This window comes from Agromyces sp. NPDC004153 (genome assembly GCF_053603635.1).
The window spans coordinates 1,234,374-1,291,312 of the sequence record NZ_JBSGFY010000001.1; the positions used below are offsets into that span (position 1 = coordinate 1,234,374).

Genomic DNA, 56,939 nt, shown 5'->3' on the forward strand with positions numbered 1-56,939 from the left:
GGCAATTCTCCCAGGGGGCATGAGGGTCGTCGGCGGCAGGCTAACCTCGCGGATGCCGCGCGGCAACAAGATCGGACCAGTTGGACCGCCGGACATGTCAGCCGCGCGTCGAGGTCGGCGACGCCGACCTCGACGAGCACGCAATTGCTGGAGCGATGCTGTCGGTGATGCCTGTCTTCAGCCCCACCGAGAGGCACCCCCGGTCGGGACGCAAACCCGCTGACCCTTCGAAAATTGGGGGGAATAGTGCTCGCCTCTCGGTGCGTTACTCCTGTATCAGGATTATCTCGTCCTGATTTATGACAAGCGAAAGGCAAGACCATGGCTGCATCCGCGACCAGCACTGAATCAGTCGAGCACAACCACAACGTCCGCAGCGCCGACACCAAGCTGGAAGTCGTCGTGATTCCCGTCTCCGACGTCGACCGCGCAGCGGACTTCTACGTCGGCAAGCTGGGCTGGCGCGTCGACCTCGACCTCCGCACCCCCGACGGCGGCCGCGTTCTACACGTCACCCCTCCGGGCTCGGCCACCTCGGTGATGTTCGGCACCGGCCTCACGCCGTCCGCCCCCGGATCGAGCCAGTTCCTCCACCTCATCGTCTCCGACATCGAAGCGGCGAACGACCAGCTCCGTGCCGCCGGCATCGAGACCAGCGGGACGTTCCACGACCCTTCCGGCCACTTCAACCGGTTCGACCCCAGGGTCCGCGTCGCCGGGCCCGACCCCGAGCGCAACACGTATGCGTCCTTCGCGGCGTTCAACGACCCGGACGGCAACGGATGGATGCTCCAGGAGGTCACCGCGCGCTTCCCGGGCCGCATCGACTCCGACTCGACCACCTTCGCGACCGAGAACGACCTCGCGAGCGCCATCGCGCGGGCGGAGGCGGCCTTCGCTCGCCGCGCCGGAGGAGTCGTCGATCGCGTGCAGTGGACGGCTGAGTACCTCGTGGCTGAGCAGTCGGGCGCGCGACTGCCCAGCTGATCTCAGTCGCCGCATCCCTGAGTGCGGGGAACGCAGTGAGCCCGGGGCCGACCGCGATATGCGGTCGGCCCCGGGTCATTCAGTCGCGCCGTTCCCTCCACGGCATGCGACGCAGTTCCTGAGCAAGCGCGTCGGTGGCGGATTCTCCGAAGCGGTGCGCCCACCGGGGGAACCAATCCTGGTCATCCAGGAAGAATTTCCAGTCGCTGGTCACGCTTTGCCTCACGAAAAGGAATGGCACCGGTGATTGGAACGGGCGGAACTCGGGATTGTAGAGCGCGGTACCCGTGTTGCCGTTGTAGAACGGCCCGTAGATGACTCCGTCTTCCACGTAGGACGGGACTGCGAGCTGATTTTGGACCTCATCGAACAGGTCCGGTGCGCGATCGGCCGGCAGGTCGGTGAAGACGACCACGATGGTCTTGAGGTCCGCGTCGTCGCCGTCAGTCGGTGGAGTCGCAAGGAACAGCCTGCGGTAACCGTTCATGAGCTCGACGACATCAGGCACGGTCCGATCGGCGATCCGCTCAGGGGCGAGCCAGAATACTCCCCGCTCCAACGAGTCCGGAACGAATGGGCAGACCGTCCCAGCGCGACCGAGATCCTTGTGGGGCATCGTCACGAAGGACTTGATCCATCCTGCGACGGCGTGAAGCGCAGTGAGGTCGCTTTCCGCGAGCGCGCTGGTCTTGTCGGTGTCTTCCAGGTCCTCGAGACGGAAGAGCTGAGTCGTCTGTCCTAACATCGAACTTCTCCTTGTGAAGGGTGCCGCAGAAACGGCGTCAATGGCGGACCGAGCTGAAGGCAGCCCGCAGCTCTGCGGTGAAGAGCTCTGGCTCTTCCCACGCGGCGAAGTGGCCGCCTCGGTCGACCTCGTTGAAGTAAGCGAGTCCCGGATAGACAACCTCGACCCAGCTACGCGGGGATGCGAAGATCTCGCCGGGGAAGGTCGTGAAGCCGACCGGGACCCGAACCGGCGGCGGCCCTTCGCCTGCCGCACGGGCGGCGGCCTGAGCCCGCCCTGTCTCCCAATACCATCGGTTGGCTGACGCACCGGTGCCCGTCAGCCAGTAGAGCGTGATGTTGTCGAGGATGTTGTCCCTCGTGAGGTTGCCCACCGGGGCACCGTCGACGAACGCACGGGAGATCTTGTAGTAGCTGTCGGTGTCGTGATCGAGCATCCATGCCGCCAACCCGACCGGGGAATCCAAGAGCGAGTAACCGATTGTCTGCGGCCGGGTCGACTGCTCGAGGAAGTATCCGAAGCCGTCGGTCGTGAACGTCGTGACCGCCGCATGAGCGGCGCGTTCCTGCTCGGACTCCGCCGGCAACTGGTCCTCGAGACCGATCGAGGCCACAAGCAGGGTGATGTGGATACCGAGCAGCCCGTCAGGTGCCTGGCGGCCCATGGCGTCAGTGATTGCGGCGCCAAGGTCGCCACCCTGGGCGACGTAGCGCGTGTAGCCGAGGCGCTCCATCAACTTTGCCCAAGCGACGCCGATCCTTCCGGACTCCCAACCGAGTTCGGTGGGCTCACCGGAGAACCCGTAACCGGGCAACGACGGCAGCACCACGTGGAACGCGTCGTCTTGCGTCCCACCATGGGCGGTCGGGTCGGTCAGCGGGCCGATCGTGTCGAGCAGCTCGATGACCGAGCCGGGCCAGCCGTGCGTCATGATGAGCGGCAGGGCGTTCTCGTGCTGCGACCTGACGTGGATGAAGTGGATGTCGACCCCGTCGACCTCCGTCGTGAACTGCGGCAGCGAGTTGAGCCTGGCCTCGACTCGGCGCCAGTCGTACTCGTTCGCCCAATATCGAGCGAGTGCCTGCAGCGTCGCGAGCTGCACTCCCTGCGAGCGGTCGGCGACTAGCTCGCGGGATGGCCATCGCATCGCGGCGATCCGGTGCCGCAGGTCGGTCAGCTGGTCTTCGGGAACCGCGATCTCGAATGGACGTACACCGGTCGGGAGGTCGACGATAGTGCTCATGGCGACTCGTTTCAGTAAGAGGCGATCAGGTCGGGGATGGTACCGAGCCTGCGCCTCTTCCTCCCCCGGAGGGCCAGTGGAGTTCACTGGTCGATTCACTGGTCCGCGGCCCATCGCCGATTCCGGGATGAGTAGGCGACCACGCACAGCCGCTCGCCATGTCGCGGGGTGAACCCGGCGGCACGGCGAGCGACGTGGATGGAGAGGGCTCAGGCGACGAGCGCGACGGAGCGTCGCTCCACGGGATGCTGCGGCTCGGCGCTCTCGCGTCCGTAGGTCTCCAGCAGTCTGAGCCAGATCTCGCTGATAGTGGGGTAGGCGGGCACGGCGTGCCAGAGGCGGTCGAGCGGCACCTCGCCGACGATGGCGATCGTGGCGGCCTGCAGCAGCTCGGCGACGTCCGGGCCGACGAAGGTTGCCCCGATCACGACCGAACGGTCCTCGTCGACGATCATGCGCGCCTGACCACGGTAGCGGTCGGCGTGCAGGCTCGCCCCCGCGACCCAGCCGATCTCGTAATCGACCGCGCGCACGCGGTACCCAGCGGTGCGCGCGCCATCGGCGGTGAAGCCGACAGAAGCGACCTCGGGGTCGGTGAAGGTCACCTGCGGCACCGCCACATGGTCCGCGGTGGCGACGTGCACGCCCCACGCGGCATCCGACACCGTGCTGCCATTCGCCCGAGCGGCGATCACGTCACCCGCCGCACGCGCCTGGTACTTGCCCTGGTGCGTGAGGAGTGCACGGCGATTGACGTCGCCGACGGCGTAGAGCCAGTCGAAACCGGGGACCCGCAGCGTGTCGTCGGTGTCAAGCCAGACGCCCGGCTCGAGCCCGATCGTCTCGAGGCCGAGGTCGGTGGTGCCGGGTACCCGCCCGGTCGCCACGAGCAGTTCCTCGGCGCCGATCGCGTCGCCGGCGGACGTCTCGACGGTCACGCCGGACTCGCCGCGCGAGACACGCACGGTCTCGGTGTCGAGCAGCAGGTCGACGCCCTGCTTGCGAAGCGCGTCGGCGACCCGTTCGCTGGCGAACGACTCCATGCCGTCAAGCAGGCCGCCGCGCGCGATGAGCGTGACGTGCGTGCCGAACGCGGCGTAGGCGGTCGCCATCTCGGTGCCGACGACGCCACCGCCAAGGATGGCCAGGCTGCTCGGCACCTCCCGGGCGCTGGTCGCCTCGCGGCTCGTCCACGGGCGTGCGTCGCGGAGCCCCTCGATGTCGGGAATGTACGCGCCGCTTCCGGTGGCGACCGCCACCGCGTGGCGGGCCGTGAGCACGACAGTCGCACCATCCGCGGTCGTGACGGTGACCTCACGGATACCGCTGAGCCGGCCGTGACCGCGGACGAGGGAGATGCCCGCGCCCTCGAGCCAGGCTACCTGGCCGGCATCCGACCAGTTGCTCGTGAAGTGGTCGCGCCGGTCGAGCACGGACTGCACGTCGAGGTCGCCGGTCACCGCCTGGGCGGCGCCGGCCAAGCTGCGGGCGGCGCGCAGTGCACTCGCCGAACGCAACAGCACCTTCGATGGCATGCAAGCCCAGTAGGAGCATTCGCCGCCGACGAGCTCGTGCTCGACGATGACGGCGGTGAGGCCGCCCTGGACGGCGCGGTCGGCGACGTTCTCGCCGACGGCGCCGCCGCCCAGGACGATGAGGTCGAATTCCTCGACGCGGGTTTCCATGATGATCAGTGCTCTTCTCCGGACGATGCCGTGATGGGGTGGGGGGTGGTTTGAGTGCGGGGCTCGGTTCGGGTCCCGCTGTCGCGGTCGGCGCGTGCGCTGATGAGCGCCGCCTCGATGCCGCGGCCGACGAGCTGGTCGAGGATCCACATGTCGTATCTCGCTTCTGATCGGACTCGTCAGGCGGCGGAGATCAGCCGGTAGCCGTGCGTTTCGAGGGCCTCAGTCATGTGGGTGGCGTACCACTCGGGCCATGCCTCGTCGTAGACGCCGCCGAGTTCCTTCTCTTCGTAGACGCCGTGCGCGGCTGCAGCCTCGACGAGGAGGTCGAAGATCACGCCGCGTGTGGTGGTGGTTGTGGTTGTCGTATTCATCGCAGTTGCGCTCGCATTCGTTCTTGTCGTGATGGCCACGGGATCAGCGGCCGGGAAGGCGGGTCTTGATCTCCTGGAGCACCCAGCCGTTGCCGTCGGGGTCGCTGAAGCTCGCGTAGGACGAGTAGTCGGCGCGCTCGGGGTGTGCGCCGGGGATGCGGTGCTCGGTGCCCGGGTGCAGGTAGACGCCGGCCTCGTGGAAGACCTCCGAGATCTCGATGCCGCGCGCCACGATCTCGTCTCGCGCCGCCTCGATGTCGTACACCGCGAGGAGCAGGCCGTTGACCGAGCCGGCGGGAGCGTCAGAGACGCCGGTTCCGATGATGATCGATGCCTTGGATCCGGGCGGCGTGAGCTGCACGACCCGGAAGCCGTCGTCGACGATGAAGTCGCCGTCAAGACGGAAGTCGAGCCGCTCATAAAACGCTTTGGCACGCTCGACGTCGGACACGGGGAGGTTGATGACCTCTAGCTTGAGTTCCAATTTTTACTCCTAACTTAGGACTTGTACATCCTGTTGGAGGAGTCAACCGTGCGAGAGGTGTAGTCTATTCCCGTGTCCACGAGAAAATATGACGATGCTTGCGGCATCGCTCGCTCGCTCGATGTCATCGGCGAACGCTGGGCTCTTCTGGTGGTGCGCGAACTCATCTTCGGGCCGAAGCGGTTCACCGACCTGCGGGCCGGGCTTCGCGGCATCAGCCAGAACGTGCTGAGCCAACGACTTCGCGACCTCGATGGCGCCGGCATCGTGCAGCGCACGCTGCTCGGCCCGCCCGCGAGTACGCAGGCCTACGAGTTGACGCCGCTCGGATACGCCCTCGAGCCGGTTCTGATCGCCATCGCGCGCTGGGGGGCACTCGCGCCTGTTGCACCCGGATCCGAGATGAGCAACGACGCGTTCGCGCTCGCGCTGAAGGCGCTGTTCGTGGCGGGCGAGTTCAACGGCACGGCGCGGCTGCGGCTGGTGCGCGACGCGTTCGATGTCGCAATCGACGATGACCGAATCGATGTCGCACGGGCGGCGGGTGCAGACCCCGACCTCGTGATCGAGGGACGCGAGTCGACGTTGCGCGAGGTCATGCTCGGGCCGAGGTCGCTCGACGATGCGGTCGAGGCGGGCGACGTCATCATCGACGGCGATCGCGGACAGGCCGAGGCCTTCTTGGCACGTTTCGCGTCACCCGTGCTGGAGACCGAATCGACGAAGTCGCTTCTCGGCGTCGGGCAGGTCTGACCGACGGATAATTCGCTTCCCCACCGCCAGAAGGGAGCCGAGCCCGGCCGGGGGGCGGACGCATGGCCTCCTGACGCGCCAGCGGCGGGCGAGCAGGCGGAGAATCCTCCTCAGCGGCTGACGCCCTCCCGCTCGGTCGCCGCAGCGATGCCGTCATTGGTGTCGCATCCATGGGCGGTGAGACGGGGGCGCGGATGCCGTCACTGCTCGAACTGGTTCTCGAGGCGAACGGCGCAGCCCGCTTCGCCTCCGTCTCGAAGATCACTGCCACGGTCGAGTACGGCGGTTCGTTCTGGACGGTGAAGGGCCACCCGAGCTTCGCCGCAACAGCGATAGTGGAGGCCAGCGCGCACGAGCAATGGATCCGGCAAACCGACGTCGCGGGCGGGCGGCAGATGATCTTCGACAAATCCCCGGATTTGGTCACCGTGATCGACCGGAACGGGGATCTCATCGAGGAGTTGCACCGCCCGCGCCGGACATTCGACGGGTACACACAACGCTCGCCCTGGAGCCTTGCCCAGATGGCCTACTTCCGCTGCTACACGACGTGGCACTACCTCGTCGAGCCGTTCGTCTTTGCCTTTCCAGGCACCACATCCAGCGAGATCGCGGGGCACGCCGAGCACGGCGAACGATGGCGAGGATTGCGCGTCACCTTCCCTGCCGAGGTGGACAGCCACAACCAGACGCAGCTGTACTACTTCGACGAGGCCTGTCATCTCCGACGCACCGATGTACAGCCTGAGGTGAACGACTTCTCTCCGACGATCCAGTACGTCCACGATCAGATCGAGATCGACGGCATCACGGTGCCCACGAGGCGCCGCGTGCACGTGCGCCGAATGGATCGATCACCCGACACCACACGCACACCCCTCGCCGTCGACCTCACCGACATCCACTTCAGCTAGGCGTGGCGCGCCTCGACCGCGTCCAACTACTAGGGAGCGCGCCAGTGACTTCAACTGGGGGTTCGGTCCCTCGCGACGAGCATCGTTAAGCCACAGACACGGCAGGAGGCTCAATGCCGCAACCCTCCATGCGGAGCCCCACACGGTCCGCAGCATTTGGCCCGAGGCTGAATGCAGCCGCCTTCCGCCAGGCCGTCCGACCTTGCTCCGACGCTCGGGACATGAGTCCCCGTCGACGAACTGAGGTTTCCCTGGGCGTGGCCGACGTGTTCGCTCGCTCAGCATTAGAGGCCGACGGCAGACGGCCGTTCTTACGCAGCGTCTGGCTGCGCTCACTCGACCCGGCAGGTTCTCGAAGGGAGCCCATCATGTCCGCACCATCCACCCACGCTCCAGCTCGGAGAGTCAGAGTGTTCGCAGTGGCCTCGACCCTAGCGATGCTCGCCGGCGTGAGCGCAGCGACGGCGGCGCCTGCGAATGCGGCGACCGCCGAATGTGGCGACAACTGCATCTCGGTGTTCAACGCCGAACTCGGCCCCTCCTTCGTCGAGGGTGTTCTCGACGGTGGAACGGCGCAAGTCGGCCAACCGGTCGGCCTCGCCCCCGTCAGTGGAACCGATCCGACGCTCGACTTCATCCCGGGTGGGGCGAACTCGAAGCCGGCCGGTGTCGCCACCGTCTCCGACTTCTTCGCCGACGGCATGGTGTCGGCAGCGGCCAACGCCGCTTACGGTCCATTCCCTGCGGTGCAGCAGCTCTATTCGCCGTTCGGTGTTCCGACTGGCTTGTGTGTTGGGGTAGATCAGGTCAAGCAGGGCGAGGACTTGATCCTCATACCGTGCGACGTTCCCGGCAGGACGGTCTGGATCGTCTATCCCACCGCGCAGACGGGTTCCGACTTCGCGATCCTGAACGCCGCCACGACGAACTTCGACCACCCGTTCGGCATGTATCTGCCGGCGCAGGAGACCGCGCGCGGAGGCGACGAACTCCAGATGGAGCTCCGACGGCTGCAGTTCGAAGACGAGACCGACCTGCTGCCAGGAAAGCAGCTCTGGGGGGTGGCCCCTGGTTTCCAAGGCTGACGCCGGTTCGTGCTCTGTATGCATCTCGCTCATGAGTCAACTCGTAGAGGCCGTCGCATCGACGCCCAACTCCGGGAGATGGGCGACGGACTCGTCCCCGGGCCTCACCGGGCGAGGAGGCACGGCACCGAGGTTGTGAACGCCACGAGCACCAAGGCGTGCCCACGTTCTGCCCACAACCGCACCTCAATGACCCGGCAGCCTTGTGATCACGAAAGCCCTGCTTAGCCCAGATTCATTGGGCACTCAGTCAAGGACAGCGAGAATCCGCGGCATCCGGGCCGACTGAAAATCGAAAGGTCACCAAATCGATGGCGGTGGGAGACACACAATCTCCCTCCGCCTGGGTTCGCGTTCGCCGGGTGACCGACTGGTTCCGGTTACCGTGCTTCCAGCGGCGGCGCCCCGCTCACCAGCTTCCTTCACGAAGTCGATCAAGACGCTCTAGCAGGATGTCCGGAGCAACACCTAGCTCGACAGCGAGCCAACAGCGGATGAGTGTGAATCCCTGTCGCGCTCGTGTGATCGCATCGAGCCCGCTAGGCAAAGGGTTGTCCGCGTGCTTCGCGCCCTTGAACGCGGCATTGAACTCCGACCGCCACGCTTCCGCTGTCTTCCCCTCGCCATAGAGGAGGGGATGCTCGATCCCCACGAAGTCAGTCACGTAGCGAAGGAGCCCTTCGAACGTTGGCGTGCGTTGGCCCGCGGTGTTTACCGCACGCCAGATTGCGTAGCCGAGAGCTTCCAATGCGATGCCGACCTGCAGCAGCTGGGCCTCCACCGTCGAACCCTGCTGAAAGAGAGTCGTGACTGCGATCCAAGTGGGGCGCGACCAGGATTCAAACTCGTCTAGCCACCTGGCGACACGATCATCGTCAGCTTCCTCGAGGTAGAAGAGCGGCTGCCGGTCCTCTGGCATGGACTCCGGTGGCGCTCCCCTACCGAAGTCCGGCGCATACACGTTCGGCCACCATCGCCGTTCGTCCGCGGTGCCGTACGGCTGATCGTCTTCGCGCATCACGGCACGGAGCTGCGCACGGCACGGATGTCCGTACACGAGACACATGAGGTCCTGAATCATGTGGTGCGCGGCCGCATGATCCTCCCAGCTAAGAAATTCAGCCGACCGTGTGCTAACAAACAGCGCCTCTGAGACCGAGTACACACCACCGGTGGGCGTCGGGTTGTGATGGAACGACGTGTCGAGCGTGAGCGCTAGGCGGCCGCCAAGTTTCAGAGAGTCCAGGTTTTCAGCTGTTATCACGACACGCGGTGACGTGCGCCCCTCTTCGAACTCGATAGTCCCCGTTACCGGGTGCATTTTCGCCCATCGCGCGAGCCCTTCGACTTCCGAACGCATCCCGTTGATTTGGTCATATCCCACGCCCGCACCACCGGTCTCGACGACTGAGCGGTATCGGATTCGCTGCTGCGAGGACCCGACCGAGGACATCGACAGGCCGCCACTCGAGCCCTCCAGCAAGGTCAGGTAGCCGCTGTGGTCGCGGAAGATACTGGCGGCAGGAAGTACTCCCGTATTGTTGCGTTCCCACGCTTCGGCAAAGCCGAGGGCACGCGGCCAGATGACTTCCGCCCCGCCCTCGTCGAAGGTTACGCTCACCACTGAGTCGTCCTCGCCGGTATCCATCATGTGACCGACCCTGACCAGTCCGAGCTCCATCTTCTTCGCCGCCATGGATCAACCCCTTCACCGTGGCTCGTCTCGACCTCTCCTGCGGAAGGCGGGATAGCCACGTAACCATTCGTTGTTGCGCTTGTTCATTGTGCCGTCACGTATGCCCCGGGGCTTGCCTGTACGACCTGGAGAAGATCATCGGATCCAGCCTGAATGAGTTTGCACAACGCCATACAGCCGCTTGGTCGACTCTCGTATGGTGGGAACGCGCCGCTTCGGGGAGGGACTAATCGGTGGGATCTGTAGAGCCTTATGCGAGCGCAGCCGGCAAGCGCTATCGAGTGCGATACCGGAAGCCGGATCATTCGCAGACGACGAAGCGCGGATTCACGACGAAGAAGGAGGCCGAGCTCTTCCTGGCAAGCGTCGAGCTCGGCAAGGCGGGTGGTACCTTCATCGATCCGTCGAACGCTCGGGTAACCATCTCGGCCCTCGGCGCCGCGTGGCTCAAATCCCAGACACACCTGAAGCCGTCGTCGACTGCGGTGGTCGAATCTGCCTGGCGGCTCCACGTCGAGCCGACGTGGGGACGCGTGGCCGTCGCTGACGTGCGACACAGCGACGTGCAGAGCTGGGTCGCGCGGCTCAGTTCCGGAGAGGCAGGCCGGTCGAAGCCGAAGTCCGCCGCCCTTGTGCACCGCTGCTACGGTGTGCTCGCCGGCATCCTCGACGCGGCAGTGAAGGATCGGCGCATCCCCTCCAACCCGGCTCGCGGCGTGGGGCTTCCACGCAAAGTGAGCAAGGAGCATGTCTACCTGAGCCACCTGGAGGTCGACCGTCTCGCGCGCGAGTCGGGATCCCATGCGCCGCTCATCCGTGTTCTCGCTTACACCGGTCTCCGTTGGGGCGAGGTGAGCGGCCTCCGCGTCGGCGACGTAGACCTCGGGCGGCGCCGTCTCTCCGTGAGCGTGAACGCGGTTCGCGTCGGCGGTCAGGTCGTCGTCGGAACGCCCAAGACGCACAAGCGACGCGTGGTTCCGTTCCCGGCGTTCCTGATGGGGTCGCTCGCGGAGCTGTGCTCGAATCGCGAAGACAGTTCGCTGCTCTTTCCCGACAAGTTCGGAAATCATCTCACGACACCGACCGTCCGGGAGAACTCCTGGTTCGACCGCGCGCTCGAGAGTGCCGACTTGAAGCCGATGACCATCCATGACCTCAGACACACGGCTGCGAGTCTGGCGGTGTCGTCTGGCGCCAACGTCAAGGCGGTACAGAGAATGCTCGGCCACGCCTCGGCAGCGATGACGCTTGACACATACTCGGATCTGTTCGACGACGATCTCGACGCTGTCGCGGTTCGTCTCGACGAGGCAGCAGCACGGGCGCTCGGCACGGTCAACTGAGCAGTCGGAAGCCGCGAGGTGGACTGCGGTCGATCACGTTCGCGCGTCCGGATCACACCTGATGAGGTTCAGATGTGGTCAAAATGTGGTCACGCGAGTCGAAACAGCGGATCATGAATCGGCCGGAACGACCGGAGATCCGCGAGATTCTGCTGTTGTAGCGAGGGCGGGACTCGAACCCGCGACACCACGATTATGAGCCGTGTGCTCTAACCACCTGAGCTACCCCGCCGCGAGGTCCTCGCCGGCGATGCCGGGAGAACCAGAGCCCCGAGTCAGGATTGAACTGACGACCCCTTCCTTACCATGGAAGTGCTCTACCACTGAGCTATCGGGGCGTGTGCCGAACTCGGCAACCGTACGAGGATATCACCTCGGGAGGCGTGCTCCGAATCGGCGACGGAACGCCGGAACCGGCGTCGATGACCACCACAGGCGCCGCCGCGAACGGGTACGACTCGCGAGTGTTCGAACCGCGATCCGAGTTCCCGGGGAAGCGCCCGACGCCTTGTTAGGCTCCGCACGTGCGCATCATTCCGGGCCTCGCCATCGTGGCCGTGGCGCTCGCGGCCTTCACCGGCTGCGCAGCGGCCGGCGGCGGCCCGACGCCGTCGCCGTCGCCGAACGCCGCGGCGAAGCCGACGAAGACGGCGACGCCGACGCCGTCCCCGACGCCCGCGCCGACGGCGACGCCGGCTCCGGCTTCGGCGCCCGACCAGGGCGCCGATCCGGCGAACCCGTCGGGATGGCTCATCGACGCCACGGGCATCGGTCCGATAGAGCTCGGCGTGCCCCTCGACCAGGCGGCCGCGTCCCTGCCCGGCTACACCGTGGGGACCTGCCCGAATCCTGCGGTCCGCTTCCTGCGCAGCGACGATGCCTCCGCACCGTCGCTCGCGATCGCGGCGGGAGCCGACGGCGCTGTCGCGCTGATCACCCTCTCCGAGGGAACCGGTCCCGCGACCGCCGAGGGCATCCGCCTCGGCTCAACGGTCGCCGAGGCGAAGGCCACCTACCCGGGCCTCGTGCCGTCACAGGGCTTCGACGACCGCTACACCATCGAGGGCGCGCCTGGCTTCATCACCTTCTCGACGGGCCAGCTGAACGTCGGCGACGGCGCCCCGATCTTCTCGATCTCCGTCGTCACCGGCGGCCTCCCGCCGAAGGAGCTCTGCGGCTGATCCCGAAGCCGCGAGCAGCCTCACGACTGCGAAGCGCAGAACCGAACGGATGCCGCGGGCAGGCACGTTCGCGACGCGATCGCGCCGCCCCGCGGCATCCGCTCGGCTACTTGACGGCGCCCGCCGTGAGGCCGCCGACGATGTACTTCTGCAGGAACAGGAACAGCGCCACGACCGGCAGCGCGGCGAGCACCGCACCCGCCGAGAACGCGCTCCAGTCCGCGTAGCGCGGGTTCGACACGAGCTTCGTGAGCCCTACCGCGAGCGTCTGCTTCTCGGTGTCGATGAGCAGCACGGATGCCACGACGAACTCGTTCACCGTGAAGATGAACGACAGCAGCGCGACGACCGCGAGGATGGGCGCGGCGAGCCGCAGGATGATCGTGAAGAAGATCCGCACATGGCCGGCGCCGTCGATCTTGGCCGCCTCGTCGATCGATGCCGGCACCGTGTTGAAGAAGCCGTACATGAGGAACGTGTTCACGCCGAGCGCGCCGCCGAGGTACACCATGATCAGGCCGATGTGCGTGTTCAGGCCGATCGCCGGGAACCAGTCGGCGATCGAGCTCATGAGCAGGAAGATCGCGACGACCGCGAGCAGCTGCGGGAACATCTGCACGACCACGATCGTGATGAGGCCGAACCGCCGGCCCGTGAAGCGCATGCGAGAGAACGAGTAGGCGGCGAGCGCGCCGAGGAACACCGTGCCGACGGCCGTGATGCCGGCGATGAGCAGCGTGTTCGCGAACCAGGTCGGGAACGGCACCTGCGGGTCGGTGAGGATGCGAACGTAGCTGTCGAGGCCGATCTGCGAGAACAGCGCGTTCGATCCGGTGAGCGTGCCCTGCGGGTTGAGCGACGACGAGATGACGAACACGATCGGGAAGAGCGCGAACAGCAGCATCACGACGCCCACGACGTGCCGCCAGCCGGTGGCGCGGAACCACCTGCCGAACTTGAACGGGCGCTTCGGCGGGACGTAGCCGTCGCCCGATCTCTGCGCATTCTTGATCGCCCGCTCGCGGGCCTCGGCATCGAGTCCGGCGGCCACGATCTCGCCTTCGACGGCGAGGTTCTCGGCCCACGCACCGCGCTGCTTGGTCTCCTTCGCCATCAGTTCAGCTCCTCGAGGCTCTTGGTCCGACGGAAGGCGATGATCGAGATCACCGCGACGATGATGAAGATGATGATCGAGTAGGCGCTCGCGAGGCCGTAGTCACGCGACTGGCCGGTGAAGGCCACCTTGTAGACCATCGTGATGAGGATGTCGGTGAATCCGACCGGGATCGGCGCGTTCGAGTCGCGCGGGCCGCCGTCGGTCAACATGTAGATGGTGTTGAAGTTGTTGAAGTTGAACGCGAACGACGCGATGAGCAGCGGCGCCACGGTCACGAGCAGCAGCGGCAGCTTGATGAGCCGGAACACCGCCCACGGCCGCGCGCCGTCGACCGTCGCCGCCTCCTGCAGCTCGTCGGGGATCGACTGCAGCGCCCCCATGCACACCAGGAACATGTAGGGGAAGCCGAGCCACAGGTTCACGATGAGCACCGAGAGCTTGGCCATCCACGGGTCGGTGAGCCAGGGCACGGATGCCCCGCCGAGCAGTACCTGGTTGATGAAGCCGAAGCTCTCGTTCATCATGCCCGCCCAGATCAGGGCCGACAGGAACGACGGGATCGCGTAGGGCAGGATCATGAGGACCCGGTAGTAGCGGCGCCCGCGCATCCGCATGTCGTTGAAGACGATCGCGAGAAAGAGTCCGAGGAAGAACGTCGACGCGACAGAGATGAGCGCGAACGCGAACGTCCACAGCGTGACGTAGACGAGCGGCTGCGCGAGGCGGGGGTCCGTGACCGCGCGCACGAAGTTGTCGAAGCCGACGGTGATCTGCCAGCCGGGCAGCAGCTCCTCGCCGTCGGCCGAGGTGAAGGCGCCCGTGCCGATGTCGGAGTAGACCGTGCCCGTCGTGACATCCGTCATCGTGCCGGCGGCCTCGTCGTACTCGAGCGTCGAGACGTACTGGTAGGCGCTGGACCCGTCGGGCGTGCGCAGCGCGCCGTCGTTCGGGTCGTCGGAGAACGGCACCGCGAGCTCGGTGATCTCGTCGGTGCGGGCGAGCACGTCGGCGAACTGCAGCGACGTCCAGCCGTCGACCGCGACGGCCTTGTCGCCGTCGAACTCGGCATCGACGGGCTCGAGCGGCTGGTCGTTCGTGCCGACGTAGGCGTCGCCGTCGGGGTCGGTCACGAGGAGGCCGAGCGTGCCGAGCTGGTCGACGACGGTCACGGGGTAGGTCGGCGAGTCCTCGACGCGCTGCAGCGACGAGGCCATGAGCGACGAGACCGCCTGCTCCTTCGAGCCGTTGTGGCCCGTGCCGTAGTTGGTGAAGGCGATGTAGCCCGTGTAGACGAGCACGAAGACCTGGAACAGGACCAGGAAGATGATGCCCGGCGTGAGGTACTTCGCCGGGAGCTTTCGTCGAGAGAAGTAGATCCAGTTGACGAGCGCGGCGACCGCGGCGACCACGGCCGCGACGATCCACTGCCCGAAGCCCGCGAGCACGAGCACGGCGTACACCGCGACCGCGTCGAGGATGCCGAGGAGCACCAGCTTGAGCAGCAGCATCTTCAGGCCGCCGGATGCCGCGTCGGCGATGCTCGCCGCCTGGCGCTGGCGCTTGGTGGGCTTCGGCGGCGTCTCCGTGGTGACGTCGTCGTCGATCGTCGTGCTCATCCCTGCTCGCTCTCCTCGTGGAACGTGAGTGCTCCGGGTCGGATGCCGCGGTGGCATCCGACCCGGAGACGACTCGTCGTTACTTGGCGTCGATCGCGGCCTGCACGTCGCTGGTCAGCTTCTGCCAGGTCGCGGTCGGGTCGGCACCATTGATGATGTCGGCCTCGGCGATGCCCCAGTACTGCCACACCGAGCCCATGGCCGGGATCGCGGGCATCGGGACGGCCTCGGCGCCGACGGCGGCGAAGCCCTCGATGATCGGGTCGCTCGACGCGGTCTCGGCGGCGGCCGAGAGGGCCGGGAGGATGTTGCCCGCCTCGAAGAGCTCGAGCTGCACGTCCTCGGTGCCGAGGTAGTTCACGAGGAAGTCGTTCGCGGCGACCTTGTTCTTCGACTCCGAGGAGATGAAGAAGCCCTTGACGCCGGCGAACGGCGCGGCGGCCTCGCCGGTCGGGCTCGGCACGGTGTCGATCGCGACGTTGACGCCGCCGTCGATCGCGGCGCCCACGTTCCACGGGCCGGTGAGCCAGAAGGCCGCGGTGCCGTCGAGGAACGCCTGCTTGGCGATGTCACCGTCGATGTCGGTGTTGAAGTTGCCGGTGCCGTTCTTGCCCTGCGCCGAGAGCCACGCGGCGAACTGCTCGCCGCCCGCGTTGCCGAGCTGGAGGTCGGTGGGGTCGTAGCCCGCGTCGTTCGTGCCGAAGACGGGGGCGCCGAACGCGGTCTGGAACGGGTAGAGGTGGTAGGGGTTGCCCTCGGCGCCCTGCTCCACCACGAACGGGTGGGCGAGGCCGGCGGCCTGGCCCTTGGCGATCATGTCGTCGAAGCTCGTGGCGGCCTCGGGAATGAGGTCGGCGTTGCGGAGCACCGCGATGTTCTCGACCGCGTAGGGGAGCATGTAGGTGGTGCCCTCGTAGGTCGACGCGTCGATCGCGACGGGGAGGTAGTCGCCGGCGGAGTCGCCGAGCTCGATCGGAGCCACGACGCCGTTGGTCGAGAGCTCGCCCAGCCAGTCGTGCGCACCCATGGTGATGTCGGGGCCCTTGCCGGTCGGCACCTGCTGGATGAAGTCGTCCTTGATGTCGGCGTTGTCCTTGCCGACGAGCTCGACGTCGACGCCGGTCTTCTCGGTGTACGCCTCGGCTGCGCCCTTCAGCGCGTCGACGCGCTCGGCGTCGACCCAGACCGTCAGCGTGCCGCTCGACGACGCCTCGGCGTCCGACCCGCTGTCGCCGCCGGCGCAGCCCGCGAGGCCCAGCGTCACGACGACCGCGACGGCGCCTGCAGCGAGGAGGCCCTTCTTGTTCACCCTCATTGGTGTGCCCTTCTCAGTGTGCGTGAGAGATCGGCGCCTTCGCCTGGTGCGGGATCCGGGATCCCGCCCCGCCCGTTTCCGAGCGGGGTCGCGCACCGTGACCGAAAGGCCGTTCTTCCGTGTGGAGTACTCGCAGATATGCAAGCGATTACAGGTATACCTTGCGTGACGTTCATTACCAAACCGGACCGCCAGCATTGATACCGGTTCGTAACCATCGCGTGACGCGGCGATGCTGCAAGCGTTTCCATGCTGTAACGAGATGTCGTACAGTTCTCGTCATGACTTCCGAGTGGTGGCGCACCGCCGCGATCTACCAGATCTATCCCCGGTCCTTCGCCGACGCCGACGGCGACGGCATGGGCGACCTCGCCGGCATCACGAGCCGCCTGGGCGACCTGCAGGACCTCGGCATCGACGCCATCTGGCTCTCCCCCTTCTACACGTCGCCGCAGCGCGACGCCGGCTACGATGTGGCCGACTACTGCGACGTCGACCCACGGTTCGGCACCCTCGCCGACTTCGACGCGATGCTCGCCGAGGCGCACGCCCGCGGCATCCGCGTGATCATCGACCTCGTGCCGAACCACTCGTCGGATGAGCACGTGTGGTTCCAGTCCGCCCTCGCCGCGCCGGCCGGCAGCGCCGAGCGCGCCCGCTACCTCTTCCGCGACGGTCGCGGCGCCGCCGGCGACGAGCCGCCGAACAACTGGGAGTCCGTCTTCGGCGGCCCCGCGTGGACGCGCGTCGTCGAGCCCGACGGCAGCCCGGGCCAGTGGTACCTGCACCTGTTCGACAGCTCGCAGCCCGACTTCGACTGGACCAACGAGGAGGTGCGCGAGGAGTTCCGGCGCATCCTGCGGTTCTGGCTCGACCGCGGCGTCGACGGGTTCCGCGTCGACGTGGCGCACGGGATGGTGAAGGCCGACGGGCTGCCCGACTACACGCCGCCCGCTGAGGGCGGCAGCATGGGCGGCGCCGGCGGCGTCCCCGGCGCGGTCCCGCCCGACGAGGCCGGCGTGCCCCTCGAGCCCGAGATCAGCGACGAGGGCGACGGCGCGCCGTACTGGGGCCAGGACGGCGTGCACGAGATCTACCGCGACTGGCGCGCACTGCTCGACGAGTACCCCGGCGAGCGCATCCTCGCCGCCGAGGCGTGGGTCGACCCGCTCCCCCGCGTCGCCAAGTGGGTCCGCTCCGACGAGATGCACCAGGCGTTCAACTTCGCGTACCTCGAGACGCCGTGGGATGCCGCGGCCCTCCGCCGCGTGATCGACGCCTCGCTCGACGCGTTCGGCGCCGTCGGCGCGCCCTCGACGTGGGTGCTCTCGAACCACGACGTCGTGCGCCACGCGACGCGCCTCTCGGTCACCGAGGCCAACCCGCAGGGCCACGGCCTCGGCCCCCGCTCGAAGGGCCTGCCCCAGTACGAGCCCGGCCTGCGCCGCGCCCGCGCCGCGACCGCGCTCATGCTCGCACTCCCCGGCTCGTCGTACCTCTACCAGGGCGAGGAGCTCGGCCTGCCCGAGGTCATCCACCTCCCCGACGAGGCGCGCCAGGACCCGACCTGGTTCCGCACCGACGGCGAGCGCTACGGCCGCGACGGATGCCGCGTGCCCATCCCCTGGGAGGGCGCCGAGCCGTCCTACGGGTTCGGGCCCACGGATGCCGCGTGGCTGCCGCAGCCCGCGCAGTGGGCGTCGCTCGCGCGCGACGCGCAGCGCGGCATCCCCGGATCGACGCTCTCGCTCTATCGCGACGCGCTGCGCCTGCGGCGCGAGCACGCGCTCGGCGCCGGGACCCTCGAGTGGCTGTCCGGGTTTCCCGACTCGGTCGTCGCGCTCCGGAACGGGCCCGTCGTGGTCGTCGCGAACACGGGCACGTCGCCCGTGGAGCTGCCGGCCGGCGAAGTGCTGCTCGCGAGCGGACCCCTCGACGGCCGCACGCTCCCCCACGACACCACGGCCTGGCTGCGCGCGTAGCCGCGGCTCGCGGCGCGCCCGCGCGCGCTGCGCGCCCGCGCGGCTCCGCGGACGCTCAGCCGCAGGCCGCTGCGCCACTGAGCTGCACCGCGAATGCATGAGAATCCGTTGGACGGGTCCCTGAGACGACCCATCCGGCGGATTCTCATGCATTTCGCGCCGCAGGAGGGCCAACTGACGTGGGAATCGGCGCGAACGGTCCCGCTCCACGCCAACGGTGCTCGCCTCGTGCGACGAGCGCGAGGATGCCAGCGCGCGTCCGATCCCAGTCGTGGACGACCTGTCGGTAGCTGATCCGAAGCACCAGATAGCCGCGCGTGATCAGTTCGAAGTCCCGCGCCCGATCCTCTTCGAACGCGGTTCCCGTGTGGAATGCTCGCCCGTCGAGCTCGATGACCAGCCGATCGCCGACGAGGAGGTCGACACGTCCGACATCCGAGATGGCGACCTGCACGCTGAACGGGATTCGACGGGACCGGAGGAACAGCCTGACCTTCGTCTCGATGCCCGACTGCGCGTCGGGCTCGGACAGGTCGAGGAGCGCGCGCTTCGAGGGCGGCAACCACGAGCGGATGAGCTCGAGATGACCGAGATCCAACGCTCCCGTCTCGAGGGCGGAGTCGATCGACGCGATCGCACTTCCCGTGTCGCCGCAGGCGAACATCTCGGCGAGTGACCTCGTGAGAGGGTCCGCCGCGCGATCGAACGGACCTGGCCGACCGTAGTGGACGCACACCCGGTGGCGGGTCCTGTCCAACGGCTCGCGCCGATCATGCGGGGCCGACAACCTCCCGGTCGAGTAGCGGACGCGCACGTGAAGCTGCGAGTCATCGGCCACCCACAGGCCTCGCATCTTCGCGACGGTTGCGGCAGTCGCCGTCCCACCGACGCGGACGGCCCTGACGATCTCAGGATGCGCGTCGGGAAGGGCGAACCACCCGCTTCGCACGCGGACGATCGACCCTCCCCGGAGTGCTCGCTCGAGGTCGCGTCGGTCGCACCCCGCGGTATCCAGCGCTGAGTACGGAAGCACGCCGTGGTTGCGCTGCAGTTGCCGGATCACCGATTCCACGTGTCGAGTGTGGCAATCGGACGGGCCTGCGGCGTTTGCGTCGGCTTCTCCTGTGGAAAGCCTTCGCGGAAATGCATGAGAATCCGACGGATGTCGCGCTGACGACATGCATGGCGCGGATTCTCATGCATTTCGAGCGCGCCGGGGAGGAGTGGGCGGGCGCGAAAGCGGGGTGGCAGAGCGGGCGCGATGGCGCGGCATGCGCGCGTTGGGGGGTGACGCGGCATCCGCGCGTGATGGGATGACGCGGCATCCGCGCGTGATGGGATGACGCGGCATCCGCGTGTGGAGGGGTGATGCGGCATCCGCGTGGCGGGCGCGCTCGCGCGGCATCCGCGCGTGGTGGGGTGACGCGGCATCCGCGCGTGGTGGGGTGACGCGGCATCCGCGTGGCCGGCGCGCTCGGCGACGAAGCTAGTTCGTGTTGGCGTAGAGCCACTCGAGCGGGTCGACCTTGGTGCCGTCGACGCCGCCGAGGCGGATCTCGAAGTGCAGGTGCGGACCCGTCGACATGCCCGTGGAGCCCGTGGTGCCGATCACGTCGGCCACGTGCACCGTGTCGCCGACCTCGAAGCGGCGCGAGCCGTACTCCATGTGCGCGTACACGCTGGTGACGAGCTCGCCGTCGATGATGTGGTCGATCATCATGACCACGCCGAGCGAACCGCCCGAGTCGGTCGAGACGGCGACGGTGCCGTCGGCGATCGCCTGGATCTCGGCGCCGAGGCCGGGGTTGAAGTCCTGGCCGCCGTGGTCGCTCGAGCAGCCGGCGCAGTCGCGGTAGCCGAAGCGGTCGCCGACGTGCACGCCGACGGCGAAGGGCCACTGGATCGTGCCCGCCGGGTTGTTGATGAAGTCCGCCTCGGCGCGGATGCCCGCCGCCGCGGCGTACTCCGCCATCGACATGTGCTCGTAGCCCTCGCGCTGCACGCTCTGCGCCACGACGTCGCCGTTGATCGTCACGCGCTGGCCGTCGCGGCCGAAGCCCGACGTGTCCGACAGGGCGAGCGCCTGCACGTCCTCGGGCGTGAGGAGCGAAAGCGACGGGATCGTCGTGGCCACGGCCAGGAGCGCCGCGAAGCTCATCGCGACGAGGCTCGCGAGCTGACGGGTCACGCGCCGACGGCGGGGGGCGGATGCCGCGGGCCGCGGCGCCGGGCGCGGTGCCACGCGAGGCGCCGAACGTCGGGCCTGGGTCGCTGGGCGCGCGCTCTCGCGAGCGGGCTCGGGACGCTGCGCCGCGCGTCGCGACGGGGCGGGAGCGGTCGGCGTCGTGTCGGACGACCGTCCGAAGTCGAGCAGGTCGGACACGCCGGTGACGTCGGCGTCGACGGGCGCGGTGTTCCCGTGGTGGATCGGGCGGTCGAGGTTGAGGGGTGCCGGCGCCGGCGCGGCCGCGTCGAACCCCGGTCGGGCGCCCGCTGCGGCGGCGATCGCCGTCGCGAATCCGCCGGTGGCGTCGATGGGGGGCACGACGGCGGATGCCGCGCCGCCACGGTCGGTCGTCGCGTCGCCGGTGGGCGGAGAGGAGGACGGCGTCGCCGCTGCCCCGAACAGGCTCGGCGCGGACACGGCGGCGGCGGGCGCCGCGCTGCCCGCGGCGGCGGCGGCAGGTGTGGCACCGAGTGCACCGGCCACGGACGCTCCGGTCGCCGCGGTGCCGCCGATCAGAGCGGCGAGGTCGACGTCGCCGCCGATCGGTCGGGGCGCCGACGGCACGGACGATCCGCGTCGGGGTCCGCCGTTCTTCGCCGACGCCCCTCGCTTCGCGGCGGCCTTCTCGGCGCGCGACGGCTTCTTCGGCTTCTCGGCCTTGCGAGCCGACCGGCCGCGTCCACCACGGGGAGCTTCGTCGGCCTCGTCCGCGTCGCCGAGGTCGGCGAACAGGGCGTCGAAACCGCCAGGCTCCGCGGCTGCGGGCCGGCGCTCGGCGGCGCGTCCGCGCGCGGAGGTCGCCTCAGCGGAGCCGGACCCGCCGGACATGGAGGAGGCCGAGCCTCGACCGGTGCGACGGTCGGCCTGCTCGGCCTCGGAGTTCGGAGTCGTCTCGGCGACCCGGCGCCGGACGGGCGCCTCGATGGTCTCGTGGGGAGCGGCACCGATGCCGCCGAAGAGGTCGTCGAAGCCGGGACGCGCGGGCTGCGCTGCGATCGAATGCTGCGCTGCGGTCGGATGCTGCGCTGCGATCGAATGCTGCGCGGCGGTCGGATGCTGCGCGGCGAGCGCGGAGGGTGCCGTCGGCTGGGCCACGGGGCGCGTCGGTGCCGTCGGCTGCGCTGCGGTCGGATAGTGAGCCGAGGGAGCGGGCGCGGTGGGCTGCACGATCGGCGCCTGCGGCAACGCGGCAGAGGTCGACGTCGGATACGCGGACGGCTGCCACGCCTGAGGCGCCGCCTGCTGCGGCGCCGGCTGCGACAGCGCCTGCGCGGGGTGCTGCGGAAGTAGGGGCTGCGGGAGCACCTGCGCGGGCTCCTGCGGGAACACGGGCGCCGTGGCCTGCTGCGGGAACACGGGCGCCGCGGCCTGCTGCGGATACACGGGCGCCGCGGCCTGCGGATACATCGGAACCGCGGCCTGCTGCGGATACACCGGAGGCGCCGCCTGCTGCGGATGCACCGGCGCCGCGGCCTGCTGCGGGAACCCCGCCTGCGACGACACCTGCCCCGGCTCACCAGTCGCGGCCGCACCTGCCTGGCGCGCGGCATCCGCTGCCTCACGCTCGCGGAGCTCGCGGCGCGTCAGGGGTCGCTCAGGCCGCAAGGGGGACTGAGTGCCTGGCGCTGAACCGTCGGGCACGAGGTGGGGCTCGAGCACGTGGGGGGACCTTCGGCGATCGGGGAGTACGAACGGGGAGGTGAGCGATCACGACCTGTGTCGAGATAACGGGTTGGTAAAGACTATCCGTTCTCATACGTCGTCGTCACGCGGCACGGAGGTATTCGCCCCTCGCGGCGCACGTTCGTTGCGGCTTCCGCGGCATCGCTTGAGAGCGCTCGCAGAATCACGCGCGCAGACGCGCGAACACGCACGGAATCGGCGTCTGTGGAGAACGCCGTCACGGCGCGTCTCAGGCGTCGAGGCCGGCCGCCCGCAGCGCCGCCGCGAGTTCCTCGTAGAGCGCGGGCGCGGCAGCGACGACCAGCTCGCGGTTCTCGCGTCCGCCGTGCAGTCCGCCGACGCGGGCCCCGGCCTCGCGGGCGATGAGCGCTCCGGCGGAGTGGTCCCAGGCGTTGAGCCCGCGCTCGTAGTAGGCGTCGATGCGGCCCGCGGCGACGGCGCAGAGGTCGAGCGAAGCCGAGCCGATGCGGCGGATGTCGCGCACCTTCGTGATGAGCTCGAGCAGCACGGCGGCCTGGTCGTGGCGCCGCTCGGCGGAATACGAGAAGCCGGTGCCGATGAGCGCCGTCGCGAGCGGCACGTCGGTGTTCACGGCGAGCTCGCGCCCGGACAGCCGGGCCCCTCCGCCCGCCGACGCCTCGAACACCTCGCCGGTCACCGGGTTGGCCACGACGCCCGCGAGCGTGGTCCCGCCGACGTCGCCCCCGGCCGCGCCCTCGACGACGGCGATGCTCACGGCCCACGCGGGGATGCCGTAGAGGAAGTTGACCGTGCCGTCGATCGGGTCGACGACCCAGTCGATGCCGCTCGTGCCGATGTGCGCGGAGTCCTCCTCGCCGACGATGCCGTCGTCGGGGCGCGCGTCGAGGATGAACGACCGGATCAGCGCCTCGGTGTCGCGGTCGGCCGCGGTGACCACGTCGGTCGGCGTCGACTTCGTCGCGGCGACGCTCACGCCCGCCCGTCGTGCGTCGAGCGCGAACTCCGCGGCCCGTACGGCGATGTCGCGGGTGAGGTCGAGCAGGCCGGCGGATGCCCCGTGGGCGTCGAGCTGGGTCATGCCCTTCACGCTACGCCCCGCGGCATCCGCCCGATGACCGGGGCGCCGCCCCGCGGCATCCGATCGGCCACCGGGACAGCGCCCGCGGCATCCGCGCGACGCACGCCGAAGACCACGAAAGCCCCGGCGGACCGGGGCTTCTGGAGTGGCGAGTGAGGGATTCGAACCCCCGAAGTCGTAGACAGCTGATTTACAGTCAGATCCCTTTGGCCGCTTGGGTAACTCGCCAGTCGCACCCGACCGCGTTCTGCACACAACCGGGGGCCTGTCAAGGATACCCGCGGAGTGCCGTGGTGAGAAATCGACGCGGGCACCGGATGCCGCGGCCGCCGCCGGGGCCATCGAAGGCCTGATCAGCGCCGATTCGCCGCCGATTCCACGTCAGTTCGCGGCCCTCCACCAGGGGATCTCGGCGGTGTCGTGCTCCGAATGGGGGGCGTCGGGATCGTACGGCGCGTCGGGGTCGTGCGCGGTCGGGATCGGACCCGTGGGAGCATCGGACGACGTGACGGGCGCGACCGTCACGACGGGGACCGGCGGGGGCGGCGGAACCGTCTGGGGCGGCGGCGGAGGCGCGGCCGGCGTCTCCTGGCGCCGAACGGGTCCGCGCAGGCCCGAGCGGGCGATGACGCGCTGGATGGTGAGGCCGCGCTCGTTGGGCCGGCCGACGAACCGGATCTCGCGCAGGCCCTGCTCCTGGGCGGCGGACTCGAACACGAAGTGCCCGTAGCCGAGGATGCGGCCGATGATCGGCCGGTGCACCGAGATGTCGAGGATTCGCGCGAGCGGCATCGTCGCCTGCGACTGCGACAGGATGCCGTGGACGCGGAACACCCGCATGTTCGTGATGACGAAGCGGTCCATCTGCGCCTCGAGGATGCGCCAGCCGCCGTGCAGCGCCAGCGCGAGCGAGAGGAAGATCGGCACCCAGTACAGCGTCGACGGCATCACGCCGAGCAGCAGCAGTGCCGGGATCGCGAGGAGGATCTCGATGATCGGGCCGATGATCACGGCCCAGTGCTTGCGCACCTCGTCGACGATCACCTCGCCCTCGTCGGCGATGAGGTACTTCTGGACCTTGGGGTCGAACAGCACGCCGGCCTCAGGTGGCGAGCGAGGTGAAGAACTGGCCGATGGCCGCGCCGGCGTTCCAGACGGCGCCGACCGCGCCCTCGACGGCGCTGGCCGCGTCCTGCGGGCGCGTCACCACGTAGAAGACCGCGAAGATGACGACCGCTGCGATGAGTATGCGCTTGACCCACTTCACGCGAGCTCTCCCTTCCAGTCTCCGAGGAGGCTGGTCCGCCCCCGCCGTGCATGCATCAACCCGGCCTTTTCTACCGCACGGGCGCCTCGCTGGCAACGCGCCACGCAGGCGAGGCGGCAAACGGTGTCCCGTCGATGGGGGTCACGACGAGTCTCCCACAGGGCCAGACGATAGGATGCCTCGTGACTCGGTCAGGCCTGGGATGACGCGCCGAGGCCCGGTATGCGACGTCGTGTCGGCATCGGCGAGGCCGGGAATGAGGAGGCCATGGCCGGCATCGAGGAGGTCGCGAAGCTCGCGGGGGTCTCGACCGCGACGGTCTCGCGTGCGCTCAGCGGTCGCGGCCACGTCTCGCCCTCGTCGAAGCAGAAGGTGCTCGAGGCGGCCGCGCGGCTCGGCTACGTGGTGTCGTCGAACGCGTCGAGCCTCGCATCGGGCCGCACCCGCAACATCGGCGTCGTGATCCCGTTCCTCAACCGGTGGTTCTTCTCGTCGGTGCTCGAGGGCGCGCAGCAGGCGCTGCTGCGGCACGGCTACGACCTCACGCTCTACAACCTGTCGGGCGACGGCCGCGAGCGCGCGAGCGTGTTCGAGCACTTCCTGCTGCGCCAACGCGTCGACGCCGTGATCGCGGTCTCGCTCGAGCTCGCCGAGCCCGAGGTCGCGCGGCTCCACGACCTCGGAAAGCCGCTCGTCGGCGTCGGCGGCCCGATCCCGGGCGTACGCACGCTCACGATCGACGACGTCGCGGTCGCGCGCCTCGCGACCGAGCACCTCATCGGACTCGGCCACCGCCGTATCGCCCACATCGGCGGCGACATCGAGTTCGACCTCGACTTCCACCTGCCGACGAACCGGCGCATCGGCTACGAGGGCGCGCTCCGCGACGCCGGCATCGAGGTCGACCCGCGCCTGTTCGCGCCGGCCGACTTCACCATCAAGGGTGGTTACCACGCGGCCAAGCAGCTGCTGGGCGTACCGCACGATCGCCCGACCGCGATCTTCGCGGCATCCGACGAGATGGCCATCGGGTCGATCCTCGCGGCGCGCGACCTCGGGCTCGTCGTGCCGCGCGACGTGTCGATCGTGGGCATCGACGACCACGACCTGTCCGACTTCTTCGGGCTCTCGACGGTCGCGCAGTTCCCGCGCCTCCAGGGCGAGAAGGCGGTCGAGATCCTCATGGAGCAGCTCGAGCCCGACGCGGATGCCGCGCCCCCCGCCGCGACGCCGCTGCCGTACGAGCTCCGCGTGCGGTCCTCCTCGGCGCGGCCGTTGGAGCTGTAACCCTCTAGGCCGGGAGGCGCAGGCGGCCGAGCGCGGCCTGGATCGCGACGGCGGCGGCGCCCCGCGCCCACGACGCGAACCCGGCGTCGTCGACGAAGAGCTCGACGGGCGTCGCCTCGGGGTCGCGATCGGCGGCGAGCGCGACCAGCGCCACGTCGCCGACGACGTCCCAGAGCGCCATGCCCTCGCCGGCGAGCACGACCGCGTCGACCATGGCGACGTTCGCGATGAGGGCGATCATGCGACCGAGGGCGCGGCCGGCCGCGTTCGTGATCGAGACGGCGAGCGGATGTCCCGCCGCGGCGAGCGCGAGCACCTCGTCGTAGTCGACCTCACGGCCGAGGGCGATGCCGAGCTGGGCGGTGATGCTCGGGATGGAGAGCATGGCGCTGGAGCATCCGCGATGCCCGTCGGGGCACAACGGGCCGTTCGGGTCGAGCGGGAGGTGCCCGCCCAGGCCGAGACCCGAGTCGGGCGTGGTCACGACCCGGTCGTGCATCACCAGCCCGTAGCCGGCGCCGGCGCCGATCGTCACGACCGCGAAGGAGTCGCGACCGCGCACGTCGCCGAACCACTGCTCCGCGGTGGTCAGCGCGGTCACGTCGTTCTCGACGGTGACGGGTACGCCGAGGCGCGACTCGAGGAGCTCGGCCAGGGGAACGTCGCGCCAGCCGAGGAACGGCGCGCGGGTGACCACCCGCCCGTCCGCGACATTGCCGCCGATGCTCACGCCGACGCCCGCGAGCTCGGCGCCGCCGGCCCCGCGGAGTTCGGCCGCGAGGTCGGCGAGCGTGTCGACGACCTGCTGCACGTCGTGGTCCTCGAGCACGCGCTCGGCCGTCGCCACGGCGCCCGCACGCAGGTCGGTGACGGCGCCGAAGGCCGACTCGCCGGTGACCTTCATGCCGACGAAGCGCCCGGCGTCGACGGGCACGTCGAGCGGCCGCGCAGGTCGACCCGTCGATCCCTGCAGGGTCTCGGATGCCTCGACGAGCAGTCCGCGGTCGAGGAAGGGCTTGCTCAGCCGGGTCAGGCTCGCGGGCGACAGCCCCAGCCGGCGCCCGAGCTCGGCGCGCGAGATCGGCCCGTGGATGAGCACCTCGCGTGCGAGGTCGCGGGCACTCTCGCTCACCTCGGTCTCGTTCGGCGTCATCATCGACCTCCCAGGACGCTGTATTCGTTCCATCTTGGCATGAAGGTGGCCCTTTGAACCGAGCGAACGACGGTTTTCACCCGCGAACGGGGGGTGTATTGACAAGACCTTATTTCTGTCGTAGAAATAACTCATGCAGCGCCGCTCCGAGCTCCTCCACCTTCGCAACGGGGGAACCAGCGTCATCCTCGACGCCCGCCACGCCCCGCTGCCCGCGATCGTGTTCTGGGGCGCCGACCAGGGCGACCTCGGCGAGGCGGAGCTCGCGGCGATCGGCACGGCGGCACTCCCCCAGCGCGTCTCGGGCGGACTCGACCAGCCCGCGCCCCTCACGCTCATCCCGCAGGAGTCCTCGGGCTGGCTCGGCACGCCCGGGCTCGCGGGGCACCGCCACGGCCGCTCGTTCTCCACCAAGCTCGTCACCGAGTCGATCGAGGTCGACGAGGCATCCACCCGTGCGGTGATCGGCGCAGCGGATGCCGCGGCCGGCCTGGCGGCGACCATCACGCTCGAGGTCACCGCGTCGGGCCTCGTCCGCCAGCGCATCACGCTCGAGAACCGAGCCGCCGAGCCGTACTCGCTCGCCGCGCTCGCGCCCGCGTTCCCCGTCCCGGGCGACCTCGGCGAGCTCCTCGACACGACCGGACGGCACCTGCGCGAGCGGTCCCCGCAGCGCCACGCCTTCACGATCGGCACCCACCTGCGCGAGAGCCGGCGCGGACGCCCCGGCGCCGACGCGAGCCTCGTGCTCGCCGCCGGACGCACGGGCTTCGGCTTCGAGCGCGGGCTCGTGCACGCCGTGCACGTCGCGTGGAGCGGCAACCACCGCCTCGCGGCGGAGCGCACGCCCACGGCGGAGTCGTTCCTCTCGGCCGGCGAACTGCTCGGACCGGGCGAGATCGTGCTCGCCGAGGGCGAGTCGTACACGACGCCCTGGGCGATCGGATCGTGGGGCGACGGCCTGAACGAGCTCTCGCGGCGATTCCACGACGAGCTGCGCGCCCGCCCGCAGCATCCGCAGCGCCCGCGGCCCGTGACCCTGAACACGTGGGAGGCCGTGTACTTCGACCACGACCTCGAGACCCTCGCCACCCTCGCCGAGCGCGCCGCGGCCGTCGGCGTGGAGCGGTTCGTGCTCGACGACGGCTGGTTCCTCGGGCGCCGCGACGACACCGCGGGCCTCGGCGACTGGGAGGTCGACGACACGGTGTGGCCGTCGGGCCTCGGCCCGCTCATCGAGCGCGTCCGCGGGCTCGGCATGGAGTTCGGCCTGTGGGTGGAGCCCGAGATGGTGAACCTCGACAGCGAGCTCGCCCGGGCGCACCCCGACTGGATCCTCCGCGGCCGCGACGAGCTGCCCGTGCCCGCGCGGCAGCAGTACGTGCTCGACCTCGCGAACGAGGGCGCCTGGGCGCACCTGCTCGAGCGACTCGACGCGCTGCTCGCCGCGCACGACATCGCCTACCTCAAGTGGGACCACAACCGCGACCTGCTCGAAGCCGGGGCGGCCGACTCGGGCCGTGCCCGCGTGCACGACAACGTCGAGGCGCTCTACCACCTGCTCGCGGAGCTGAAGCGGCGGCATCCGTCGCTCGAGATCGAGTCGTGCGCGTCTGGCGGCGCCCGCGTCGACCTCGGCATCCTCGAGCACACCGACCGCGTCTGGACGAGCGACACCCTCGACCCCGTCGAGCGCCTGCAGATCCAGCGCTACACGAGCCTCGTCGTTCCGCCCGAGATGATGGGCGCGCACCTGACGAGCCCAGTCGTGCACTCGACGAATCGGCGCGTCTCGCTCGACCTCAGCGCCGGCGTCGCGATGCTCGGCCACCTCGGCATCGAGTGGGACCTCACCGCGCTCGACGACGACGGGCTCGCGTCGGTCGCCCGCTGGGTCGACCTGCACAAGCGGCACCGCGCGCTCATCCACTCGGGCGTGCTCGTGCACGGCGACACGACGGATGCCACGACCGACGTCCGCGGCGTCGTCGCACGCGACGGCGCATCCGCCCTCTTCACCTTCACGCAGGTCTCGACCAGCGTGACGTACCCGCCCGGACGCTTCACGCTGCCGGGCCTCGACGCGGACCGCCGGTACTCCGTGCGGATCGCCGCGGGGAGCGTGGCCGACGGACCCGGCCAGTCCCCGCTCCCCTGGGCCGAGCAGCCGATCACGCTCACCGGCCGGCAACTCGGCACGGCGGGCCTGCAGGCTCCCGTGCTCTTCCCCGCACAGCTCGTGCTGCTCGAGCTGACTCCGGTGGTCGAGTAGCGCGAAGCGCGCATCGAGACCACGTTCCGATCCGTCCTCACACCGAGTACCACCGCACCCACAGCGCAAGGAGGCGCACCATGACCGACCAGCCCATCCGCCCGGCGCGCGAGCATCGGCGACGAGCACGGCGCCGCCGCACGCTCGCCGTCGCGGCATCCGCAGCCCTCGGCGCCCTGCTGCTCGCCGGCTGCTCGGCGTCCGGTGACGGACGCGTGCAGCTCGACTTCTTCCAGTTCAAGGGCGAGGCGCTCGAGGACTTCGAGCAGATCATCGCCGACTTCGAAGCCGAGAACCCCGACATCGACGTGGTGCAGAACCAGGTCGCCGACGCCGACACGATCATCCGCACGCTGCTCGTGAAGGACAAGGCGCCCGACGTGATCACGCTCAACGCGAACGGCAACTTCGGGCGCCTCGCGCAGGCCGGCGTGTTCTACGACTTCTCCGATGAGCCCGTGCTCCAGACCATCAACCCGGCGGTGCAGGAGATCCTCGCGGACCTCGGCAACGCGGAGGGCGAGGTCAACGGCCTCGGCTACGTGAACAACGCGAATGGCGTCATCTACAACCAGCAGATCTTCGAGGAGCAGGGCCTCGAGGTGCCCGAGACCTGGGACGAGTTCATCGCCGTGTGCGATGCGCTCCAGGACGCCGGCATCGTGCCGTTCTACGGCACCCTCGCCGACTCGTGGACCGGGTTGCCCTCGTTCAACGCGCTCGGCGCCTACCCGGCGCAGGACGACTTCTTTGAGCAGATGCGCGAGGAGGGCGAGGACGTCGGCCCCGACTCGGAGGTGTCGTTCCAGAAGGACTTCGCCGAGGCGATGGACCAGCAGTACGAGCTGTTCTCGTACACGCAGGAGGGCTACCGCGGCAAGACCTACGACGACGGCAACGCCGCGTTCGCGAACGGCGAGGTCGCGATGCTCATGCAGGGCATCTGGGCGGTCAACCCGATCAAGGGGATCAACCCCGACATCCGGGCCGGTATCTTCCCCTATCCCGCAGGCGACGACCCCGACGACCGGTTGCTGGTCTCGGGCGTCGACGTCGTGGTGACCATGGGCAAGGACACGCCGCACCGCGAGGAGGCCCTGCGCTTCGTCGAGTACCTCTTCCAGAAGGACGTCATCGAGGAATTCGGCGCGTCGCAGAACATGGTCCCGTCCGTCGAGGGCGCGCAGCTCAGCGACGACCCGGCCATCCAGTCGGTCGCGCCCTGGTTCGACGAGGGCCGCATCACCGGCTTCATCGACCACCAGATCCCGCCGAGCATCCCGCTCGCCGCGATCGACCAGGAGTTCCTCTTCACCGGCGACGCTGAGGCCGCGCTCGCCACCCTCGACCGCGAGTGGGCGAAGGTCGCCGCTCGCACGATCCCCGTGACGGGAGAATGACATGACCACGCTGACCCAAGCGGTTCGCAGCTCGTCCACCGCCGGCGAGAAGCCCGCCCGCGCCAAGCGCGTCAGGCTCGAGAGCCGCCGCGCCCTTCCCGCCTTCTACTGGATGGTGTGGCCCGCCGTCATCGCGTTCGCGCTGTTCCACACCCTGCCGGTGCTCGTGGGCATCTTCTTCAGCTTCACGAACTACGCCGGTTACGGCGAATGGAACTTCGTCGGGTTCTCGAACTATCTGAACCTGTTCCGCGACGACCGCGTGCTCGCCGCCTACGGGTTCTCGTTCCTGTTCGCGATCGTCGCCACGATCCTCACGAACGTGATCTCACTGGCGATCGCCCTCGGCCTGCACGCGAAGATCAAGGCCCGCAACTTCTGGCGCGGCGTCTACTTCGTGCCCTACGTGCTCTCGATCCTGGTGATCGGCTACGTGTTCCAGTTCTTCTTCTCGAACTCGCTGCCGAAGATCCTCTCGGGCGTCCCGCTGTTCGCCGACAACATCCTCACCAGCCCCGACTGGGCATGGACCGCGATCGTCGTGCTGGCGGTCTGGCAGGCGTGCGCGTTCGCGATCATCATCTACCTGTCGGGCCTGCAGACCATCCCGGCCGAGCTCTACGAGGCGGCGTCGCTCGACGGCGCCTCCGCGTGGCGCCAGTTCCGGTCGATCACGTTCCCGCTGATCGGCGCGTTCTTCACCATCAACGTGGTGCTGAGCCTGAAGGGGTACCTGCAGGTCTTCGACCAGATCGTCGCCCTCACGAACGGCGGTCCGGGCACTTCGACCGAATCCGTCACCCTGCTGATCTTCCGCGGCGGGTTCTCGGGGGGCGAGTTCGCCTACCAGACGGCCAACGCGGTGATCTTCTTCATCGTCATCACGGTCGTCTCGCTCTTCCAGTTCCGGGTCCTTCAGCGCAGAGAGGCCGACTTCTGATGACCACCGCAACCACCACCCTCGCGCAGGCCGAGGAGGCCCTGCCCGACGTGCCGCGGCGACGCCGCGCCCGCAGCGACGACGACGACACCCGTCGGGTCAACTGGTGGGCGACCGCGCTCATCGCGGTCTGCTCGCTCACGATCCTGATCCCGCTCTACCTCGCCGTCGTCGTCTCGCTGAAGACACCCGACCAGCTGGTGTCGGGAACGGGCTTCGAATGGCCGAACCCGGTCGACTGGAGCAACTTCCCTGAGGCGTGGGAGCGCACGAACTTCCCGCAGGCGCTCATGAACACCGCCCTCATCACCGTTGGGTCGGTCGTGTTCACGCTCCTGACGAGCTCGATCGTCGCGTACGCCCTGGCCCGCAACATCCACCGGCCGTTCTTCAAGGGCGTGTTCTTCTACCTGCTGGCGGCGCTGTTCATCCCGTTCCCGATCATCATGCTGCCGCTCGTGAAGCAGACCGCGATCCTCGGGCTCGACAACCAGGCGGGCATGATCGTGCTGTACACGATCTACGGACTCTCGCTGAACGTGTTCATCTACACCGCGTACATCCGCTCGATCCCGATCGAGCTCGAGGAGGCGGCGAGGGTCGACGGCGCATCGACGTGGAGGGTGTTCTGGCAGGTCATCTTCCCGCTGCTCGCGCCGATGAACGCCACGGTCGGCATCCTCACGTGCGTGTGGGCGTGGAACGACTTCATCATGCCGCTCGTCGTGCTGAGCGACCCCGCGGCGCGAACGCTGCCACTCGCCCAGTACGTGTTCCAGGGCCAGTTCAACACCGACTACACGGTGGCGTTCGCGTCCTACCTCATGGCGATGGCGCCGCTGCTCATCGTCTACGTGTTCTCGCAGCGCTGGGTCATCTCCGGCGTGACGCGGGGCTCCATCAAGTGACCGCAGGAACCGGTCGTCGGCGATCCCGCAAGGGGTGACCCCCTCGGCCGGTTCCATGTAACCCTCGAAGCAGGCGACGGATGCCTCGAGCCCTCGATCGGCGTATCGTGCGGCCCGACGCATCCGTTCGGAAAGGAAGGCCCGACCGATGACCGACACGACCCCCACGACGCTCGCGCAGGACGCGACGGCCGCCATCGCGAACGACCCCACCTGGTGGCGCCAGGCCGCCGTGTACCAGATCTACCCGCGGAGCTTCGCCGACGCGAACGGCGACGGCATCGGCGACCTCCGCGGCATCACGAGCCGCATCCCGTACCTCGCCGAGCTCGGCGTCGATGCGGTGTGGCTGTCGCCGTTCTACCCGTCGGCCCTCGCAGACGGCGGGTACGACGTCGACGACTACCGCGACGTCGACCCGAAGCTCGGCACGCTCGCCGACTTCGACGAGATGGTCGCGGCGCTGCACGCCGCCGGCATCCGGCTGATCGTCGACATCGTGCCGAACCACTCGTCGAACCGCCATCTGTGGTTCCAGGAGGCGCTCGCCGCGCCGAAGGGTTCGGCGGCGCGCGAGCGCTACATCTTCCGCGACGGCGAGGGGCCCGACGGCACCGAGCCGCCGAGCGACTGGCAGGCGATGTTCGGCGGCTCGGCCTGGGAGCCGGTCGGCGACGGGCAGTTCTACCTGCACCTGTTCGCGCCCGAGCAGCCCGACTTCAACTGGGCGAACCCCGAGGTGCGCGACGACTTCCTCACGACCCTGCGGTTCTGGGCCGACCGGGGCGTCGACGGCTTCCGGGTCGACGTCGCCCACGCGCTCGCCAAGGACCTCACCTACCCGCTCCGCTCGCACGCCGAGCTCGAGGAGCTGAAGCTCGTCACCGACGGCTCACACCCCCTCTGGGACCGAGAGGAGCTCGACGAGATCTACGCCGAGTGGCGCGCGGTGTTCGACGAGTACGACCCGCCGCGCATCGCGGTCGCCGAGGCGTGGGTGGAGCCCGAGCGACGCTACCGCTACGCCCTGCCGACGAGCCTCGGCCAGGCGTTCAACTTCGACCTGCTGCGCGCGAACTTCGACGCCGCCGAGTTCCGGGCGATCATCGACCACAACCTCGAGTCCGTCACCGTGACCGGCTCGTCGAACACGTGGGTCTTCTCGAACCACGACGTGGTGCGCCACCCCACCCGCTACGGCCTCGCCGACGATCCCGGCGACGACGGCGAGGTCGGCAAGCAGTGGCTGCTGCGCGGCGGACCGGCGTCGGAGCTCGACGCCGCGCTCGGCCTGCGCCGCGCCAGGGCGGCGAGCCTGCTCATGCTGGCCCTGCCCGGCAGCGCCTACCTCTACCAGGGCGAGGAGCTCGGGCTTCCCGAGGTCGCCGACATCCCCGACGCCGACCGGCAGGATCCCACGTTCTTCCGCAGCCCGGGCATCGAGGTCGGCCGAGACGGATGCCGCGTGCCGCTGCCCTGGACGACGGAGGGCTCGTCGTTCGGCTTCGGCGACGACGGCGCGCACCTGCCGCAGCCCGGCTGGTGGGGCGAGTTCTCGGTGGAGGCCGAGCACGCCGATCCCGACTCCACGCTGAGCATTTACCGGCGGGCGCTCGCCCTGCGGCACGAGCTGCAGGATGCGGAGGGGCTGCTCTGGCGCGACCACCCGGCGGGTTCCGACGTGCTCTGGTTCGCGCGTCCGGGCGGCTGGCAGTCGGTCACGAACTTCGGCTCGGAACCCGTCGACCTGCCCGAGGGCGAGGTGCTCATCACGAGCGCGCCGCTCGTCGACGGCCGCCTGCCTTCGGCCACGACGGCCTGGCTGCGCTGAGCCACGAGCACCACGGGCACCGGATGCCGCGACGACCTGAGCCGCGGCATCCGGTGCGGGCTCAGGAGAGTGCGACGGCCTTGGCGGCCCGCTCACCCGACGCGACGGCGCCGTTGAGGAAGCCGTAGTACTCCACGCTCGTGTGCTCGCCCGCGAAGTGCACGTTGCCCTCGGGCGTCGTTCCCACGCCGAAGAGCTGCGTGTACTGGCCGGGGCGCTGGCACGTGTACGCGCCGCGCGACCAGCGGTTCGCCCACCAGAAGTCGCGATACGCCTTGCCGGAGTAGGCGCCGGTCACGCCGGGGAAGATCGGCTCGAGCTGCGCGAGCAGGCCCGACACCTGGGCGGCCGGCGCCGGTCCGAACGGCGCGCCCGACCAGGCCATGACCTGGTCGCCCGAGGGGAAGAAGTTGTAGACGCCGGTCGGCAGCGGGTGGGCCGCCGTGTCATCCCAGCCGCACTGGAAGCCGGTCGGGTTCGTGTATGCGGCGCCGCCATAGCCCTGCTCGACCCATGGCCGACGGTCGAGCTGCACGTGCACCTTCGCGTTCGCGCCGAGGCCGAGCTCGCTTATCGCGCGGCGGGTGAGCGCCGAGAACCCCGACTGCCCGAGGTCGCACTCGCGCAGCGTCGTGAAGGGCAGGGCGAGGATGACGCGGTCGAAGGTGCGGTCGATCGTCGAGCCACCCGTGCGGAAGCTCAGCCGCACCGTCCCGTCGGCGTTGCGCCTCACCGCGACCAGCTCGTGGCGGTAGCGCACGGTGCCCGCGGGAAGCTGCTCGATCATGCGCGTGACGATCTGGTCGTTCCCGCCGCGCACCACGTACTTCTCGTCGGCACCGTTGATGGGCGCGAGGCTGTTCTGGCTGTTCCAGCCGAGCAGGTAGACGAGGTTGAGCGCCGACTGCCGGCTCGTCTCGAGCCCGTACTCGGCCATGGCGTTCGAGCGCATGAGCTTCGCGAACCGGCTCGAGAGCCCGCCGGGCACCTTCGCCGCGAGCCAGTCGTCGACCGTCATCTCGTCGAGCGCGACGCCCGCGGTTGTGTGGCTGTCGTAGGTCTGGCAGTACGGTGCGGCGGCGAGGTCGGCCTTCATGGCGGCGTAGACCGCACCCCAGTCGTCGTTGGCGTCGTCGTAGGGGTAGTCGCGTCCGTCGATCCAGTACTTGTCGACCCAGCCCGAGTAGCTGCCGCCGTGCACGACGTCGAGGCTCAGCCCGAGGTTCGAGGCGAGGTTGCGGATGGCGTTGTGGTCGGTGTTGATGAGCGCGCCGCCGTGCTCGACGACGATCCCGTCGTCGAAGAACCCGCGCAGGCTGAAGCAGCGTCCGCCGGCGCGGTCGCTGCCTTCGAACACCGTGCTCGCGATGCCTTTGGTGCGCCACAGCCAGTGCGCCGCCCGCGTGCCGGCGAGGCCTGCGCCGACGACGGCCACGCTCGGGGCGGGCTTCGCTGCCGCGGAGAGGGGTGCGGCCATGGCGAGCGCCGCGCTCGCTCCGGCGGCGCCCACGACCCGGATCGCGTCGCGGCGGGTGAGTCCGCCGCGGTCGCCCCCGCCGCGCTCATCGGCCGCGCCCTCGAGCACCTCGTCGACCGGGATCCCGGTGCGCTCGGCCGCGGCGTGCGCGCGCATGATCCGCCCGATGCGCGAAGAGAGCGCCGTCGTGCCTCGTGAAGCTGACATCATGAAGAACCTCGCTGTCCGTGTGGTGGAGCGCTGCTTGACATGTTGCGTAGTGAAAGCAACCACGAAGTGAGATGGGGCGTCAATCCTTCGGCTGCGGACAGCCCGTTCGGACCTTGGTGCGGACGGAGACGCTCTGCCCGATGACGCCATGACGATCCCGGGCTGGCGGCCGGCGGATGCCGCCAGCGCGACACCCGACGGGTGAGCGGATGCCGCGGCGCGGCCGCCGGGCGACCACCGTGCCGCGGCATCCGCTGCACTCAGCGCAGCAGTCGCTCGGCGACGAGCTCGCCCACGAGGGTCTCGGTGAGCACCGCCACGCGCTCGTCGTCGTCGCCGTCGTACCGGATCGCCAGCTCCGCCCCGGGCAGCTCGGACCCGAGCGACGCGTACCGCGAGCCGCGCGACCCCATCCACTCGAGCGCCTGCGCGTCCCAGCGCGACCCGGCGCACACCAGCGCGCGGTAGTCGGTCGTCTTCGTGAGGTAGACGTCGACGTGCGACCAGTCGCCGGTCTCCGACGCGAACGCGATGCGGCGCGGCACCTCCCGGAGCATGAGCGCGGACTGCTGCGCGCTCGACAGCCGCTCGACGGGCGCGAGGATCCAGGTGCCCGTCGGTCCGGCGAGCAGGCTCGTCAGGGGTTCGAGCCAGTCGCCGGCGCCGTCGAGCAGCTGCGCGTTCGCGGCCGCGGAACGGCGCAGCGTCGCGGCATCGAAGCGGTCGGCGGGCACGATCCCGGTGAGCGCCCCGAGCACCTCGTCGAGCACGGCGAACGTCGCGCGGAACGTGCGGCAGGCGACGCCGGATGCCTCGACGCCCGCGAGCAGCGGCGCGACCGCGTCGGCCATCCGGCCGAGCTCGGAGTCGGGGCGGTTCGTGACCGCCACGAGCCGCCCGATGCCGCGGAACCGCTCGACCGCGTGCAGCACCTCGGCGCTGCCGCCCGTCGCGGACACCGCGACGACGGCGAGGTCGGGCGTGACCGGCGGCAGCAGCTCCGAGCTCGCGAGCTCCACGACGACGTCGGCTCCGGCGGCCCGGTAGCGGCGGCCGACGACGTCGGCGGCGTATCGGCTCGAGCCCATGCCGAGCACGAGCACGCGGCGCGCGCCGAGCCACGGAAGGCCGTCGAGCCCGGGCAGGCCGGCTTCGATCGCGTCGGCCAGCGCGTCGAGCGTCTCGGGGATCAGGCCGAGGTCGGCTCGAAAGGCGGCGGTGTCCACGGGTCCTCCGGGTGGTCGTTCGTCGAGGGGTAGCGGTGCGTGATCGCGGCGTCGGGCGCGTAGCGCCAGGCGGGCAGGAAGCGGTCGGCGTAGTGCAGCTCCGCGGCCAGCTGCTCGGCCTCGAAGCCGGGCAGCAGCGCCGCGTCGAAGAGGTCGGTCCGCGCGAGCTCGGCGCGGTAGGCGCCGAGCAGGTCGCTCCGGGCGCGGTCCGCCCACGCCCAGGCCGCGGCATCGGCCCGCCGCAGTCGCTTCTGCGCGACGGCGGCGACGAGGTCGAGCGACACGAGCAGGTGCGCCACGTCGCGCGCCGCGGCATCCGCCCGCTCGCGATCGGCGGCGTCGAGCTGCGGGTCGCCGTCGAAGTCGATGACGGTGTACCGGCGGCCGTCGGGGGCCGTGTCATCGGGCGAGGCGAGCACCTGCCCCACGTGCAGGTCGCCGTGGATCGGGAACTCGAGCCCGGGAGCGGTGTCGTCGAGCGAGCGGATGCCGCGCTCGAGCGCCGCGCGCCGGTTCCGCAGTCGCGCGCCGGTCGCCCCCTCGGCCGCCTCGACGGCGCCGGCCAGCGCCGCGTCGGCACGTGCGCGGCGAGCCGCAGGAGCATCCGCACCCGACGCCACGGCGTCGGCGCCGAGCACGTCGTGGATGCGGGCCACTCGTGCGCCGAGCAGGGCCGGCCAGTCGGGATCGGACCCGCCCTGCAGCGCGGCCACGACGTCGTCGACCGCCCAGGTCCAGCCGTCCTCGGCGCCGGGCAGGTACTCGGTGACGATCGCGAGCGTGCCGTCGCCGAGCAGCGGATGCCGCCACCCGACACGCCCGTGCAGGCGCGCGACATCGTCGGACCCGGCGTCCGCGAGGCGTTCGAGCAGGTCGCCGGCGCGATCGGCGGCCGCCCAGCGACCGACGAGCTTCACGACGAGACGACCGTCGACGATGACCGAGGTGTTGGTCTGGTCGACCGCGATGCCCCGCTCGGGCGCGTCGGCTGCGACGTCGTCGACGACGAGCCGGGCGATCGCCCGAGCGACCCCGTCACCAGCCTCCGGCCGCCGGCCCTCCACGAGCACGCGGCCGTCGGCGTCGACGGACAGCACACGTCCGCCGACGACGGGCGCTGCGCCATCGAGTGAGTTCATTGAATCCGGATTGTAACAATTGCGAAAACCCGCCGCCAGCATGTCCCTCGATCCATTGCGGTTCCTTCACTCGCGGTGCAACAATCGCTCAACCTTTCCGACGTCCCAGGAGGTACCACATGCCCACCACGCGACGCATCGCCGCCGCAGCGGCCGGCACCATCGCCCTCGCATTCGCCGTCACCTCGTGCTCGAGCGGCGGTGGTGGTGGCGAGACGCTCGACCCCGCCGCAGACCTCAGCGAGCAGACGCTCACCGTCTCGATCTGGGCGGACTACTATCCCGAGGACCTCGCCGAGCAGTTCGAGGAGGCCACGGGCGTCAAGACGACCATCGTCAACCACACGACCAACGAGGACGTCGTCGCCAAGCTCACCGCGAGCGCCGACCCCGGCATCGACGTCGCCTTCGTCTCGGGCCAGTACGCGCAGGCGCTCGCCGAGCAGGGCCTGCTCGCGAAGCTCGACAAGTCGCTCATCCCGAACGAGGAGAACCTCTACCCCGAGGCGCTCGAGCTGCCCTACGACGAGGGCAACGTCTACTCCGAGCCCTACGCGTGGGGCACCACGGGGCTCTGCTACCGGCCCGACCTCACCGGGTACGACCCGACGTCGTGGAACGACCTGCTGAACCCGAAGCCCGAGCTCGTGGGCAAGACGACCATGCTGTCGACCGACCGCTGGCTCGCGATGCCCGCGCTGAAGGCGGCCGGCAACTCGCTCAACACGACCGACGATGCCGAGCTCGAGGAGGCGAAGGCCCAGCTCCTCGAGACGAAGCCGACGCTCCTCGCCTACGACGACACGACCTTCTACTCGAAGCTCGTCTCGGGCGAGGCCGCGATGGTCGAGGCGTGGGACGGCTGGTGCAACTACGGCATCGCCGACGACCCGAACATCACGTTCGTGATCCCCGAAGAGGGCGCCGACCTCTGGGTCGACACCATGACGGTGCTCGAGTCGTCGAAGAACAAGGAGGCCGCCATGGCCTTCATCGACTACATCCTCGACCCCGAGGTGCAGACCTGGGTCGCCGAGAACATCCTCTACAAGGTGCCGAACCAGGCCGCGATGGAGGCCCTCGACCCCGGGCTCATCGAGAGCTACCCCACGCTCGGCATCACGGTCGACGAGCTGTTCGAGCAGGAGGTCATCGTCGACCTCGGCGAGGACTCGCTGAAGTACGTCGACCTCAACGCCGAAGTCCTCGCGACGAACTGAACCGCTCCGACGCAGTGACTTCGACGCTCCAACGGACGACCCCTGCCGCGCGCGCTCCTCGCGCGCGGCGGGGGATCGCCTCGCTGCCGTTCCTCGCCCCGGGCACGATCTTCCTCATCGTCTTCATGGCGATCCCGGTCGGGCTGCTCGCCTTCTACACGCTCTTCAAGCGCGGCCGCTTCGGGGGGCTCGTCTTCGAGTTCACGCTCGACAACTGGATCAAGCTCGCCGAGCCGCTCTACCTCGGCGTCATCCTCCAGTCGATCGGGCTCGCGCTCATCGTCACCGTGCTCGCGCTCGTCATCGGCTACCCGATGGCATACGCGATCGCCGGACTCTCGCCGAAGTGGCGCACGGTCGCGCTCATCGCGATCGTGCTGCCGTTCTGGACGAACTTCCTCATCCGCACCTACGCGTGGATCCTGCTGCTCAACAACGCGGGCTGGGTCAACCAGTGGCTGCAGGGGCTCGGCATCACCGATGAGCCGATCAGCATGCTGTACACGCCGCAGGCGATCGTGGTCGGCCTGCTCTACATGTACCTGCCGCTCATGGTGCTGCCGCTCTACGCGTCGCTGCAGCAGCTCGACCCGTCGCTCCGCGAGGCCGCCACGAACCTCGGCGCGTCCCCGTGGCGCGCGTTCCGCACGGTGACCCTGCCGCTCTCGCTGCCGGGCGCCCTGACCGGATGCATCTTCGTGTTCGTGCCCGCGATGTCGAACTTCGTGATCCCCGAGCTCATCGGCGGCGGTAAGACGATCATGGTCGGCAACCTCGTGCGCGACCAGTTCTTCGAGGCGCGCGACTGGCCGTTCGGCGCGACGCTGGCGCTGCTGCTCACGATCCTGCTGGTGCTCGTGATCCTCGCGCAGACCGCGGTCTCCCGCCGGCTCACGGAAGGACCCCGCCGTGGCTGACGCGACCTCGAACCCGTCGACGACGGCCATGCGCGAGCTCGAGCCGGCGGCGCGCCCGCGCGCGGTGCGCAAGCCCCGCGGCATCCTCGTGCCCCTGTGGCTCGGCTACGCCTTCCTGTACCTGCCGATCCTCGTGGTCGTCATCATGAGCTTCAACGACTCGGAGAACCTCTTCGTGTGGCGCGGGTTCTCGCTGCGCTGGTACCCCGAGCTGTTCCAGAACGAGCAGATGATGCAGGGCCTCGTGAACACGCTCATCGTGGCGACCGGCGCCACCGCGATCGCCACCGTGCTCGGCACGCTGCTCGCGTACGGCATCGCGCACTACACCCGTGGCGGGTTCGTGCGGGCGTTCGCGATCGCCCCGGCGATCCTGCCCGACCTGCTGCTCGGCATCGGCCTGCTCACGCTGTTCTCGCTGCTGACCGTCACCCTGGGCCTGCACTCGGTGATCCTCGCGCACGCGGTGTTCGCGACGGCGTTCGTCACGGCGATCGTCCTCGCGCGCATGGCGACGCTCGATCCGAGCCTCGAGGAGGCGTCGCGAGACCTCGGCGCGGGTCCCGTGCGCACGTTCATGCGCGTGACGCTGCCGCAGCTCGCCCCGGGCATCGTCGCGGGCGCGCTCCTCGCGTTCACCCTCTCGCTCGACGAGTTCGTGATCGCGTTCTTCACGACCGCGCCCACGCAACCCACCCTGCCCATCGTCATCTACTCGATGGTGCGCTTCGGGGTGACGCCCGAGGTCAACGCCCTCGCCAGCCTCCTCCTGCTCGTGAGCATCGTGACGGTGATCGCGGCGCAGCGACTGACCCGACTGACAGGAACCCCGAAGTGACCGGAACCACGAACCCGTCCGACGCACCCCTCCTCCGCGTCGAGGGCGTCCGCGCCGTCTACGGCGACACCGTCGCGCTGCACGACGTCTCCCTCGACATCCGCGACAACGAGTTCTTCGCACTGCTCGGCCCCTCGGGGTGCGGCAAGACCACGCTGCTCCGCTCCATCGCGGGCTTCGAGACGCCCGAGTCGGGTCGCATCGAGGTCGACGGCCATGACCTGCTGCGGATGCCGCCGCACAAGCGGCCGGTGAACATGATGTTCCAGAGCTACGCGCTCTTCCCGCACATGAGCGTCGAGCGGAACGTCGGCTACGGCCTCGAGGCCGAGGGCGTCGGCAGGGCGGAGGTCAGGAGCCGCGTGCAGGAGGTCATGGCGGTGGTCGGCCTCGAGCACCTCGCCAAGCGGCGGCCGGCGCAGCTCTCGGGCGGCCAGCGCCAGCGCGTCGCCCTCGCCCGAGCGATCGTGAAGCGCCCGCGCCTGCTGCTGCTCGACGAGCCGCTCTCGGCGCTCGACCGCCAGGTGCGCGCCTCGATGCAGCTCGAGCTGAAGCGCCTGCAGCACGAGGTCGGCCTCACGTTCGTGGTCGTGACGCACGACCAGGAGGAGGCCATGTCCATGGCCGATCGCATCGCGGTGCTGCGCGACGGACGCCTCGAGCAGCTCGCGACCCCGCAGGAGCTGTACGCGAACCCCGCCACGCGGTTCGTGGCCTCGTTCATCGGGACGGCCAACCTGCTCGACGGAACGGCGACCTCGGCCGGCGTCGACGTGCCCGGCGCGGGCGAGGTGGCGGCGCCGCACGTGCTCGCAGCCGGCGCCCCGGCCACCGCGGTGGTGCGACCCGAAGACGTCGAGCTGACGGATGCCGCGACGTCGGGCCTGCGCGGCACGGTCGTGGACACCTACTTCCTCGGAGGCGCCTCCACGATCTCGATCGAGGTGCCTTCGCTCGCGGCGCCGATCCTCGCGACCGTGCACGGCGCGACCCGGGTCGCGCGCGGCGATGCCGTCGGCATACGGTTCGGGCGAGCGGCGGTCGTGGCGCGGGAGGCCGCGGCGGCATCCGTCGAGGACGAGGACGCGAACGCGGGCGCCGCGGCATCCGATGCGGAATCGGGCGAAAGGTCGCCCGCCGGCGATGCGCCCGCGCCTCAGGAGGAGGTCAGCGCGTGACCCGTCGCGAGCCGCGCGTAGGCCACGATGAGCTCGAGGGCGGCGTCGTGGTCGATGGTCGGATGCTGCGCGATGATGCGGTAGCCGTAGGCGTCCTCGAGGGCGACGAGGTTGCGCGCGATCACGACCGACGGCTGCGCCAGCGCGAAGATGCCCCGGGCGGCGCCCTGCTCGAGCACGACCTGGTACATGCCGACCTGGCGGTCGTAGAGGGTCGTGAGGAGCGACGCCATGAGCGGATTGCGGCCCGCCGATCCTCCGAGCTCGCACAGCAGGCGCACCTCGGTGTCGCCGGAGCCGCTCGGCAGGCCCGATTTCGCGAGGGCGAGCAGGCGCGTCACCGGGTCGTCGGGGAGCTGCTCGAGCATCCGCACGCGACCCTCGTAGAAGCGCTCCATGCCGGCGCGGTTGGCCTCGAACATGAGCTCGTCGATGTCGGGGTAGTAGTAGAGCACGGCACCCGACGTGAGCCCCGCCTCCTCGGCCACGCGGTTCAGCCGCGCGCCCTCGGGGCCGTGCGCCGCGATCGCGCGCTGGGCCGCCGCGACGAGCTGGCTGCGACGCTCCTCCTGCCGCTTCGGCCTGGCCATCTCGCTCCCTCCGGATCAGACAGATTGTCTGCATCGTCGGTCAATCATAGGCCGAACTGACCTGATCTCACAGAGATCTTGACCGCATCCATTCTTTCCAGCAACATTCAGAGAACACAGACGAACGGAGCCCCCATGTCCGATGAGCGCCGCACCTTCCTGTTCATGCCCGAGAGCGCCTACGGCCCCACGAACAACTGCATCGGCATCGGCAACGAGCTGCTGAAGCGCGGCCACCGGGTCGTGTTCGCGGCCGAGCGCTCGTGGCAGGGCAAGCTGGCGGCGCTCGGGTTCGAGGAGGACCTCGTCGACCTGGCGCCGGCACCCGAGGGCGTCGACGGCGACGAGGAGCAGGACGCCGGGCAGTTCTGGAAGGACTACATCAAGGAGGTCTCGCCGGAGTTTCGCAAGACGACGGCCGAGCAGCTCGAGACCGTGACCCTGCCGATCTGGGAGGAGCTCGCGAACGGCGCGAAGTTCTGCGAGCCGCAACTGAAGGCCATCATCGAGCGCGTCCGGCCCGACGTGATCATCGAGGACAACGTCATCGCGTTCCCGGCGCTCGTCACGGCGGGCGTGCCGTTCGTGCGCATCATGAGCTGCAACCCGCTCGAGGTGCCTGGCGACGACATCGCGCCGGTGTTCTCGGGGCTCGCCGAAGACGACCGCGCGGGCTGGGCCGCGTTCCGCACCGAGTACGAGCGCACCCACCGATCGCTCTGGACCTCCTACGACGCGTGGGTGCGGGAGCAGGGCGCCCCGCCGCTGCCCGACCTCGAGTTCATCCACCGCGGTGACGAGAACCTCTACGTCTACCCCGAGGTGCTCGACTACACCGACGCGCGCCCGCTCGACGAGACCTGGCACCGGCTCGACTCGTCGGTCCGCGAGACCGAGCAGGCGAACGCCGACCTGCCCGCGTCGTTCACCGACGGCAGCCGCCCGCTCGTCTACTTCAGCCTCGGCTCGCTCGGCTCGGCCGACGTCGAGCTCATGCAGCGCGTCATCGCCGCGCTCGCCGACCAGCCGGTGAACGTCATCGTCTCGAAGGGCCCGCTCCACGACGAGTTCGAGCTCGCCGACAACATGTGGGGCGCCGAGTTCCTGCCGCAGACGCGGATCCTGCCGCTCGTCGACCTCGTGATCACGCACGGCGGCAACAACACGACGACCGAGGCGCTGCACTTCGGCAAGCCGATGGTGCTGCTGCCCCTCTTCTGGGACCAGTACGACAACGCGCAGCGCGTGCACGAGCGGGGCTTCGGCATCCGGCTCGACACCTACGGCTTCACGCCCGAGCAGCTCCAGGGCGCAGTGCGCACGCTGCTCGAGGACACGGCGCTTCGCGAGCGGGTCGCCGCCGTCGGCGCCGACATCCGCTCGCGTGCCGGCGTCTCGGTCGCGGCCGACGTGATCGAACGCGTCGGCGCGCGGGAGCGCGTGTGAGCACGGGCACCTCGATGACGGATGCCGCGGTCGACGCGCTCCGCGACGCCTCCCACACGCCGTACTGGATGGACCGCGCCGACGCACCCGACCCTCGTCCGCGCGCCGAGGGCGCGCTCGAGGCCGACCTCGTCGTCGTGGGCGCCGGCTTCACCGGGCTGTGGACGGCGTGGCGGGCCGTGGAACGCGATCCCGGCCGCTCGGTCGTCGTCCTCGAGGCCGAGCGCGTGGCGCACGGCGCGACGGGTCGCAACGGCGGGTTCGTCGCGAGCTCGCTCACGCACGGGCTGACCCACGGCACGGCCATCTGGCCCGACCAGGTCGGGGCCCTGCACGAGGAGGGCGACCGCAACCTCGCCGAGCTGGTGGCCACGATCGAGACGGCCGGCATCGATTGCGACCTGCGCCGCTCGGGCAAGACCACGGTCGCGGTCGAGGAGTGGCAGCTCGACGGCCTCCGCGAGGCGCAGCGGCTCGGCGAGCGGCACGGCATCGCGCTCGAGCTGCAGTCGCGCGACGAGGTGCAGGCCGACGTGCACTCCCCCACGTACCTCGGCGGCCTCCGCGACCGCACGGGCACTGTGCTCGTCGACCCGGCACTGCTCGCCTGGGGCATGGCGGCAGAGCTCGAGCGTCGCGGGGTGCGCATCCTCGAGGCATCCGCCGCCACCGGGCTCGCCCGCCACGGTGCCGGCGTGCGCGTCTCGACCGCGCACGGCCACGTCGACGCCCGCGACGTCGTGATCGCGACCGCCGCCTATCCGGCGCCCCTGAAGCGCCTCGGCAACTGGATCATGCCGCTCTACGACCACGTGCTCATGACCGAGCCGCTCACCATCGCGCAGCAGTCGTCGATCGGCTGGGCCGAGGGCCAGGGGCTCACCGACGCGGGCAACCAGTTCCACTACTACCGGCCGACCGCCGACGGCCGGATCCTGTTCGGCGGATGGGACGCCGTGTACTACTTCGGCGGGCGCGTCGACGCGAGCCTCGAGCAGCGCGACAGCTCGCACGCGCTGCTCGCCCGGCACTTCCTCGAGACGTTCCCGCAGCTCGAGGGACTGCGCTTCACGCATCGCTGGGCCGGCCCCATCGACTCGACGACGCGCTTCACGGCCGCCTACGGCACGGCGCTCGGCGGTCGCGTCGCCTACGCCGTCGGGCACACCGGCCTCGGCGTGGGGGCGTCGCGGTTCTCGGCGGATGTCGCGCTCGACCTGCTCGCGGGCGAGCCCACGTCGCGGCTCCGCTACGACATCGTGCGGCGCCGGCCGTTCCCCATCCCGCCCGAGCCCTTCCGCAACCCCATCGTCCAGTTCACCCGCCGCTCGATCCTCGCCGCCGACGCGCATCAGGGCCGCCGCAACCTGTGGCTCCGCACCCTCGACCGCTTCGGCCTCGGCTTCAACTCATGAAAGGCGCACCATGACCACCGGAACCTTCATCGGCGAGTACCGCGCCGGCACGGGCGGCGACGCCGTCATCACGAACCCGGCGACCGAGGAGGACGTCGCGGCGTTCACCTCCTCGGGCGTCGACGACGTCGAGGAGGCGGCCGCGGCGGCACGAGCCGCGCAGCCCGAATGGGCGGCGAAGACCCCGGGCGAGCGGTCGCTCGCCCTGCTGCGGCTCGCCGACGCGCTCGAGGCCGACGCCGAGCACCTCGCGAAGCTCGAGGTCGAGGACTCGGGCAAGCCGTGGACCACCGCGTTCGACGGCGAGCTGCCCTTCGGCATCGACAACCTGCGTTTCTTCGCGGGCGCCGCGCGGTCGCTCGACGGCACCGGAGCCGGGTCGTTCTCGAACGGCTACACGTCGATCCTCACCCGCCGGCCGGTCGGCGTCGTCGCGGGCATCACGCCGTGGAACTTCCCGCTCATCATGGCGATCTGGAAGGCCGGGCCCGCGCTGGCCGCGGGCAACGCGGTCATCGTGAAGCCGGCGCCAGCCACGCCGCGCACGACCCTGCGATTCGCCCAGCTCGCCGTCGAAGCCGGCCTCCCCGCCGGGCTCTTCAACGTCGTCACGGGCGACGCCGAGGTCGGCCAGGCGCTCGTGACGCACCGCGAGGTCGACATGGTGAGCGTCACCGGATCGACGCAGACGGGCAAGGCGGTCATGCGCGGCGCGGTCGAGGGCGTGAAGCGCGTGCACCTCGAGCTCGGCGGCAAGGCGCCGGTCATCGTGTTCCGCGACGCCGACCTCGGGGCCATGGCGCACGCCGTCGCGCTCGGCGCGACCTACAACACGGGCCAGGACTGCACGGCCGCGACGCGGGTCTACCTCGAGCGTTCCGTGTACGACGCGGGCGTCGACGCGCTGCGCGACGCGCTCGCGCAGGTCGTAGCGGGCGACCCGTTGGACCCCGAGACGCACATCGGGCCGCTCGTGTCGAAGGCGCATCGCTCCCGCGTCGAGGGCTTCGTCTCGCGCGCGGTGGCCGAGGGCGCCGAGGCACTGGTCGGCGGCCACGCCATCGACCGCACCGGTTCGTACTTCGCGCCGACGCTGCTCGTCGGGGCATCCCAGTCGTCGGAGATCGTGCAGGGCGAGGTCTTCGGTCCGGTGCTCGTGGTGCTGCCGTTCGACGGCGAGGCCGAGGGCATCGCGCTCGCGAACGACAGCGCCTACGGCCTCGCGTCGTCGGTCTGGACGTCGGACGTCGCACGCGCCCTGCGCGTGAGCCAGTCGCTCGACGTCGGCGTCACCTGGGTCAACGACCACCTGCCGATCGCCTCGGAGGCACCGCACGGCGGCGTGAAGGGCTCGGGCTTCGGCAAGGACATGTCGATCGAGCCGCTGCTCGACTACTCGGTGACGCGCCACCTGATGATCCGCCACGCGGCGCCGCCCGAGACGACGGGCTTCCGGCCGGCCTGAACGACACGTCGAACGAGAGCGAGCGAACGCGATGAACGAGCGGATCACGAAGGCGGTCATCCCCGCCGCCGGCCTGGGCACCAGATTCCTGCCCGCGACGAAGGCCATGCCGAAGGAGATGCTGCCCGTGGTCGACAAGCCGGCGATCCAGTACGTCGTCGAGGAGGCGGTGTCAGCCGGACTCGTCGACGTGCTCATGGTGACGGGCCGCAACAAGAACGCGCTCGAGAACCACTTCGACCGGGTCGCCGAGCTCGAGGCGACGCTGAAGGCCAAGGGCGACGACGCGAAACTCATGGAGGTGAACGCGTCGACGGGCCTGGCCGCCATGCACTACGTGCGCCAGGGCGACCCCATGGGCCTCGGCCATGCGGTGCACCGGGCGCGGATGCACGTCGGCAACGAGCCGTTCGCGGTGCTGCTCGGCGACGACCTCATCGACGCGCGCGATCCGCTCCTGCAGCGGATGCTCGATGAGCAGGTCGAGCGGGACGCCTCGATCATCGCGCTGCTCGAGGTCGACCCCGACCAGATCCACCTCTACGGCGCGGCCGCCGTGGAGCCGACCGATGATCCCGACGTCGTGCGCATCACCGGGCTCGTGGAGAAGCCGGCGCGGGAGGCGGCGCCCTCGAACTACGCCGTCATCGGCCGCTACGTGCTGAAGCCCGAGGTGTTCGACGTGCTCGAGCGCACCCCGCCGGGTCGGGGCGGCGAGATCCAGCTCACCGACGCGCTCATGACCATGGCGGAGGACGTCGCGGGCACCGGCGGTGTGTACGGCGTCGTCTTCCGCGGTCGCCGGTACGACACGGGCGACAAGCTGGAGTACATCAAGGCGGTCGTGCAGCTCGCCGCCGATCGCGACGACCTCGGTCCCGACCTGCGCAGCTGGCTCGCCGAGTACGCCGTCGGCCTCTGAGTGCGACGGATGCCGCGGCGTGCTCGAGCTCGCGGCATCCGCGGCCCTGCGGCATCCGCCGACCCCTCGGCATCCGCCCGGCCCTCGATAGACTGGCCCGCATGGCAGATTCGACGTTCGACATCGTGAGCAAGGTCGACAAGATGGAGGCCGACAACGCGGTCAACCAGGCCCGCAAGGAGATCGACCAGCGCTACGACTTCAAGGGCGTGGGCGCGTCGGTCGAATGGTCTGGCGAGAAGATCCTGCTGAAGGCCTCGTCGGAGGAGCGCGTGAAGGCGGTGCTCGACGTCGTGCAGTCGAAGTTCATCAAGCGCGGCATCACCCTGAAGAGCCTCGACGCCGGCGAGCCGTACGCCTCCGGCAAGGAGTTCCGCATCGAGATCGCGCTGAAGCAGGGCATCGACCAGAAGGCGGCGAAGGAGATCGGCAAGATCATCCGCGAGGAAGGCCCGAAGTCGGTGAAGTCGCAGATCCAGGGCGACGAGCTGCGCGTCTCCTCGAAGAGTCGCGACGACCTCCAGGAGGTCATCCGCCTGCTGAAGGCCGCCGACCTCGAGGTCGACCTCCAGTTCGTCAACTTCCGCTGACGTGCCGGCGGTGGGCGACGGCGAGCGGATGCCGCAGGGCGACGCCGCGCGCACGGTCGACGCCGCGCGCACGGTCGACGCCGAGCTCGCGGTCGATGCCGCGCGCACGGGCGACGGCGAGCGGATCCCGCAGCCGGGCGTCGACGTCCCCGACCGGCGAGGGCGCACGGGCCTCGACCGCACGGGTCGCGACCTCGATCGCAACCCGCGCGTGCGCGTGCGCGACGTGCGCGTGCTCGCGTCGAACTGGTACGTGACCCGCACGACGGCGTTCGACTTCCAGCACGCCGACGGCACGTGGACTGTCGAGGAGCGCGAGACCTACGACCGTGGCGACGGCGCGACCATCCTGCTCTACGAGCCTGAGGCACGCACGGTGCTGCTCACCCGGCAGTTCCGCTTCCCCGTGTACGTGAACGGGCATCCCGACGGCATGCTCGTCGAGACCGCGGCGGGCCTGCTCGACGAGGACGATCCCGAGACGGCCATCCGCCGCGAGGCCGAGGAGGAGACCGGCCACATGGTCGGCGACGTCGAGCACGTGTTCGACGTCTACATGAGTCCCGGCTCGGTGACCGAGCGGCTGCACTTCTTCGCCGCGCCCTACCGCCGCGGCGACGTGCTTCCCGGCACCCGCACGGGCCTCGCCGACGAGGGCGAGGACATCGAGGTGCTCGAGGTCGGGTTCGATGACGCGCTCGACCGCATCGGCCGCGACATCGTGGATGCGAAGACGATCATGCTGTTGCAGTGGGCGGCGCTTCGGGGGCCGTTCTCCGCTGGTCGCGCCGCCGGCTGAGGGCCCGATCGGCGGAGCCTGCCACGCGGCATCCGCACTGCGTCGTCGTATTCGGCTGCACCGCCGTCGTCGAGCGTCCCGCCCGCCGACACCGCGGGCGATCACGTCGAGGGGGTCGCGACGTGGCCGGCGGCATCGACGAGCGGGCCCATCGCCCCGCGGAGGTCGAGCGGAACGGTATCGTCCGACTCGGCTTCCTGGACCGGTGCCGGCGGCGCCTCCGCGATGACGTCGTCGATCGTGGTGTCGTCAGGCGCGCGTACGGCGGTCGTGCGGGGCGGCTCGGTCGCGGGCGGAACGAACGGCGAACCCGACGCCGTCCATCGTGCGAGCGGCACGACGCGGAGGGAGGAGGACGCCGCCGCAGTGATCGCCACGCTCAGCGACGACCGCACTTCGGTTGATCCGCGATGGATCGGGTTCCTCTTCACGAGTTCCTCGCGCACTGCTCGATCGACCCGATGATCGCACTCGCGACCGCCACCGATGGCCGGACCGCCGAAGGGGCTCGACGTCGGGTCGCCCGGCCTGGATTGTGAGCGACGCTACGCCGGGGTATCCCGACCCGGTAGCCCCCAGTAGTGGTGAGCATTTCTCGGTCTTCGCCTGAACCGGTCATGGCCGTCGAGTCCGCGGCGGGCCTCGTCGACGCGAAGACGATCATGCTCCTGCAGTGGGCGGCGCTGCGGGGTCCGTTCGCTCCGGCGTCGGGTCCGGCATCTGGCGGAGCCGCCTGACTGTGGCGTGAATGACTCCCCCGATGCCGACCATCGCGATCACGACCGCCGGCAGGAAGAGCACATGTCCGTACAGGGTCATTGCGACCCCGGTGATCAGTTCGACGAAGACGACGACGATCGCAGGCGTCACGGCGAGAGTCGAGTCCCACCACCGTCCACCCACCAGACGTCCGGAGATCAGGGTGACGACCGAGAGCGCGGCTCCGAGGATCAGCCATGGCATTCCTCCTGCAACTGCGTCCGCCCTCAGCGTGTAATCCATCAGCCAGAACGATTCCCGAAGCCAGACTCCGATGCAGGCGGTTGCGAACACGGCGAGCGCCACCCACGCGAAGAGTCCCGCGGCGAGGATGCTTCGCCGGGTCCAGATCGTCGTCGTGCTCATGGTCGTGGCCCGTATCCGCGAAGCCACCGAGCGATGGCCGCGTAGGCAGCGGCCCGCGCCGGCTCGCGTGACAGGAACACGTCGTGCAGGGCGCCGTCGATGCGCGCGACGGTCACCGCGGGACCGAGCTTCAGCACCCGGTCGGCGATGTCGTCGACCACGAGCACGATGTCGGTGGCCAGCATCGCGTCATCCCACTTCGCCTGGATCGTCGACCGCGCCGACAGCAGCGTCAGCACGGGCGCGCCCACGTCGATGCCGGCTGCCACCTTCGCGTGCCCGGCGAGGATCGCGGTGAGCCAGGCCGGATGCGTCGTGAAGCCCCGTTCGGGCCGCCACGCGGGGTCGTACTCCCACTCGCCGTCGAAATCCTTCGACACCGATCGCGTGTAGAAGCCGAGGTCGACGTTCGGCATCGGGCCCATCGGGTTCACGCGCGCGCCCCACGCGACCATCGGCGTGATCGCCTCGCGCCCGACTCGGCTCAGTTGGAACTCGAGCCACGGACTGTTGAGCACGAGCGCCGCCGCCCGACCCGGATGCCGCGCCGCCCACAAGCTCAGCGTCAGCCCGCCGGTCGAGTGGCCGAGCAGTACCAGCGGCCGAGCGGATGCCGCGGCATCCGCCCCGTGCCCCATCGCCGTGAGCGCCGCCTCGATGTCGACGTCGTAGGCCGCAAGATCGGTGATGAACCCGGGCGTCTGCCCGGGCCGCAGACTCCGCCCGTACTTGCGCAGGTCGAGCGCGAAGAACCGGGCGCCGGCCGCCGACCAGAACGCGGCGAGCTCGCGATTGAAGAAGTAGTCGCTCCACCCGTGCACGTAGAGCACGTCGCAGCCGGATGCCGCACCCGGCCGCTCCCACGGCCACGCGAACCGCCGCGCCGGCCGATGCCGCACGAGCGTCGCGACGAGATCGCCCTCGTCGTCGCTGCCGATCGGCATAGTGAGCTGCTCGAACCCGTCGCCGAGCACGTCGGGGCGCCAGCGCTCGGCGTGCCCCTCGTCGGTGCGCTGCTCCGCCTGCTGCTGCTCGGCCACGGCACCTCCCCGCGGTATGTTCGCAAGCCTAGTTGCGGCACCGTGGCGTCGGTCGGATCCCGAGGCTGGTCACCCTGAGAACGTCTCGAAGATGTCCATTACCGGTGGGAGCAGAATGACGATGAACATCACGGGAAGGAGGCAGAAGATCAGCGGGAAGATGATCTTGACCGTAACCTTCTGCGCCTGCTCCTCGGCTCGTTGACGTCGCTTGGTTCGCATCTCGGCCGCCTGAACTCGCAGCACCTCTCCGATGGCCACGCCGTATGCGTCAGCCTGGATGATCGCTCGACTGAAGCGTCGAAGGTCCTCGGAGCTCGTGCGGCTTTCAAGTTCCTTGAACGACTCACGCCGTGTCCGCCCGATGCTCATGTCCTGAAGGACGCGAATAAGCTCCTCGGCGAGTGGCCCATCTCCGGCCCTCGCCGCCTTCGCCATTGCGGAATCGAACCCGAGCCCCGCCTCTACAGCGATCGTCATCTGATCCAGCGTGTCTGGAAGGGCGTAGACGATGGCCTTCTGTCGATCATGGGCACGGCTGTTGATCAACACGTCCGGCGCAAAGAACGCCAACACAACGGCGAGTATGGCCATGACGACCTTGAACGGGTGCGGACCGCCGACAACCACGAAGAGAAATCCGAGGATTCCGACGACGACCGCCAGCACGATCTTCCAGGTGATGATCCCTTGGAGCGACCAACCAATTGGCCGCCCTGCAAGAATGATCTGTTTCTCGATCCAGCCGATGTATCCGCGAGGGGCGGCGGCGACTAGTGAGGCCTGGATCGTTGACCGCGGAACATTGCTTCGCACGACCGAAGGCTCGGCTGCGGCCTCCGAGGCTTCGGGTACCTGCTTCCTGACAGGGAACAGCAAGAATGCAAACACCCCGAGCGCGATCGCGGTGGCGCCGATTGCCACGTAGGCGATGATCGTGAATGGCACCATCAGAATCTCACCCGCACTGCGAAGGCGATCCAGATCGTTCCCACAATCATGAGCAGTGCGGCGACGACGAGCGCGATAATGCCGACGATCGTCTGGAAGAAGACGGTGATGTAGTCAGGGCGGATGATGGCGAAGAAGCCGAAAAGTGCGATGGGGAGCACCACGAGGATTATGGCCGACATCCGCCCCTCCGCGCTCAGCGCCGCGACTTGGCGTCGCACCAAGTTCCGCTCCCGGATCGTTGTGCCAACCCGATCAAGTACCTCGGCCAGGTTTCCACCGGTCTCCGCATTGATCGCGACAGCCTGAGCAACCCAGTCGAAGTCCTTGCTCTCCATCCGACTTGCCGTGACGGCCAATGCGTCAGGAACAGACCTCCCGAGTCGGGACTCATTGACCGCGCGCGCGATCTCCTCACTCAGTGGCGGATCTGCATCGCTCGCGATCGAACCGAGGGCAATGGACAATCCGTGCCCTGCGCGAAGCGAGCCCGCAACGAGTTGCAGCGAATCATCAATCTGATCGGCGAACTTCGCCCTTCTTCGTGACGTTCGAAATACCAGAAAGACCTTTGCGGCGAGAGGCGTGAACAGTGCGAAAAGGATCGCCAGTACAACAGAGGTTCCGTTCGCGAAGCCGATCAATGCTCCGAGCAATGCCGCGACGCTGGCGAACGACGCAACCATGACCACAAACTGCGATCGCGTAGATTTCACCCCGGCGAGATCAAGTTCCTCGGCTGAAAAAAGGCGCCCGCGGCCACTCGACATGAGTGAGTCGACCTTGGTTGTCGTCTGAGTTGTTACCCGAGATAGGACGGACACGTGCTCAGATCCAGGCGCCTCTCGGCGGGCACGAGCGATCCTCGGGCGCGGTGGAGCGATGGTGAAGAACAGGAGGACCAGCCCGGCAAGAAGGCAAAGCGCAATGCCGAGAACGACCACGCCTGCGTTCATCGGATTTCGCCCATCATGGCGCGATACTCGGGCACAAAAAGAGACATTGGCAGAGCAACGCCATGATCGGTGATCCGCTCGGCGAAGCGGGGCCTTACCCCGGTTGGCTCGATCCGACCCAGAACTCGACCCTCGGGATCGAAACCCGCACTGTTGTCGAAGGAGAATGCATCTTGGAGGGTGATGATTTCGCCTTCCATTCCCGCCACCTCCGTGATGTGTGTGACGCGGCGCACTCCATCCTTGTGTCGTGAAATCTGGACGATGATATCGATCGCGGAGGCGATTTGTTCTCGAATCGCGCGCAGCGGGAGGTCCATTCCCGCCATGAGCACCAGCGTCTCCATACGCGAGATCGCATCGCGAGGCGAGTTGGCGTGCAAGGTGGAGATCGAACCTTCATGCCCCGTGTTCATCGCCTGAAGCATGTCGAGGCTCTCCGCGCCTCGAACCTCGCCGACGACGATCCGATCTGGCCGCATACGAAGTGAATTGCGGACGAGATCACGAATGGTGATCTCGCCACGACCCTCCGTGTTGGAGGGTCGCGCCTCGAGTCGGACGACGTGTTCCTGCTGGAGCTGCAATTCGACCGCGTCCTCGATGGTGATGATTCGCTCATCGCTAGGAATGAACGCTGACAACACGTTGAGAAGCGTGGTCTTGCCAGTGCCTGTACCTCCCGAGACAAGGATGTTCATCTTGGCTCGGACAGCTGCATCGAGCACGGTTGCGACCTCTGGAGTGAAAGTGCCGAACCTGATGAGATCCTCGCTCGTGTACGGGGTGCCAGCGAACTTTCGGATCGTAAGAGATGAACCATTCACAGCCAGGGGCGGGATGATCGCATTGACTCGTGACCCGTCGTCCAGGCGCGCATCGACCAGCGGAGACGACTCGTCGATTCGGCGACCAACACGCGAGACGATCCGCTCAATGACGCGACGGAGTTGAGGTTCGCCCGTGAACCGGTGAGGTGTCTCCATCAAACGACCGTTGCGCTCGACATACAGCTGGTCGTAGCGATTGACCATGATCTCGCTCACGCTCGGATCGTCGAGCAAGGGCTCCAGTGGACCGAAGCCAAGCACGTCGGCGCCGATGTCGTCGATGAGACGGTTTCGTTCCGCCGTCGAGAGCGCAAGCTGCTCCCCTGCGACGATCTCGGCAAGCTCGCCGCGCGCGATCTGATGCAGTTGTGCCTCGGTGAGCGACGCATCGTTGAGTCGCGACCCAATCCGCGCGAAGAGCTCTTCTGCCGCCTTCTCTTTCACGGACGCAAGGGGGTCGATTGGAGCGGGAGCGCGATCGTGGACCGCAGGCGGCTTGAACAGCGGTGGCTCAGGAGCCTCTTCCGCAACATTCGCCGACCCACGGCCCATGAGCATTTCTTCCGGGGTCGGAGGAGCCGGTGTTTCCGAAGGCTGGAGCATGTTGACCTGCTCGGAGGTTCGGATCGTGTTCAGTCGATCATTGAGTTTCATCGGATCGCCGCTTTCTCTGAATCCTTCTGCGCTTCGGGTAGGCCTCCGGCGCGATACGCAGGACCAACGAACGCACCGCCTTGGCCGCTGGATCGCGGACGTCGTCGTGTATCAATGGGACACCACGATTGCTCGCGAGGAGCACCGCCGACGAGCGCGGGACCTCAGCATCGATCGGCGCGCCGATGATTCGTTCCGCGTCCCGAACGGAGAGTCCACTCATCTTGTCGATCTGATTCAGGACGACATGACGGTTTCCGGGCATGAGGCCGATCTTGGTCAGCAGCTCAAACTCGGTTCGTAGAGCACGCAAGCTGGGAACGCCCATGTTCGACACGAACACGCCATCAGTTACGTGCTCGAGAACCGCGAGCGCGTGTTCGCCAAGCCCAGGAGTGGTGTCGACGACGACGTATCGAAAGGTCCCGCGAAGACGCTCGATTAGATGACCAAGTGCGGTCGCGGGAACCGAATCACCGAGCTCGGGCGATGGCGCACCCGCAACCACGAAGAACCCATCCTCGTGGTGCGTCAGTGAAGTCTTGAAGACAATCTCATCTGCAGCGGGACCTGAAACGGCATCGACAATCGTTCTTTCCGGCTCGAGTCCGAGCGCCGTCGCGATGTCACCGAACTGCATGTCAGCATCCACCAACACAACCGAGTTCGGCGCGACTTCGGCCAACCCGGTCGCGAGATTGACTGCCAGAGTGGTCTTCCCTTGACCGCCCTTGGGCGCCACGACAGCGATTGCCTCGCTCGGCACGCCGTCTTCTAGCGGCGGAAAGTCCCAGATCTGAACCGGCGTTGCAAGCGTCAGCGGATCGAAGCCGTCTCTGACGAGAAGATCATCGAATGGCGATTCTTCGGGCTCGGTCTCTGATACCGACCCCTGAGCCAGTTCGTCGACCTCTTGCGGGCCCACTGAGTCGAAATCACCTACCGCCGCTTTGCCGTTGTCCACAAGCCACTTGGACAATCGGTCGATGAGCTCCAGCGTGGTTTCGTCTGATGCAGCCGGGCTCAAGACGGCATGCAGCGGCAGCTCGTCGACCCAATCCTCGAGGTCAGATCGCTGCTCACGAACGACGATCAAACCGACGTTAGGATCCCTTGTCGTGAGCGCTTCGACGAGCCCGCGAGTCTCTTCATAGTTGAGGACAGGCCCCAAAAGGGCAATCCTCGGCACTTCGTCGACGCGGTTCATCACTGCATCGGTACCGAAGGTCAGGAACTCCCCGGTGACAACACCCAGCCGGCCGCCAAGCATCATTCGAAGGCGGGCTTCGTACTCGGCGGACCGGCTGATAAGGAGGTAAGGCGTCACGGCCAAGCGTTGCTTCCGGTTACCGGCGACGAACCGCCGTTGTCCGTCGCTTCGTTCTCGAGCGTTAGCCACATCT

52 protein-coding genes and 3 tRNA genes (2 of these 55 cut by a window edge) are annotated in these 56,939 nt (G+C 69.0%); 23 read left to right on the top strand and 32 right to left on the bottom strand.

Translation table 11 applies throughout. The features are described from left to right. Positions 1-96, bottom strand: partial view of an ATP-binding protein gene (locus ACWEOH_RS05735; protein ID WP_452029038.1) — the 5' end (the start) only. The gene continues 2,754 nt to the left of window position 1, outside the view; the window shows 96 of its 2,850 coding nt (coding positions 1-96); the start codon lies at positions 94-96; its stop codon lies off the left edge, out of view. A 225-nt stretch (positions 97-321) separates the two neighbouring features. Here ACWEOH_RS05735 and ACWEOH_RS05740 point away from each other — a divergent pair, with 225 nt between their 5' ends. Beyond that, positions 322-987 carry a VOC family protein gene (locus ACWEOH_RS05740; RefSeq protein ID WP_452029040.1) on the top strand — a complete coding sequence of 222 codons (666 nt, stop codon included), beginning with the start codon at positions 322-324 and terminating at the stop codon, positions 985-987. Positions 988-1,066: 79 nt separating this feature from the next. Here ACWEOH_RS05740 and ACWEOH_RS05745 read toward each other — a convergent pair whose 3' ends face one another. The 6 genes from ACWEOH_RS05745 to ACWEOH_RS05770 form a co-directional block, all read right to left on the bottom strand. Next, positions 1,067-1,732 (bottom strand): DUF6875 domain-containing protein, encoded by a 666-nt coding sequence (locus ACWEOH_RS05745; protein ID WP_452029042.1) that lies wholly within the window; start codon positions 1,730-1,732, stop codon positions 1,067-1,069. Between the two features lie 37 nt (positions 1,733-1,769). Beyond that, positions 1,770-2,975: an epoxide hydrolase family protein gene (locus ACWEOH_RS05750; RefSeq protein ID WP_452029044.1), complete on the bottom strand. Its 1,206-nt coding sequence runs from the start codon at positions 2,973-2,975 to the stop codon at positions 1,770-1,772. 209 nt (positions 2,976-3,184) lie between these two features. Continuing rightward, positions 3,185-4,660, bottom strand: a complete 1,476-nt coding sequence (locus ACWEOH_RS05755) for a dihydrolipoyl dehydrogenase family protein (protein ID WP_452029046.1) — start codon at positions 4,658-4,660, stop codon at positions 3,185-3,187. Between the two features lie 5 nt (positions 4,661-4,665). After that, positions 4,666-4,812: a hypothetical protein gene (locus ACWEOH_RS05760; protein ID WP_452029048.1), complete on the bottom strand. Its 147-nt coding sequence runs from the start codon at positions 4,810-4,812 to the stop codon at positions 4,666-4,668. A gap of 27 nt (positions 4,813-4,839) precedes the next feature. Continuing rightward, positions 4,840-5,073: a hypothetical protein gene (locus ACWEOH_RS05765; RefSeq protein ID WP_452029050.1), complete on the bottom strand. Its 234-nt coding sequence runs from the start codon at positions 5,071-5,073 to the stop codon at positions 4,840-4,842. A 4-nt stretch (positions 5,074-5,077) separates the two neighbouring features. Beyond that, entirely contained in the window at positions 5,078-5,518 is a 441-nt protein-coding gene (locus ACWEOH_RS05770; protein ID WP_452029052.1) for a VOC family protein, read from the bottom strand. 72 nt (positions 5,519-5,590) lie between these two features. On the opposite strand from ACWEOH_RS05770, the gene ACWEOH_RS05775 reads away from it, so the two are divergent. The 3 genes from ACWEOH_RS05775 to ACWEOH_RS05785 all read left to right on the top strand — a co-directional run bounded on the left by ACWEOH_RS05775 (position 5,591) and on the right by ACWEOH_RS05785 (position 8,270). After that, positions 5,591-6,271 carry a winged helix-turn-helix transcriptional regulator gene (locus ACWEOH_RS05775; RefSeq protein WP_452029054.1) on the top strand — a complete coding sequence of 227 codons (681 nt, stop codon included), beginning with the start codon at positions 5,591-5,593 and terminating at the stop codon, positions 6,269-6,271. Positions 6,272-6,441: 170 nt separating this feature from the next. Next, the gene (locus tag ACWEOH_RS05780) at positions 6,442-7,185 is read left to right on the top strand and encodes a hypothetical protein (RefSeq protein ID WP_452029056.1); all 744 of its coding nucleotides are present in this window, start codon (positions 6,442-6,444) and stop codon (positions 7,183-7,185) included. Positions 7,186-7,634: 449 nt separating this feature from the next. Next, a complete protein-coding gene (locus ACWEOH_RS05785; RefSeq protein WP_452029057.1) occupies positions 7,635-8,270 on the top strand; it encodes a hypothetical protein in 636 nt (211 codons plus the stop codon). Positions 8,271-8,679: 409 nt separating this feature from the next. On the opposite strand, the gene ACWEOH_RS05790 is transcribed toward ACWEOH_RS05785, so the two are convergent. Then, positions 8,680-9,966, bottom strand: coding sequence for an ApeA N-terminal domain 1-containing protein (locus ACWEOH_RS05790; RefSeq protein WP_452029059.1), 1,287 nt, complete (start codon positions 9,964-9,966; stop codon positions 8,680-8,682). A 233-nt stretch (positions 9,967-10,199) separates the two neighbouring features. Here ACWEOH_RS05790 and ACWEOH_RS05795 point away from each other — a divergent pair, with 233 nt between their 5' ends. After that, the gene (locus tag ACWEOH_RS05795; protein WP_452029061.1) at positions 10,200-11,309 is read left to right on the top strand and encodes a tyrosine-type recombinase/integrase; all 1,110 of its coding nucleotides are present in this window, start codon (positions 10,200-10,202) and stop codon (positions 11,307-11,309) included. A gap of 158 nt (positions 11,310-11,467) precedes the next feature. On the opposite strand, the gene ACWEOH_RS05800 is transcribed toward ACWEOH_RS05795, so the two are convergent. Further along, positions 11,468-11,541 (bottom strand) — tRNA-Met (locus tag ACWEOH_RS05800). 34 nt (positions 11,542-11,575) lie between these two features. Further along, a tRNA-Thr gene (locus ACWEOH_RS05805) sits at positions 11,576-11,647 on the bottom strand. Positions 11,648-11,833: 186 nt separating this feature from the next. On the opposite strand from ACWEOH_RS05805, the gene ACWEOH_RS05810 reads away from it, so the two are divergent. Then, on the top strand, positions 11,834-12,490 hold the full coding sequence (locus ACWEOH_RS05810) for a hypothetical protein (protein WP_452029063.1): 657 nt from the start codon (positions 11,834-11,836) through the stop codon (positions 12,488-12,490). Positions 12,491-12,596: 106 nt separating this feature from the next. Here ACWEOH_RS05810 and ACWEOH_RS05815 read toward each other — a convergent pair whose 3' ends face one another. The 3 genes from ACWEOH_RS05815 to ACWEOH_RS05825 form a co-directional block, all read right to left on the bottom strand. After that, on the bottom strand, positions 12,597-13,604 hold the full coding sequence (locus ACWEOH_RS05815; RefSeq protein WP_452029065.1) for a sugar ABC transporter permease: 1,008 nt from the start codon (positions 13,602-13,604) through the stop codon (positions 12,597-12,599). Continuing rightward, the gene (locus ACWEOH_RS05820; protein WP_452029067.1) at positions 13,604-15,223 is read right to left on the bottom strand and encodes an ABC transporter permease subunit; all 1,620 of its coding nucleotides are present in this window, start codon (positions 15,221-15,223) and stop codon (positions 13,604-13,606) included. Before ACWEOH_RS05820 ends, ACWEOH_RS05815 begins: the two co-directional genes overlap by 1 nt. Before the next feature lie 79 nt (positions 15,224-15,302). Further along, a complete protein-coding gene (locus ACWEOH_RS05825; protein ID WP_452029069.1) occupies positions 15,303-16,538 on the bottom strand; it encodes a sugar ABC transporter substrate-binding protein in 1,236 nt (411 codons plus the stop codon). A gap of 281 nt (positions 16,539-16,819) precedes the next feature. Between ACWEOH_RS05825 and ACWEOH_RS05830 the strand changes: the two genes are divergently transcribed. Then, the gene (locus tag ACWEOH_RS05830; protein ID WP_452029070.1) at positions 16,820-18,520 is read left to right on the top strand and encodes a glycoside hydrolase family 13 protein; all 1,701 of its coding nucleotides are present in this window, start codon (positions 16,820-16,822) and stop codon (positions 18,518-18,520) included. Positions 18,521-18,665: 145 nt separating this feature from the next. Here ACWEOH_RS05830 and ACWEOH_RS05835 read toward each other — a convergent pair whose 3' ends face one another. The 6 genes from ACWEOH_RS05835 to ACWEOH_RS05860 form a co-directional block, all read right to left on the bottom strand. Beyond that, positions 18,666-19,592 carry an endonuclease domain-containing protein gene (locus ACWEOH_RS05835; protein WP_452029072.1) on the bottom strand — a complete coding sequence of 309 codons (927 nt, stop codon included), beginning with the start codon at positions 19,590-19,592 and terminating at the stop codon, positions 18,666-18,668. Positions 19,593-20,006: 414 nt separating this feature from the next. After that, the gene (locus ACWEOH_RS05840; RefSeq protein WP_452029074.1) at positions 20,007-22,352 is read right to left on the bottom strand and encodes a peptidoglycan DD-metalloendopeptidase family protein; all 2,346 of its coding nucleotides are present in this window, start codon (positions 22,350-22,352) and stop codon (positions 20,007-20,009) included. Between the two features lie 307 nt (positions 22,353-22,659). Further along, a complete protein-coding gene (locus ACWEOH_RS05845; protein ID WP_452029076.1) occupies positions 22,660-23,490 on the bottom strand; it encodes an inositol monophosphatase family protein in 831 nt (276 codons plus the stop codon). 146 nt (positions 23,491-23,636) lie between these two features. After that, a tRNA-Tyr gene (locus ACWEOH_RS05850) sits at positions 23,637-23,718 on the bottom strand. 153 nt (positions 23,719-23,871) lie between these two features. Then, positions 23,872-24,585 (bottom strand): PH domain-containing protein, encoded by a 714-nt coding sequence (locus ACWEOH_RS05855; RefSeq protein ID WP_452029077.1) that lies wholly within the window; start codon positions 24,583-24,585, stop codon positions 23,872-23,874. Between the two features lie 7 nt (positions 24,586-24,592). Beyond that, positions 24,593-24,757 carry a hypothetical protein gene (locus ACWEOH_RS05860; protein WP_452029079.1) on the bottom strand — a complete coding sequence of 55 codons (165 nt, stop codon included), beginning with the start codon at positions 24,755-24,757 and terminating at the stop codon, positions 24,593-24,595. A 267-nt stretch (positions 24,758-25,024) separates the two neighbouring features. Here ACWEOH_RS05860 and ACWEOH_RS05865 point away from each other — a divergent pair, with 267 nt between their 5' ends. Next, complete coding sequence (locus tag ACWEOH_RS05865) at positions 25,025-26,044, top strand: LacI family DNA-binding transcriptional regulator (protein WP_452029081.1); 1,020 nt, start codon at positions 25,025-25,027, stop codon at positions 26,042-26,044. A 4-nt stretch (positions 26,045-26,048) separates the two neighbouring features. Here the strand turns inward: ACWEOH_RS05865 and ACWEOH_RS05870 are convergent, their stop codons facing one another. Further along, positions 26,049-27,176 carry an ROK family protein gene (locus ACWEOH_RS05870; RefSeq protein ID WP_452029083.1) on the bottom strand — a complete coding sequence of 376 codons (1,128 nt, stop codon included), beginning with the start codon at positions 27,174-27,176 and terminating at the stop codon, positions 26,049-26,051. Positions 27,177-27,330: 154 nt separating this feature from the next. Between ACWEOH_RS05870 and ACWEOH_RS05875 the strand changes: the two genes are divergently transcribed. From ACWEOH_RS05875 to ACWEOH_RS05895, 5 genes are all read left to right on the top strand, one after another. Beyond that, positions 27,331-29,469: an alpha-galactosidase gene (locus ACWEOH_RS05875; RefSeq protein WP_452029084.1), complete on the top strand. Its 2,139-nt coding sequence runs from the start codon at positions 27,331-27,333 to the stop codon at positions 29,467-29,469. A gap of 80 nt (positions 29,470-29,549) precedes the next feature. Further along, positions 29,550-30,869 carry an ABC transporter substrate-binding protein gene (locus ACWEOH_RS05880; RefSeq protein ID WP_452029086.1) on the top strand — a complete coding sequence of 440 codons (1,320 nt, stop codon included), beginning with the start codon at positions 29,550-29,552 and terminating at the stop codon, positions 30,867-30,869. A gap of 1 nt (position 30,870) precedes the next feature. Beyond that, positions 30,871-31,809: a carbohydrate ABC transporter permease gene (locus tag ACWEOH_RS05885; RefSeq protein WP_452029088.1), complete on the top strand. Its 939-nt coding sequence runs from the start codon at positions 30,871-30,873 to the stop codon at positions 31,807-31,809. Continuing rightward, entirely contained in the window at positions 31,809-32,717 is a 909-nt protein-coding gene (locus tag ACWEOH_RS05890; protein ID WP_452029090.1) for a carbohydrate ABC transporter permease, read from the top strand. The genes ACWEOH_RS05885 and ACWEOH_RS05890 overlap by 1 nt, the downstream gene beginning before the upstream one ends. A gap of 148 nt (positions 32,718-32,865) precedes the next feature. Continuing rightward, positions 32,866-34,548: a glycoside hydrolase family 13 protein gene (locus ACWEOH_RS05895; RefSeq protein ID WP_452029092.1), complete on the top strand. Its 1,683-nt coding sequence runs from the start codon at positions 32,866-32,868 to the stop codon at positions 34,546-34,548. A 61-nt stretch (positions 34,549-34,609) separates the two neighbouring features. On the opposite strand, the gene ACWEOH_RS05900 is transcribed toward ACWEOH_RS05895, so the two are convergent. The 3 genes from ACWEOH_RS05900 to ACWEOH_RS05910 all read right to left on the bottom strand — a co-directional run bounded on the left by ACWEOH_RS05900 (position 34,610) and on the right by ACWEOH_RS05910 (position 38,600). Then, complete coding sequence (locus ACWEOH_RS05900) at positions 34,610-36,232, bottom strand: flavin monoamine oxidase family protein (protein WP_452029094.1); 1,623 nt, start codon at positions 36,230-36,232, stop codon at positions 34,610-34,612. A 263-nt stretch (positions 36,233-36,495) separates the two neighbouring features. Beyond that, positions 36,496-37,461, bottom strand: a complete 966-nt coding sequence (locus ACWEOH_RS05905; RefSeq protein ID WP_452029096.1) for an SIS domain-containing protein — start codon at positions 37,459-37,461, stop codon at positions 36,496-36,498. Beyond that, on the bottom strand, positions 37,425-38,600 hold the full coding sequence (locus ACWEOH_RS05910) for a hypothetical protein (RefSeq protein WP_452029098.1): 1,176 nt from the start codon (positions 38,598-38,600) through the stop codon (positions 37,425-37,427). Before ACWEOH_RS05910 ends, ACWEOH_RS05905 begins: the two co-directional genes overlap by 37 nt. Before the next feature lie 119 nt (positions 38,601-38,719). On the opposite strand from ACWEOH_RS05910, the gene ACWEOH_RS05915 reads away from it, so the two are divergent. From ACWEOH_RS05915 to ACWEOH_RS05930, 4 genes are read left to right on the top strand one after another with little or no spacing between them, the layout of a single operon-like run. Next, positions 38,720-39,820 carry a polyamine ABC transporter substrate-binding protein gene (locus tag ACWEOH_RS05915; protein WP_452029100.1) on the top strand — a complete coding sequence of 367 codons (1,101 nt, stop codon included), beginning with the start codon at positions 38,720-38,722 and terminating at the stop codon, positions 39,818-39,820. 14 nt (positions 39,821-39,834) lie between these two features. Then, complete coding sequence (locus tag ACWEOH_RS05920; RefSeq protein WP_452029102.1) at positions 39,835-40,737, top strand: ABC transporter permease; 903 nt, start codon at positions 39,835-39,837, stop codon at positions 40,735-40,737. Continuing rightward, positions 40,730-41,575, top strand: a complete 846-nt coding sequence (locus ACWEOH_RS05925; RefSeq protein ID WP_452029104.1) for an ABC transporter permease — start codon at positions 40,730-40,732, stop codon at positions 41,573-41,575. The genes ACWEOH_RS05920 and ACWEOH_RS05925 overlap by 8 nt, the downstream gene beginning before the upstream one ends. Beyond that, positions 41,572-42,753 (top strand): ABC transporter ATP-binding protein, encoded by a 1,182-nt coding sequence (locus tag ACWEOH_RS05930; protein ID WP_452029106.1) that lies wholly within the window; start codon positions 41,572-41,574, stop codon positions 42,751-42,753. Before ACWEOH_RS05925 ends, ACWEOH_RS05930 begins: the two co-directional genes overlap by 4 nt. Here ACWEOH_RS05930 and ACWEOH_RS05935 read toward each other — a convergent pair. Further along, complete coding sequence (locus ACWEOH_RS05935; protein WP_452029108.1) at positions 42,732-43,343, bottom strand: TetR/AcrR family transcriptional regulator; 612 nt, start codon at positions 43,341-43,343, stop codon at positions 42,732-42,734. The two genes, ACWEOH_RS05930 and ACWEOH_RS05935, sit on opposite strands and share 22 nt — an antisense overlap. Before the next feature lie 135 nt (positions 43,344-43,478). On the opposite strand from ACWEOH_RS05935, the gene ACWEOH_RS05940 reads away from it, so the two are divergent. The 6 genes from ACWEOH_RS05940 to ACWEOH_RS05965 all read left to right on the top strand — a co-directional run bounded on the left by ACWEOH_RS05940 (position 43,479) and on the right by ACWEOH_RS05965 (position 49,980). Then, positions 43,479-44,789 carry a glycosyltransferase gene (locus ACWEOH_RS05940; protein WP_452029110.1) on the top strand — a complete coding sequence of 437 codons (1,311 nt, stop codon included), beginning with the start codon at positions 43,479-43,481 and terminating at the stop codon, positions 44,787-44,789. Continuing rightward, complete coding sequence (locus ACWEOH_RS05945) at positions 44,786-46,204, top strand: NAD(P)/FAD-dependent oxidoreductase (RefSeq protein ID WP_452029112.1); 1,419 nt, start codon at positions 44,786-44,788, stop codon at positions 46,202-46,204. The genes ACWEOH_RS05940 and ACWEOH_RS05945 overlap by 4 nt, the downstream gene beginning before the upstream one ends. A 10-nt stretch (positions 46,205-46,214) precedes the next feature. Then, the gene (locus ACWEOH_RS05950) at positions 46,215-47,669 is read left to right on the top strand and encodes an aminobutyraldehyde dehydrogenase (protein WP_452029114.1); all 1,455 of its coding nucleotides are present in this window, start codon (positions 46,215-46,217) and stop codon (positions 47,667-47,669) included. A gap of 31 nt (positions 47,670-47,700) precedes the next feature. Then, positions 47,701-48,591 (top strand): UTP--glucose-1-phosphate uridylyltransferase, encoded by an 891-nt coding sequence (locus tag ACWEOH_RS05955; protein ID WP_452029116.1) that lies wholly within the window; start codon positions 47,701-47,703, stop codon positions 48,589-48,591. Between the two features lie 101 nt (positions 48,592-48,692). After that, entirely contained in the window at positions 48,693-49,181 is a 489-nt protein-coding gene (locus tag ACWEOH_RS05960) for a YajQ family cyclic di-GMP-binding protein (protein WP_452029118.1), read from the top strand. Position 49,182: 1 nt separating this feature from the next. Further along, the gene (locus ACWEOH_RS05965) at positions 49,183-49,980 is read left to right on the top strand and encodes an NUDIX domain-containing protein (protein WP_452029120.1); all 798 of its coding nucleotides are present in this window, start codon (positions 49,183-49,185) and stop codon (positions 49,978-49,980) included. 101 nt (positions 49,981-50,081) lie between these two features. On the opposite strand, the gene ACWEOH_RS05970 is transcribed toward ACWEOH_RS05965, so the two are convergent. The 8 genes from ACWEOH_RS05970 to cpaB all read right to left on the bottom strand — a co-directional run. Then, a complete protein-coding gene (locus ACWEOH_RS05970) occupies positions 50,082-50,318 on the bottom strand; it encodes a hypothetical protein (RefSeq protein WP_452029122.1) in 237 nt (78 codons plus the stop codon). Between the two features lie 322 nt (positions 50,319-50,640). Beyond that, positions 50,641-51,105 (bottom strand): hypothetical protein, encoded by a 465-nt coding sequence (locus tag ACWEOH_RS05975; protein ID WP_452029123.1) that lies wholly within the window; start codon positions 51,103-51,105, stop codon positions 50,641-50,643. Next, the gene (locus ACWEOH_RS05980; RefSeq protein WP_452031862.1) at positions 51,102-52,049 is read right to left on the bottom strand and encodes an alpha/beta hydrolase; all 948 of its coding nucleotides are present in this window, start codon (positions 52,047-52,049) and stop codon (positions 51,102-51,104) included. The genes ACWEOH_RS05975 and ACWEOH_RS05980 overlap by 4 nt, the downstream gene beginning before the upstream one ends. Positions 52,050-52,214: 165 nt before the next feature. Next, positions 52,215-53,093: a type II secretion system F family protein gene (locus ACWEOH_RS05985; RefSeq protein ID WP_452029125.1), complete on the bottom strand. Its 879-nt coding sequence runs from the start codon at positions 53,091-53,093 to the stop codon at positions 52,215-52,217. A gap of 2 nt (positions 53,094-53,095) precedes the next feature. After that, entirely contained in the window at positions 53,096-54,052 is a 957-nt protein-coding gene (locus ACWEOH_RS05990) for a type II secretion system F family protein (protein WP_452029127.1), read from the bottom strand. Continuing rightward, positions 54,049-55,536, bottom strand: a complete 1,488-nt coding sequence (locus tag ACWEOH_RS05995; protein ID WP_452029129.1) for a CpaF family protein — start codon at positions 55,534-55,536, stop codon at positions 54,049-54,051. Before ACWEOH_RS05995 ends, ACWEOH_RS05990 begins: the two co-directional genes overlap by 4 nt. Continuing rightward, on the bottom strand, positions 55,523-56,863 hold the full coding sequence (locus ACWEOH_RS06000) for an AAA family ATPase (protein WP_452029131.1): 1,341 nt from the start codon (positions 56,861-56,863) through the stop codon (positions 55,523-55,525). The genes ACWEOH_RS05995 and ACWEOH_RS06000 overlap by 14 nt, the downstream gene beginning before the upstream one ends. After that, positions 56,860-56,939, bottom strand: the final stretch of a protein-coding gene (gene cpaB, locus ACWEOH_RS06005; protein WP_452029132.1) for a Flp pilus assembly protein CpaB. It continues 679 nt past the right edge of the window; the window shows 80 of its 759 coding nt (coding positions 680-759); its start codon lies beyond the right edge, outside the window; its stop codon occupies positions 56,860-56,862. Before cpaB ends, ACWEOH_RS06000 begins: the two co-directional genes overlap by 4 nt.

What these genes read in the sequence shown, in the direction of transcription:
- ACWEOH_RS05825 (WP_452029069.1), bottom strand. Translation starts at nt 16,538, where the DNA reads ATGAGGGTGAACAAGAAGGGCCTCCTCGCTGCAGGCGCCGTCGCGGTC.
- ACWEOH_RS05975 (WP_452029123.1), bottom strand. Translation starts at nt 51,105, where the DNA reads ATGAGCACGACGACGATCTGGACCCGGCGAAGCATCCTCGCCGCGGGA.
- ACWEOH_RS05750 (WP_452029044.1), bottom strand. Translation starts at nt 2,975, where the DNA reads ATGAGCACTATCGTCGACCTCCCGACCGGTGTACGTCCATTCGAGATC.
- ACWEOH_RS05935 (WP_452029108.1), bottom strand. Translation starts at nt 43,343, where the DNA reads ATGGCCAGGCCGAAGCGGCAGGAGGAGCGTCGCAGCCAGCTCGTCGCG.
- ACWEOH_RS05950 (WP_452029114.1), top strand. Translation starts at nt 46,215, where the DNA reads ATGACCACCGGAACCTTCATCGGCGAGTACCGCGCCGGCACGGGCGGC.
- ACWEOH_RS05995 (WP_452029129.1), bottom strand. Translation starts at nt 55,536, where the DNA reads ATGAAACTCAATGATCGACTGAACACGATCCGAACCTCCGAGCAGGTC.
- ACWEOH_RS05755 (WP_452029046.1), bottom strand. Translation starts at nt 4,660, where the DNA reads ATGGAAACCCGCGTCGAGGAATTCGACCTCATCGTCCTGGGCGGCGGC.
- ACWEOH_RS05845 (WP_452029076.1), bottom strand. Translation starts at nt 23,490, where the DNA reads ATGACCCAGCTCGACGCCCACGGGGCATCCGCCGGCCTGCTCGACCTC.
- ACWEOH_RS05885 (WP_452029088.1), top strand. Translation starts at nt 30,871, where the DNA reads ATGACCACGCTGACCCAAGCGGTTCGCAGCTCGTCCACCGCCGGCGAG.
- ACWEOH_RS05780 (WP_452029056.1), top strand. Translation starts at nt 6,442, where the DNA reads ATGGGCGGTGAGACGGGGGCGCGGATGCCGTCACTGCTCGAACTGGTT.
- ACWEOH_RS05790 (WP_452029059.1), bottom strand. Translation starts at nt 9,966, where the DNA reads ATGGCGGCGAAGAAGATGGAGCTCGGACTGGTCAGGGTCGGTCACATG.
- ACWEOH_RS05890 (WP_452029090.1), top strand. Translation starts at nt 31,809, where the DNA reads ATGACCACCGCAACCACCACCCTCGCGCAGGCCGAGGAGGCCCTGCCC.
- ACWEOH_RS05895 (WP_452029092.1), top strand. Translation starts at nt 32,866, where the DNA reads ATGACCGACACGACCCCCACGACGCTCGCGCAGGACGCGACGGCCGCC.
- ACWEOH_RS05960 (WP_452029118.1), top strand. Translation starts at nt 48,693, where the DNA reads ATGGCAGATTCGACGTTCGACATCGTGAGCAAGGTCGACAAGATGGAG.
- ACWEOH_RS05880 (WP_452029086.1), top strand. Translation starts at nt 29,550, where the DNA reads ATGACCGACCAGCCCATCCGCCCGGCGCGCGAGCATCGGCGACGAGCA.
- ACWEOH_RS05760 (WP_452029048.1), bottom strand. Translation starts at nt 4,812, where the DNA reads ATGTGGATCCTCGACCAGCTCGTCGGCCGCGGCATCGAGGCGGCGCTC.
- ACWEOH_RS05940 (WP_452029110.1), top strand. Translation starts at nt 43,479, where the DNA reads ATGTCCGATGAGCGCCGCACCTTCCTGTTCATGCCCGAGAGCGCCTAC.
- ACWEOH_RS05910 (WP_452029098.1), bottom strand. Translation starts at nt 38,600, where the DNA reads ATGAACTCACTCGATGGCGCAGCGCCCGTCGTCGGCGGACGTGTGCTG.
- ACWEOH_RS05990 (WP_452029127.1), bottom strand. Translation starts at nt 54,052, where the DNA reads ATGAACGCAGGCGTGGTCGTTCTCGGCATTGCGCTTTGCCTTCTTGCC.
- ACWEOH_RS05830 (WP_452029070.1), top strand. Translation starts at nt 16,820, where the DNA reads ATGACTTCCGAGTGGTGGCGCACCGCCGCGATCTACCAGATCTATCCC.
- ACWEOH_RS05955 (WP_452029116.1), top strand. Translation starts at nt 47,701, where the DNA reads ATGAACGAGCGGATCACGAAGGCGGTCATCCCCGCCGCCGGCCTGGGC.
- ACWEOH_RS05740 (WP_452029040.1), top strand. Translation starts at nt 322, where the DNA reads ATGGCTGCATCCGCGACCAGCACTGAATCAGTCGAGCACAACCACAAC.
- ACWEOH_RS05900 (WP_452029094.1), bottom strand. Translation starts at nt 36,232, where the DNA reads ATGTCAGCTTCACGAGGCACGACGGCGCTCTCTTCGCGCATCGGGCGG.
- ACWEOH_RS05865 (WP_452029081.1), top strand. Translation starts at nt 25,025, where the DNA reads ATGGCCGGCATCGAGGAGGTCGCGAAGCTCGCGGGGGTCTCGACCGCG.
- ACWEOH_RS05980 (WP_452031862.1), bottom strand. Translation starts at nt 52,049, where the DNA reads ATGCCGATCGGCAGCGACGACGAGGGCGATCTCGTCGCGACGCTCGTG.
- ACWEOH_RS05820 (WP_452029067.1), bottom strand. Translation starts at nt 15,223, where the DNA reads ATGAGCACGACGATCGACGACGACGTCACCACGGAGACGCCGCCGAAG.
- ACWEOH_RS05915 (WP_452029100.1), top strand. Translation starts at nt 38,720, where the DNA reads ATGCCCACCACGCGACGCATCGCCGCCGCAGCGGCCGGCACCATCGCC.
- ACWEOH_RS05745 (WP_452029042.1), bottom strand. Translation starts at nt 1,732, where the DNA reads ATGTTAGGACAGACGACTCAGCTCTTCCGTCTCGAGGACCTGGAAGAC.
- ACWEOH_RS05875 (WP_452029084.1), top strand. Translation starts at nt 27,331, where the DNA reads ATGCAGCGCCGCTCCGAGCTCCTCCACCTTCGCAACGGGGGAACCAGC.
- ACWEOH_RS05815 (WP_452029065.1), bottom strand. Translation starts at nt 13,604, where the DNA reads ATGGCGAAGGAGACCAAGCAGCGCGGTGCGTGGGCCGAGAACCTCGCC.